52 protein-coding genes (2 of these 52 cut by a window edge) are annotated in these 56827 nt (G+C 64.6%); 33 read left to right on the top strand and 19 right to left on the bottom strand.

The window, feature by feature from the left end; all coding sequences use genetic code 11:
- From BLT16_RS07960 to glmS, 16 genes are all read left to right on the top strand, one after another.
- A protein-coding gene (locus tag BLT16_RS07960; RefSeq protein ID WP_089657997.1) for a ParB/RepB/Spo0J family partition protein crosses the window boundary here: on the top strand, positions 1–705 show its 3' portion. Its footprint begins 210 nt before the window's first position; only the last 705 of its 915 coding nucleotides appear in the window; its start codon lies beyond the left edge, outside the window; the stop codon is at positions 703–705.
- Positions 706–916: 211 nt separating this feature from the next.
- Positions 917–1309, top strand: coding sequence for an ATP synthase subunit I (locus tag BLT16_RS07955; RefSeq protein WP_089657996.1), 393 nt, complete (start codon positions 917–919; stop codon positions 1307–1309).
- A 17-nt stretch (positions 1310–1326) separates the two neighbouring features.
- Positions 1327–2154 carry a F0F1 ATP synthase subunit A gene (gene atpB, locus BLT16_RS07950; RefSeq protein WP_089657995.1) on the top strand — a complete coding sequence of 276 codons (828 nt, stop codon included), beginning with the start codon at positions 1327–1329 and terminating at the stop codon, positions 2152–2154.
- Between the two features lie 75 nt (positions 2155–2229).
- Positions 2230–2457, top strand: a complete 228-nt coding sequence (gene atpE / locus BLT16_RS07945) for a F0F1 ATP synthase subunit C (RefSeq protein ID WP_089657994.1) — start codon at positions 2230–2232, stop codon at positions 2455–2457.
- 76 nt (positions 2458–2533) lie between these two features.
- Positions 2534–3004, top strand: a complete 471-nt coding sequence (locus BLT16_RS07940) for a F0F1 ATP synthase subunit B (RefSeq protein WP_076749892.1) — start codon at positions 2534–2536, stop codon at positions 3002–3004.
- A gap of 11 nt (positions 3005–3015) precedes the next feature.
- Positions 3016–3552, top strand: a complete 537-nt coding sequence (locus BLT16_RS07935; RefSeq protein WP_089657993.1) for a F0F1 ATP synthase subunit delta — start codon at positions 3016–3018, stop codon at positions 3550–3552.
- Positions 3553–3568: 16 nt separating this feature from the next.
- On the top strand, positions 3569–5113 hold the full coding sequence (gene atpA / locus BLT16_RS07930; RefSeq protein ID WP_089657992.1) for a F0F1 ATP synthase subunit alpha: 1545 nt from the start codon (positions 3569–3571) through the stop codon (positions 5111–5113).
- 68 nt (positions 5114–5181) lie between these two features.
- Complete coding sequence (atpG, locus tag BLT16_RS07925; protein WP_089657991.1) at positions 5182–6069, top strand: F0F1 ATP synthase subunit gamma; 888 nt, start codon at positions 5182–5184, stop codon at positions 6067–6069.
- Between the two features lie 48 nt (positions 6070–6117).
- The gene (gene atpD / locus BLT16_RS07920; protein WP_089657990.1) at positions 6118–7494 is read left to right on the top strand and encodes a F0F1 ATP synthase subunit beta; all 1377 of its coding nucleotides are present in this window, start codon (positions 6118–6120) and stop codon (positions 7492–7494) included.
- A 27-nt stretch (positions 7495–7521) separates the two neighbouring features.
- The gene (locus BLT16_RS07915) at positions 7522–7950 is read left to right on the top strand and encodes a F0F1 ATP synthase subunit epsilon (protein ID WP_089657989.1); all 429 of its coding nucleotides are present in this window, start codon (positions 7522–7524) and stop codon (positions 7948–7950) included.
- 135 nt (positions 7951–8085) lie between these two features.
- Positions 8086–9465, top strand: coding sequence for a magnesium transporter (gene mgtE / locus BLT16_RS07910; protein ID WP_089657988.1), 1380 nt, complete (start codon positions 8086–8088; stop codon positions 9463–9465).
- Positions 9466–9707: 242 nt separating this feature from the next.
- Positions 9708–10505 (top strand): undecaprenyl-diphosphate phosphatase, encoded by a 798-nt coding sequence (locus tag BLT16_RS07905; protein ID WP_089657987.1) that lies wholly within the window; start codon positions 9708–9710, stop codon positions 10503–10505.
- A gap of 18 nt (positions 10506–10523) precedes the next feature.
- Positions 10524–11591: an FAD:protein FMN transferase gene (locus tag BLT16_RS07900; protein ID WP_089657986.1), complete on the top strand. Its 1068-nt coding sequence runs from the start codon at positions 10524–10526 to the stop codon at positions 11589–11591.
- A 13-nt stretch (positions 11592–11604) separates the two neighbouring features.
- Positions 11605–12966: a bifunctional UDP-N-acetylglucosamine diphosphorylase/glucosamine-1-phosphate N-acetyltransferase GlmU gene (gene glmU, locus BLT16_RS07895; RefSeq protein WP_089657985.1), complete on the top strand. Its 1362-nt coding sequence runs from the start codon at positions 11605–11607 to the stop codon at positions 12964–12966.
- 142 nt (positions 12967–13108) lie between these two features.
- Positions 13109–13891: a DeoR/GlpR family DNA-binding transcription regulator gene (locus BLT16_RS07890; protein ID WP_089657984.1), complete on the top strand. Its 783-nt coding sequence runs from the start codon at positions 13109–13111 to the stop codon at positions 13889–13891.
- 4 nt (positions 13892–13895) lie between these two features.
- Complete coding sequence (glmS, locus tag BLT16_RS07885; protein WP_089657983.1) at positions 13896–15731, top strand: glutamine--fructose-6-phosphate transaminase (isomerizing); 1836 nt, start codon at positions 13896–13898, stop codon at positions 15729–15731.
- Positions 15732–15733: 2 nt separating this feature from the next.
- On the opposite strand, the gene BLT16_RS07880 is transcribed toward glmS, so the two are convergent.
- A complete protein-coding gene (locus tag BLT16_RS07880) occupies positions 15734–16333 on the bottom strand; it encodes an undecaprenyl-diphosphatase (RefSeq protein WP_089657982.1) in 600 nt (199 codons plus the stop codon).
- Positions 16334–16389: 56 nt separating this feature from the next.
- Here BLT16_RS07880 and BLT16_RS07875 point away from each other — a divergent pair, with 56 nt between their 5' ends.
- Positions 16390–17220, top strand: coding sequence for a DUF72 domain-containing protein (locus BLT16_RS07875; protein ID WP_422717925.1), 831 nt, complete (start codon positions 16390–16392; stop codon positions 17218–17220).
- A gap of 275 nt (positions 17221–17495) precedes the next feature.
- Here BLT16_RS07875 and BLT16_RS07870 read toward each other — a convergent pair whose 3' ends face one another.
- Positions 17496–17699 (bottom strand): PA3496 family putative envelope integrity protein, encoded by a 204-nt coding sequence (locus BLT16_RS07870; RefSeq protein WP_076749879.1) that lies wholly within the window; start codon positions 17697–17699, stop codon positions 17496–17498.
- 249 nt (positions 17700–17948) lie between these two features.
- Here BLT16_RS07870 and hexR point away from each other — a divergent pair, with 249 nt between their 5' ends.
- The 3 genes from hexR to BLT16_RS07855 all read left to right on the top strand — a co-directional run bounded on the left by hexR (position 17949) and on the right by BLT16_RS07855 (position 22618).
- Positions 17949–18806: a transcriptional regulator HexR gene (gene hexR, locus BLT16_RS07865; protein ID WP_089657980.1), complete on the top strand. Its 858-nt coding sequence runs from the start codon at positions 17949–17951 to the stop codon at positions 18804–18806.
- 53 nt (positions 18807–18859) lie between these two features.
- A complete protein-coding gene (gene uvrD / locus BLT16_RS07860; protein ID WP_089657979.1) occupies positions 18860–21064 on the top strand; it encodes a DNA helicase II in 2205 nt (734 codons plus the stop codon).
- 465 nt (positions 21065–21529) lie between these two features.
- Positions 21530–22618 carry a TRAP transporter substrate-binding protein gene (locus BLT16_RS07855; protein ID WP_089657978.1) on the top strand — a complete coding sequence of 363 codons (1089 nt, stop codon included), beginning with the start codon at positions 21530–21532 and terminating at the stop codon, positions 22616–22618.
- 69 nt (positions 22619–22687) lie between these two features.
- Here BLT16_RS07855 and BLT16_RS07850 read toward each other — a convergent pair whose 3' ends face one another.
- Positions 22688–23092, bottom strand: coding sequence for an acyl-CoA thioesterase (locus tag BLT16_RS07850; RefSeq protein WP_089657977.1), 405 nt, complete (start codon positions 23090–23092; stop codon positions 22688–22690).
- Between the two features lie 169 nt (positions 23093–23261).
- On the opposite strand from BLT16_RS07850, the gene BLT16_RS07845 reads away from it, so the two are divergent.
- The 6 genes from BLT16_RS07845 to cysZ all read left to right on the top strand — a co-directional run bounded on the left by BLT16_RS07845 (position 23262) and on the right by cysZ (position 29863).
- Complete coding sequence (locus tag BLT16_RS07845) at positions 23262–24185, top strand: PstS family phosphate ABC transporter substrate-binding protein (RefSeq protein WP_089657976.1); 924 nt, start codon at positions 23262–23264, stop codon at positions 24183–24185.
- A gap of 739 nt (positions 24186–24924) precedes the next feature.
- The gene (locus BLT16_RS21220) at positions 24925–25995 is read left to right on the top strand and encodes an ABC transporter permease subunit (RefSeq protein ID WP_422717924.1); all 1071 of its coding nucleotides are present in this window, start codon (positions 24925–24927) and stop codon (positions 25993–25995) included.
- On the top strand, positions 25992–27530 hold the full coding sequence (pstA, locus tag BLT16_RS07835) for a phosphate ABC transporter permease PstA (protein ID WP_089657974.1): 1539 nt from the start codon (positions 25992–25994) through the stop codon (positions 27528–27530). Before BLT16_RS21220 ends, pstA begins: the two co-directional genes overlap by 4 nt.
- Positions 27531–27595: 65 nt before the next feature.
- A complete protein-coding gene (gene pstB / locus BLT16_RS07830) occupies positions 27596–28366 on the top strand; it encodes a phosphate ABC transporter ATP-binding protein PstB (protein ID WP_422717923.1) in 771 nt (256 codons plus the stop codon).
- Between the two features lie 43 nt (positions 28367–28409).
- Positions 28410–29138, top strand: a complete 729-nt coding sequence (gene phoU / locus BLT16_RS07825; protein WP_089657973.1) for a phosphate signaling complex protein PhoU — start codon at positions 28410–28412, stop codon at positions 29136–29138.
- Positions 29138–29863: a sulfate transporter CysZ gene (cysZ, locus tag BLT16_RS07820; RefSeq protein WP_089657972.1), complete on the top strand. Its 726-nt coding sequence runs from the start codon at positions 29138–29140 to the stop codon at positions 29861–29863. The genes phoU and cysZ overlap by 1 nt, the downstream gene beginning before the upstream one ends.
- Position 29864: 1 nt before the next feature.
- Here cysZ and BLT16_RS07815 read toward each other — a convergent pair whose 3' ends face one another.
- The 9 genes from BLT16_RS07815 to BLT16_RS07775 form a co-directional block, all read right to left on the bottom strand.
- The gene (locus BLT16_RS07815; RefSeq protein WP_218124423.1) at positions 29865–30905 is read right to left on the bottom strand and encodes an ABC transporter ATP-binding protein; all 1041 of its coding nucleotides are present in this window, start codon (positions 30903–30905) and stop codon (positions 29865–29867) included.
- Positions 30889–31947 (bottom strand): ABC transporter ATP-binding protein, encoded by a 1059-nt coding sequence (locus tag BLT16_RS07810; protein WP_176817195.1) that lies wholly within the window; start codon positions 31945–31947, stop codon positions 30889–30891. Before BLT16_RS07810 ends, BLT16_RS07815 begins: the two co-directional genes overlap by 17 nt.
- Positions 31922–32875 (bottom strand): ABC transporter permease, encoded by a 954-nt coding sequence (locus BLT16_RS07805; protein WP_089657970.1) that lies wholly within the window; start codon positions 32873–32875, stop codon positions 31922–31924. Before BLT16_RS07805 ends, BLT16_RS07810 begins: the two co-directional genes overlap by 26 nt.
- Positions 32872–33849, bottom strand: a complete 978-nt coding sequence (locus tag BLT16_RS07800) for an ABC transporter permease (RefSeq protein ID WP_089657969.1) — start codon at positions 33847–33849, stop codon at positions 32872–32874. Before BLT16_RS07800 ends, BLT16_RS07805 begins: the two co-directional genes overlap by 4 nt.
- Before the next feature lie 65 nt (positions 33850–33914).
- Positions 33915–35495, bottom strand: coding sequence for an ABC transporter substrate-binding protein (locus tag BLT16_RS07795; protein ID WP_089657968.1), 1581 nt, complete (start codon positions 35493–35495; stop codon positions 33915–33917).
- Positions 35496–35661: 166 nt separating this feature from the next.
- Positions 35662–36978 carry a phosphate regulon sensor histidine kinase PhoR gene (gene phoR / locus BLT16_RS07790; protein ID WP_089657967.1) on the bottom strand — a complete coding sequence of 439 codons (1317 nt, stop codon included), beginning with the start codon at positions 36976–36978 and terminating at the stop codon, positions 35662–35664.
- Between the two features lies 1 nt (position 36979).
- Positions 36980–37669 carry a phosphate regulon transcriptional regulator PhoB gene (gene phoB / locus BLT16_RS07785; RefSeq protein ID WP_089657966.1) on the bottom strand — a complete coding sequence of 230 codons (690 nt, stop codon included), beginning with the start codon at positions 37667–37669 and terminating at the stop codon, positions 36980–36982.
- A gap of 378 nt (positions 37670–38047) precedes the next feature.
- On the bottom strand, positions 38048–38932 hold the full coding sequence (gene ubiA, locus BLT16_RS07780; RefSeq protein WP_089657965.1) for a 4-hydroxybenzoate octaprenyltransferase: 885 nt from the start codon (positions 38930–38932) through the stop codon (positions 38048–38050).
- 29 nt (positions 38933–38961) lie between these two features.
- A complete protein-coding gene (locus tag BLT16_RS07775; RefSeq protein ID WP_089657964.1) occupies positions 38962–39447 on the bottom strand; it encodes a chorismate--pyruvate lyase family protein in 486 nt (161 codons plus the stop codon).
- Positions 39448–39603: 156 nt separating this feature from the next.
- Between BLT16_RS07775 and BLT16_RS07770 the strand changes: the two genes are divergently transcribed.
- The 4 genes from BLT16_RS07770 (at position 39604) to yccS (ending at position 43892) form a co-directional block, all read left to right on the top strand.
- Positions 39604–40764 (top strand): FAD-dependent oxidoreductase, encoded by a 1161-nt coding sequence (locus BLT16_RS07770; RefSeq protein ID WP_089657963.1) that lies wholly within the window; start codon positions 39604–39606, stop codon positions 40762–40764.
- Between the two features lie 115 nt (positions 40765–40879).
- Positions 40880–41155, top strand: coding sequence for an HU family DNA-binding protein (locus BLT16_RS07765; protein ID WP_043531173.1), 276 nt, complete (start codon positions 40880–40882; stop codon positions 41153–41155).
- Positions 41156–41254: 99 nt separating this feature from the next.
- The gene (locus BLT16_RS07760) at positions 41255–41611 is read left to right on the top strand and encodes a hypothetical protein (RefSeq protein WP_089657962.1); all 357 of its coding nucleotides are present in this window, start codon (positions 41255–41257) and stop codon (positions 41609–41611) included.
- 64 nt (positions 41612–41675) lie between these two features.
- On the top strand, positions 41676–43892 hold the full coding sequence (yccS, locus tag BLT16_RS07755) for a YccS family putative transporter (protein ID WP_089657961.1): 2217 nt from the start codon (positions 41676–41678) through the stop codon (positions 43890–43892).
- A gap of 5 nt (positions 43893–43897) precedes the next feature.
- Here yccS and recG read toward each other — a convergent pair whose 3' ends face one another.
- Together recG and BLT16_RS07745 are read right to left on the bottom strand one after the other, a co-directional pair.
- Positions 43898–45979: an ATP-dependent DNA helicase RecG gene (gene recG / locus BLT16_RS07750; protein WP_089657960.1), complete on the bottom strand. Its 2082-nt coding sequence runs from the start codon at positions 45977–45979 to the stop codon at positions 43898–43900.
- Positions 45976–46896 (bottom strand): hydrogen peroxide-inducible genes activator, encoded by a 921-nt coding sequence (locus BLT16_RS07745; RefSeq protein ID WP_089657959.1) that lies wholly within the window; start codon positions 46894–46896, stop codon positions 45976–45978. The genes recG and BLT16_RS07745 overlap by 4 nt, the downstream gene beginning before the upstream one ends.
- A gap of 80 nt (positions 46897–46976) precedes the next feature.
- Here BLT16_RS07745 and BLT16_RS07740 point away from each other — a divergent pair, with 80 nt between their 5' ends.
- On the top strand, positions 46977–47852 hold the full coding sequence (locus tag BLT16_RS07740) for an SDR family oxidoreductase (RefSeq protein ID WP_089657958.1): 876 nt from the start codon (positions 46977–46979) through the stop codon (positions 47850–47852).
- An 18-nt stretch (positions 47853–47870) separates the two neighbouring features.
- On the opposite strand, the gene BLT16_RS07735 is transcribed toward BLT16_RS07740, so the two are convergent.
- The 5 genes from BLT16_RS07735 to gmk all read right to left on the bottom strand — a co-directional run bounded on the left by BLT16_RS07735 (position 47871) and on the right by gmk (position 52095).
- Positions 47871–48386: an acyloxyacyl hydrolase gene (locus BLT16_RS07735; RefSeq protein ID WP_089657957.1), complete on the bottom strand. Its 516-nt coding sequence runs from the start codon at positions 48384–48386 to the stop codon at positions 47871–47873.
- Positions 48387–48467: 81 nt separating this feature from the next.
- Positions 48468–48857: a RidA family protein gene (locus BLT16_RS07730; RefSeq protein WP_089657956.1), complete on the bottom strand. Its 390-nt coding sequence runs from the start codon at positions 48855–48857 to the stop codon at positions 48468–48470.
- Between the two features lie 100 nt (positions 48858–48957).
- Positions 48958–51090, bottom strand: a complete 2133-nt coding sequence (spoT, locus tag BLT16_RS07725) for a bifunctional GTP diphosphokinase/guanosine-3',5'-bis pyrophosphate 3'-pyrophosphohydrolase (RefSeq protein WP_089657955.1) — start codon at positions 51088–51090, stop codon at positions 48958–48960.
- A 31-nt stretch (positions 51091–51121) separates the two neighbouring features.
- Complete coding sequence (gene rpoZ / locus BLT16_RS07720) at positions 51122–51376, bottom strand: DNA-directed RNA polymerase subunit omega (protein WP_089657954.1); 255 nt, start codon at positions 51374–51376, stop codon at positions 51122–51124.
- A gap of 86 nt (positions 51377–51462) precedes the next feature.
- Entirely contained in the window at positions 51463–52095 is a 633-nt protein-coding gene (gene gmk / locus BLT16_RS07715; RefSeq protein ID WP_089657953.1) for a guanylate kinase, read from the bottom strand.
- Positions 52096–52371: 276 nt separating this feature from the next.
- Here gmk and putP point away from each other — a divergent pair, with 276 nt between their 5' ends.
- Both putP and putA read left to right on the top strand, forming a co-directional pair.
- A complete protein-coding gene (gene putP / locus BLT16_RS07710) occupies positions 52372–53862 on the top strand; it encodes a sodium/proline symporter PutP (RefSeq protein ID WP_089657952.1) in 1491 nt (496 codons plus the stop codon).
- Between the two features lie 103 nt (positions 53863–53965).
- Positions 53966–56827: the 5' portion of a bifunctional proline dehydrogenase/L-glutamate gamma-semialdehyde dehydrogenase PutA gene (putA, locus tag BLT16_RS07705; protein ID WP_089657951.1), read on the top strand. The gene runs 804 nt beyond the window's last position; 2862 of the gene's 3666 nt are visible here — the first part of the coding sequence; its start codon is at positions 53966–53968; the stop codon falls past the right edge of the window.

The following is a 56827-nucleotide window of genomic DNA, read 5'->3' as shown; positions in this document are numbered from 1 at the left end:
CCTGAAGCCCTTGAAGAACTGGCCGACTCGATCCGCGCCCAGGGCGTGATGCAGCCGATCGTGGTGCGGCCCATCGGCGAGGCGCGCTACGAGATCATCGCCGGGGAGCGGCGCTGGCGCGCCGCCCAGTTGGCCGAGTTGGACACCATTCCGGCAGTGATCCGCGAGGTCAGCGACCAGGTCGCGCTAGCCCTGGCGCTGATCGAGAACATCCAGCGCGAGAACCTCAATCCGATGGAGGAAGCGCTGGCGCTCAAGCGTCTGATGGAAGAGTTCGAGCTGACCCAGCAGCAGACCGCCGATGCGGTGGGCAAGTCACGCGCTCAGGTGGCCAACCTGCTGCGGCTGATGGCCCTTGACCCTGAGGTTCAGACGCTGCTCGAGCGCGGCGACCTGGATATGGGGCATGCCAGGGCACTACTGTCTCTGAGCGGCAGCAAGCAGCGTCGGGCTGCCCACGAAGTGGTCAATCGTGATCTCACGGTTCGTGATACCGAGGCTCTGGTCAAGCGTCTCGCTGCGGGTGAACCCAAGAAGGCCGATAAGCCCGCTCCCAGCCCAGATGTGGCGCGTCTCGAGACGCGCCTTGGGGATTTGCTTGGTGCCCCGGTAAAGATTCAGCATGGGCGCAGTGGCAAAGGCAGGCTGACCATTCGCTATGCCAGCCTCGACGAGCTCGATGGGATCCTCGAGCACATTCGGTGAAGTCATTTAGCGCGCTAATGGCTTTTTCGATCGCTGCCTCCCCCATTGGTCATAAACTGGCGTCATATCGCGCAAAATCGGTACAGCTTCGGTTGAAGGTGGTGGGGGCCTTCCCTATAATCCGCGGTTGTTTGCTTGAACGATGGGCGTGACACGCTGCCGCGCTGGATGGCTATTGCCGAGGTGACGGATTCTGCGACGAGGTACTGCAATGCACGTAAGCGCCCGCCGCAGAAGGCTGCCATGGCAGCGCCTGCCGCTGATCCAGTTGATGTCGACGGCGGTGATCGGCCTGTTGGCGCTGTGGAGCGGCGGAGTGGAGGCCTTGCGCAGCGTGTTACTGGGGGGGGCGGTTGCATTGCTGCCCACGCTGTATTTTTTGTGGCGCGGCCTGCAGGTACGTGGTGGAAGACGCCCCCGCATCAGCGTCGCCAACTTCTATCAAGCAGCAGTCGGCAAGTTCGGTTTGACGGTGGCACTGTTCGTGATGGTGTTCGTCGCAGCGCCCCCTTCAAACCCGACTTTTTTCTTTATCGCCTATGTGGCGGCCCAGAGCATGCATTGGCTGACACCCTGGCTCTTGCGTGACCGGCCGACCCCCTGACCTGAGGTAAGCAGCGTATGGCAGCGGATAACGAAATGACCGCCATCTATTACATACAGCACCACCTCCAGAACCTGACCTTCGGCAAGCACCCGGAAAACGGCTGGTCGCTGGCGTCCACCTCGCAGGAAGCGGTGGAGATGGGCTTCTGGGCCATTCATCTGGACACCATGGGCTGGTCGATCGCCATGGGCGCGCTGTTCATCTGGGTGTTTCGCAAGGCGGGTCGTATGGCGACCACCGGTGTGCCGGGTGGGCTGCAGAATGCTGCGGAAATGGTCATCGAGTTCATCGAGAACCTGACCCGCTCGACCTTCCATGGCAAGAATCCGATGATCGCGCCGCTGGCGCTGACGCTGTTCATATGGATCCTGTTGATGAACAGCCTCAAGCTGATCCCGGTGGACTACGTGCCTGAGATGTTTGGCCGCCTCGGCGTCGAGTACATGAAGATCGTGCCGACCACCGACGTCAACGCCACCCTGGGGATGGCGCTGGGCGTGTTCCTGCTGATCATCTACTCCAGCTGCCGAGTCAAAGGCGTCGCTGGCTTCGGCAAGGAGCTGGCGCTCACGCCCTTCAACACCTGGCTGCTGGCCCCGTTCAACCTGATCCTCGAGATCGTCGGCCTGCTGGTCAAGCCGATTAGCCTGGGGCTGCGTCTGTTCGGCAGCATGTTCGCGGGTGAAGTCATCTTCATCCTCATTGCGCTGCTGCCGTTCTGGGCCATCTGGATGCTGGACGTGCCGTGGGCCATCTTCCATATCCTGATCGTTTCGCTGCAGGCGTTCATCTTCACGACGCTTTCGATCGTGTACCTGAGCGCAGCGCACGAGCATCACTGAGCATTACGAACCGAGCAACGATTGCAAACGCGGTAACTTTAAACCTGACCTCAACTTGAACCTAGGAGCACTACCATGGAAATCGTTTACCTTGCTGCGGCCATCATCATCAGCGTCAGCGCCCTGACCACCGGTTTCGGCTTCGCCATCCTGGGCGGCAAGCTGCTTGAGACCACCGCGCGTCAGCCCGAGCTGGGCGACCAGCTGCAGACCCGTACCTTCATCATGGCCGGTCTGCTCGACGCCGTGCCGATGATCGGCGTAGGTATCGCGATGTACCTGATCTTCGTCGTCGCCGGGTAACGAGTAACAGTGCCGAGCGCTTAGCGCTCGGCTTGCTTGTTTCCGGTCGCCACGAAACCGTCAGAGGTATCATCCTGTGAATATCAACATGACGCTTATCGGGCAGACGATCGCCTTCGCGATCTTTGTCTGGTTTTGCATAAAGTACGTGTGGCCACCGCTCAGCCAGGCGCTCCACGAGCGTCAAAAGCGCATCGCAGACGGCCTCGATGCCGCCAGCCGCGCCTCGCGTGACCTGGAGCTTGCTCAGGAGCAGGCCGAGCAGACGCTGCGTGAAAGCAAGGAGCAGGCCTCCGAAATTCTCGAGCAGGCGCACAAACGCTCTACGCAGATGATTGAAGAAGCGCGTGAGCAGGCCCGTAGCGAGGGTGAACGCCTGGTGGCGAGCGCCCGCGCCGAGATCGATCAAGAGGTCAATCGCGTGAAGGATGAGCTGCGTGCTCAGGTCGCCACGCTGGCCCTGGTCGGCGCCGAGCGTGTTCTGGAGTCCTCCATCGACGAGAAGGCGCACCGCGAGATGCTTGATAAGCTCGCTGCCGAACTGTGAGGAGGTGATCCATGGCGGAAACATCTACCGTTGCCCGGCCCTATGCCAAGGCAGCGTTCGAGTACGCACGCGATCATCAGGCGCTGACGACCTGGTCCGAGTGGCTCAATGCCCTTGGCCAGGTCGTTGCCCATAGCGAGCTCAAGAAGATGCTGTCGAGCCCGACGCTGACCAGCGCGCGCAAGGTCGAGCTGCTCATCGAGGTGGCCGACATCAAGCTCGACGACGACGCACGGCGCTTCCTCGAGACACTGGCCAGCCAGGATCGTCTGGCCGCATTGACATCTGTTGCCACCCAGTTCGAGGCCCTGCGGGCCGATCACGAACAGCGTGTCGATGTGACGGTGGTCTCGGCCTACACGCTCGAAGACAAGCAGCAGAAAAAGCTCGCCAGTGCGCTCAAGAAGCGCCTGAATCGCGAAATCTCCATTACCACTCAGGTAGACCCGGCGCTGCTGGGCGGTGTGATCCTGCGTGCCGGTGATACCGTCATTGACGGCTCGGTACGCGGTCGATTGAACCGTCTGCGCGAAGCGCTCTACGCCTGAGTCTGAGGGACATGGCATGCAGCAACTGAATCCTTCCGAGATCAGCGACATCATCAAGCAGCGTATCGAGAAGCTTGACGTCGCATCCGAGGCCCGTAATCAGGGCACCATCGTCAGCGTTTCCGACGGCATCGTGCGTATTCACGGCCTGGCTGACGCGATGTTCGGTGAGATGATCGAATTCCCCGGCAGCATCTTCGGCATGGTGCTCAACCTCGAGCGCGACTCCGTCGGTGCCGTGGTGCTGGGCGACTACCTGCAGCTCGAAGAGGGCATGACCGCCAGCTGTACCGGTCGTATCCTCGAGGTGCCGGTGGGCCCCGAGCTGGTGGGCCGCGTGGTCGACCCGCTGGGCATTCCCATCGACGGCAAGGGCGACATCGACGCCAAGCTGACCGACGCGGTGGAAAAGGTCGCCCCAGGCGTCATCACCCGTCAGTCCGTCGACGAGCCGATCCAGACCGGCCTCAAGTCGATCGACGCCATGGTGCCGATCGGTCGCGGCCAGCGTGAGCTGATTATCGGCGACCGCCAGATCGGTAAGTCGGCGATCGCCATCGACGCGATCATCAACCAGAAAGGCAAGGGCGTCACCTGCGTCTACGTGGCCATCGGCCAGAAGCAGTCGACGATTGCCAACGTGGTACGCAAGCTCGAAGAGCACGGCGCCATGGAGCACACCATCGTGGTCGCCGCCGGCGCTGCCGATCCGGCCCCGATGCAGTTCCTGGCGGCCTACTCCGGCTGCACCATGGGCGAGTACTTCCGTGACCGCGGCGAAGACTCGCTGATCGTTTATGACGATCTCTCCAAGCAGGCTGTGGCCTACCGTCAGGTATCGCTGCTGCTGCGTCGCCCGCCTGGGCGCGAAGCTTATCCGGGTGACGTTTTCTACCTCCACTCGCGTCTGCTGGAGCGTGCTGCGCGGGTCAATGCCGACTACGTCGAGAAGTTCACCGACGGCGAGGTCAAGGGCCAGACCGGCTCGCTGACCGCGCTGCCGATCATCGAGACCCAGGGCGGCGACGTTTCGGCGTTCGTTCCGACCAACGTGATCTCGATCACCGACGGTCAGATCTTCCTCGAGACCAACCTGTTCAACTCGGGCATTCGTCCGGCGATCAACGCCGGCCTGTCGGTGTCGCGGGTAGGTGGCTCGGCGCAGACCAAGATCATCAAGAAGCTCGGCGGTAGCGTCCGCCTGGCGCTGGCTCAGTACCGCGAGCTGGCGGCGTTCTCGCAGTTTGCGTCTGACCTCGACGAGGCCACCCGCAAGCAGCTCGAGCACGGTCAGCGCGTCACCGAGCTGATGAAGCAGAACCAGTATTCGCCGCTGTCCGTGGCCGAGATGGCGCTGTCGCTGTACGCCGCCAACGAAGGTCACCTGGATGACGTCGATGTCAGCAAGGTGCTGGACTTCGAGCGTGCCCTGCACGAGTACATGAAGTCCGAGCATGCCGAGCTGCTCGACAAGATCAACCAGACCGGCGACTACAGCAGCGAGATCCAGGAAGGCTTGAAGGCGGGTCTCGAGAAGTTCAAGGCGACTCAGAGCTGGTAATGCCGAGGGCCCGCTCCTCGGAGTGGGCCAGCATGCTTTCTGAGAGCCACGAACGAGGGTAGATCGCTATGGCAGCTGCAAAAGAGATACGCACCCAGATCGGGAGCATCAAGAATACGCAGAAGATCACCAGCGCCATGGAAATGGTGGCTGCGTCGAAGATGCGTAAAGCCCAGGACCTGATGAAGGCCAGCCACCCCTATTCGCGCTTGATTCGCGACGTGGTGGCGCATATCGCCGATGCCGACATGGATCCCGAGGACATGCACCCGTACATGGTCGAGCGCTCCGTGGAGCGGGTCGGCTATATCGTGGTGTCCACTGACCGCGGCCTGTGCGGCGGCTTGAACGTCAACCTGTTCAAGGCCGTCCTCAAGGATGCCAAGGCATGGCGCGACCAGGGCGCAGAACTGGAGTTCTGTGCGCTGGGCGCCAAGGCCAGCACGTTCTTTCGCAACTACGGGGGCAACCTCGTGGCAGCCAAGAGCGGACTCGGCGAATCGCCGCGGGTCCAGGACCTGATCGGTAGCGTCAAGGTCATGCTGGAAGCATATGACGAAGGGCGTCTGGATCGGCTGTTCGTGGTGTACAACGAATTCGTCAACACCATGACCCAACAGCCGGTGGTCAGGCAGCTTCTCCCGCTCTCTCCGGACATCGGAGAGGCAGATGATGATGAAGAACAGACTCGTCCCGGAAGCTGGGACTACCTGTATGAGCCGGATGCCAAGGTGCTGCTGGACCGGCTGCTCGAGCGCTTCATCGAGTCGCAGGTCTATCAGTCGGTGGTCGAGAACACCGCCTGTGAGCAGGCCGCGCGGATGATTGCGATGAAGAGTGCCACCGACAACGCCGGTGGTCTGATCGACGATCTGCAACTGGTGTACAACAAGGCCCGTCAGGCCGCGATTACCCAGGAAATCTCGGAGATCGTCGGTGGCGCAGCCGCCGTATAGCAGCTTGGGAAGCCAGGTTTCATTTGCAGGTATTTAAGAGGAACCAAGATGAGCGGACGTATCGTACAAATCATCGGCGCGGTGATTGACGTAGAGTTTCCGCGGGACTCAGTGCCCAAGGTCTACGACGCGTTGAAGGTCTCGGAAGTCGACACCGTGCTCGAAACCCAGCAGCAGCTGGGTGACGGCGTGGTGCGGACCATCGCCATGGGCTCCACCGAGGGCCTCAAGCGTGGCATGGACGTTGCCAACACCGGTGCAGCCATCTCCGTCCCCGTGGGCAAGGAGACGCTGGGCCGGATCATGAACGTGCTTGGTGAGCCGATCGATGAAGCAGGCGAGATTGGCGAGCAGGAGCGCATGCCGATCCACCGCAAGCCTCCTACCTATGCCGAGCAGGCAGCCTCCAACGAGCTACTTGAAACCGGCATCAAGGTCATCGACCTGGTCTGCCCGTTCGCCAAGGGCGGTAAGGTCGGTCTGTTCGGCGGCGCCGGCGTCGGCAAGACCGTCAACATGATGGAGCTGATCCGCAACATCGCCACCGAGCATAGCGGTTACTCGGTGTTTGCCGGTGTCGGTGAGCGTACCCGTGAGGGTAACGACTTCTATCATGAGATGACCGAGTCCAACGTCATCGACAAGGTGGCGCTGGTCTACGGCCAGATGAACGAGCCGCCCGGCAACCGTCTGCGTGTGGCGCTGACCGGTCTGACCATCGCCGAGAAATTCCGTGATGAAGGCCGCGACGTACTGCTGTTCGTCGATAACATCTATCGCTACACCCTGGCCGGTACCGAGGTCTCGGCACTGCTGGGTCGTATGCCGTCGGCGGTAGGCTATCAGCCGACGCTGGCCGAAGAGATGGGCGTTCTGCAGGAGCGTATCACCTCGACCAAGACCGGCTCGATCACCTCCGTGCAGGCGGTCTACGTACCGGCGGATGACTTGACCGATCCGTCGCCTGCGACCACCTTCTCGCACCTGGATGCGACCGTGGTACTGGCACGCTCGATCGCCGAGCTGGGTATCTATCCGGCCATCGATCCGCTCGACTCGACGTCGCGGCAGCTCGATCCACTGGTGGTTGGTCAGGAGCACTACGACACCGCTCGTGGCGTGCAGAACGTGCTGCAGCGTTACAAGGAGCTCAAGGACATCATCGCGATCCTGGGCATGGACGAGCTGTCCGATGAGGACAAGCTGGCCGTGTCACGGGCGCGTAAGATCCAGCGCTTCCTGTCGCAGCCGTTCTTCGTTGCCGAGGTGTTCACCGGGGCGCCCGGCAAGTATGTGTCGCTCAAGGACACCATCCGCGGCTTCCAGGGCATCCTCAACGGCGAGTACGACGAGCTGCCGGAGCAGGCCTTCTACATGGTGGGTTCGATCGACGAAGCCGTCGAGAAAGCCAACCAGATGAAGTAAGGCCGTCCACCCAGAGGGGACAACACTATGGCGAACAGCTTCAAGTGCGAGATTGTCAGCGCCGAGGAAGCGGTGTTCTCCGGCGAGGTCGAGCAGGTGGTCGCCGCCGGGATCATGGGTGACCTGGGCATTCTGCCCGGGCACACCCCGCTGCTGACCGAGCTGCAGCCCGGCCCGGTCAGGGTGACGCTGGCGGGTGGCGTCGAGGAGAACTTCTACATCTCGGGCGGCTTCCTGGAAGTCCAGCCCAAGGTGGTGTCGATTCTCGCCGATGCGGCCACCCGCGCCGGTGACATTGATGAAGCAGCGGCTGAAGAGGCCCGTCAACAGGCGCTCAAGGCGTTCAACGAGAAGTCCTCGGAGCTGGATTACTCGCGGGCGGCATCAGAGCTCGCCGAGGCGGTGGCCCAGCTTAGAACGATTCAGCAGCTGCGCAAGAAGGCCGGCAAGGGCTGATAGGTTCCTGCCGTGGAAAACGCCCCCCGTGTCGTTGACCGGGGGGCGTTTGCATGTCTGTTATCATGGCAGCAGCCATCGTGGCCGGCCACAACCTGGCTTGGTTACCATTCCAATAGGCGTCAGGAGGATGCCATGTCCCTGAACGAATCCTTGATTGAGCAGCACGATGCTCTGATGGTTGCCCTGCAAGCCGATGAGACCGAGCAACTGGAGCGCCTGCTGCAGGAGATGCGGGCTGCCGATATCGCCGAGGTTCTCGAGCATATCGCCGAAGAGGAGGAGCATCGCCAAACGGTATTTGCCCTGCTGGCGACGCTGTCTGTGGAGCGGCGTGCGCATATCATTGGCTACCTTCCAGAGGACCTCCAGGAAGAACTCGCCAATGAAATGAGTGATGAAACCCTGCTGTCTGTACTGGAAGAGATGAGTGCCGATGAGCGGGCCGACCTCTTTAACCTGCTCGATGAAGACCGCCGCGAGGGGCTTCTGAGGCGTATGGCCAAGCAGGAGCGCGAGGATCTCAAGCGGCTGGCCAGCTATGAGGAGGGGACCGCCGGGGCGATCATGACCTCGGACTACGTGGCAATTCCCAGTGGCATGACGGTATCTCAGGCGATGATGCGGGTACGCCAGACGGCGCCAGATGCGGAAACGGTCTACCAGCTGTATATCACCGACACAGATGGTCGGTTGGCCGGCACCCTGTCGCTACGTCAGCTGATGGTGGCGCGCCCTGGGGCGCTGGTCGATGACCTGATGATCAAGGACGTGATCAGCGTGGACGTGGAGGCGGCTCAGGAAGATGTCGCCAAGATGATCGCCCGCTACGACATGCTGGCGGTACCGGTGCTGGATGCCGATGCACGCCTGGTGGGTATCATCACCCACGACGACGCCATGGACGTCGCCGAGGAGGAGGCCACCGAGGACATGCACAAGGGGGTGTCCGTCGGCAAGCTGGAAGGAGGCCTGCGTTCTGCCAGTCTGTTTGAACTCTATCGCAAGCGCATCGTCTGGCTGGTGCTGCTGGTATTCGCCAATATCTTTTCGGGTGCCGGTATCGCCTACTTCGAGGAGACCATTGAAGCCTATATTGCGTTGGTGTTCTTCCTCCCACTGTTGGTCGACAGCGGCGGTAACGCCGGTTCCCAGGCCGCGACGCTGATGGTGCGGGGTATGGCCACCGGCGACGTGCGCAGTCGTGACTGGGCCAAGCTGCTGGGTCGCGAAGTATTCGTCGCCCTGGGCCTGGGTCTGACCATGGCGCTGGCCGTGTCGGTGGTGGGGGTGTTCCGTGCGGGCACCGAGATCGCCCTGGTAGTCGCCATGAGCATGGTATTGATCGTGATCGTCGGCAGCCTGATCGGGATGATCCTGCCTTTCATCCTCAATCGCTTGGGCTGGGATCCGGCGACGGCCTCTGCACCACTGGTAACGTCGATTGCCGATGCCTCCGGGGTGCTGATCTACTTTGCCTTGGCCACCGCCATATTGGGGCTGCCAGGAGGATAGGCCACTCATTCGGCACTCAAGACGCCGGGCACGACCATTTGCCCGGCGCCTGTCGGGATGGCTTTCATACAATGCACATAGAGCTTGGTTAGGATCGCGGTGACAGATGGCACACCGGTCCCGGCGGACAGCATATTACCGAGTGTGTATCCTGGCTATGGTCCTGCCCTGGGTGGCACTTGAAGTGAGTGCTCAGTGCCGCCTGAGCGGGGTGTCATCTATCGACCAATTAAGGACTCTCCATGGATTGGCTACAGGTCGTCGTTCTTTCGTTGGTCCAGGGGTTAACCGAGTTCCTGCCAATCTCCAGTTCGGCGCACCTGATTCTGGTGCCGGTGCTGACTCCTTGGGACGATCAGGGCCTGGCCTTCGACGTGGCGCTGCATATCGGCAGTCTGGCGGCGGTGATTCTCTATTTTCGCCATGAGCTGAAGCGCATGACGTTGAGCTGGCTGGCGTCCTGTCGCGGTCATCAGAGCGATGAGGACGGTCAACTGGCGTGGTGGGTGCTGCTGGCGACGGTGCCGGTGGGCATTGCGGCACTGATCTTCAAGGGCCCCATCGAGACCAGCATGCGCTCGCCGCTGCTGATCGGCGTTAGCTTGATCGGCTTCGGGCTGGTGCTGGGCTATGCCGACTGGCGCAAGAAGGGGGAGCGTAGCGAGTATCAGCTCAGCCTCAAGGATGCGCTGCTGATCGGCGGCGCCCAGGCGCTAGCCTTGATTCCCGGTACGTCGCGCTCGGGGATCACCATCACTGCCGCGCTACTGCTTGGCATGAATCGTGAAGCAGCGGCGCGGTTTTCGTTTCTGATGTCGATTCCGGTGATCGTGCTGGCCGGTGGGCTCGAGGTGTTCGGCTTGATTCGCGAACCGGAGGACGTCGCCTGGGTGGCACTGCTGCTCGGGACACTGCTGTCGGGTATCAGTGCCTATCTGTGCATTCACTACTTCCTGGCCTTCATCAAGCGCATCGGCATGCAGCCCTTCGTCATCTATCGCGTTATCTTTGGACTCTGGCTGCTGTGGTTCTTCTGGTAGCCCCTGGAGAGAGTAAGCATGAACGTCATCCGTCTTTTGCTGTTGTCGTTACTCCCCGCCGCACTCCTAGCCGGCTGCGGTGAGCAGGATCCTGAGCTCGATTCACCGGTGCGGCTCGAGGGCAACATCTTCGGTTCCTTCTATCAGGTCACCATCGCCGACCCGCTCACCCGCAGCCAGGCCGAAGACCTCGAGGAGGGCTTCGTTGCCGAACTCGACGATGTCGATGCGGCGATGTCGATCTACCGTGACGACAGCGAACTGATGGACCTCAATAATACGCCGGTGGGTGAGTGGCTGACGCTCTCCGATGCGCTGTTCGAAGTGCTGGCGGTGAGTCAGTCGGTGGCCGCGGAGAGTGATGGCAGCTTCGATGTCACCATCGGAGGACTGGTCAACCTGTGGAGTTTCGGCTCGGAATCCCGCCCCCAGGAAGTCCCGTCACCGGAAGATCTTGCAGAACGGCTTGCAGAGGTCGGCTACGACAAGCTCGAGCTGGACGCCAGCGAAACCCGGGCCAGGCGTACCGGCGATGTATTCATCGACCTCGGTGGGGTGGCCAAGGGCCACGGCACCGATCGCGTCGCCGCCTACCTCGACGCGCAAGGCATAGAACATTATCTGGTCAACCTGGGTGGCGATCTGATCGTCAAGGGCTATCGTGATGAGCAGCAGAACCCGTGGCGGATCGGCGTCGAGGTACCGGACGGTAGTCGTCAGGTTGCCCATCATACGCTGCCGCTGCACGATATTTCGGTGGCCACATCCGGCGACTACCGCAACTATTTCGAGGCCGACGGACGGCGTTATTCGCATACCATCGACCCGCGCAGCGGCACGCCGATCGAGCATTCGCTGGCCTCGGTGACGGTGTTGCACCCCTCCAACGCCTGGGCCGATGCCTGGGCCACGGCATTGATGGTGCTAGGCCCCGAGCAGGGGCTACAGCTGGCCGAGCAGCACAGCCTGATGGTGATGCTGCTGGTGCGCGACGGTGACGGTTGGGCGACGCGTACGAGTTCGGCATTCATCGACTATTTCGGCGCCGAGACGCTCGCCGATATCGGCATCGATGTCGACGACTGAACAAGGAGAGAGCATGACCCTCGACGTAGTAATTCTAGCCGCTGGCCAAGGCACACGGATGCGCTCTACACGGCCCAAAGTGCTACACAGCCTGGCCGGCAAGCCGATGGTGCGTCATGTCATCGATACCGCGGCTACCCTCGATGCCGAGAAGCTGCACGTGGTAATCGGCCACGGTGGCGATCAGTTGCGCCAGGCGCTGGGTGACAGCCCGGTGAGTTTTGCCGTGCAGGCCGAGCAGAAGGGCACTGGCCATGCGGTGGCCCAGGCCCTCGATGCCCTGGGCCCCGACAAGGTGCTGGTGCTCTACGGCGATGTGCCACTGATTCGTCGCGAGACCCTGGCGGCGCTGCTCGACAGCGTCAGCGAGCGGCAGATGGCGCTGCTCACCGTGACCCTCGACGACCCTAGTGGCTATGGCCGTATCCTGCGTAATGACGACGGCCAGGCAGTGGCCATCGTCGAGCACAAGGATGCCAGTGAGAGTGAGCGGGCGATTCAGGAGTGCAATACCGGGATCATGGCGATGACCACCAGCCAACTGCGTCGCTGGTTGCCACAGCTCTCGGCGGACAACGCCCAGGGCGAGTACTACCTGACCGACGTGATTGCCTTGGCAGCGGCGGAGGGCGTTGACATTGCTACCGCCCAGCCGTCCAGCCCGGTGGAGGTCGAGGGCGTCAATAATCGTGCCCAGATGGCGCGTCTCGAGCGAGCCCATCAGCAAGCCATCGCCGAGCAGCTGATGGCTGAAGGGGTTGCGCTGGCCGACCCGGCGCGCCTGGACGTACGCGGCAGCCTGCGCTGTGGCCACGATGTAGAGATCGACGTCGGCTGCGTGTTCGAAGGCGAGGTGGAACTCGGTGAAGGCGTGCGCATTGGCCCTTACTGCGTGATTCGCGACAGCCATATCGGCGCCGAGAGCGTGATCGAGTCGCATAGCGTTCTCGAGGGTGCGGTGGCCGCCGGACATAATCGCATTGGGCCCTTTGCCCGGCTGCGCCCGGGGTCACGCCTGGCGGTGGGTGCCAAGGTCGGTAACTTCGTCGAAACCAAGAACGTCGAGGTCGGTGAAGGCAGCAAGATCAATCACCTTAGCTATGTTGGTGACGCCAGCCTGGGACGCGGGGTCAACGTAGGCGCCGGTACCATCACCTGCAACTACGACGGTGCCAACAAGCATCGTACCGAGATCGGTGACGACGCCTTCATCGGCTCCAACAGCGCACTGGTGGCGCCGGTCAGCGTGGGCAAGGGCGCCACCGTTGGCGCCGGCTCGACCATCAGCAAGGATATTGCCGACGGTGCCCTGGCGGTATCGCGGGCGCGACAGATCAGCAAGCCTGGCTGGCCGCGGCCAACCAAGACGTCCTGAACCATCGGCGCTCCGGGCCTATGCCGCTTCGATCCTGTCGAAGCGGCATTTTTATGCCTGGTTTGTTGACCTTACCAGCCGAATAGTCTTTCATTTGTCGATCTATATCTTTCGAATCGAAATATAGTGGTTTCAAATTGACATGACTAAGCGCAATACCGCCCAGCGGCGCCATGCCATCCTGGCCTATGTGAACACCGAGGGCGAAGTCAGCGTCGAGGCCCTGGCGCAGCGCTTCGATTTCTCCGAGGTGACGATCCGCAAGGATCTGGCCACCCTGGAGAAGAGCGGGCTGCTATTGCGCCGCCATGGCGGCGCCATGCCGCTGCCGGCCGAGCTGCTCGACACTGCGCTGAACGTGTCAGCAGCCAAACGGGCAATAGCCGTTGCCGCGGCACGGCGGCTTCGTGAGCACAACCGCATCATCATCGACAGCGGTACCACGACCTCGGCGATGATTCCCGAGCTGGACGGCAAGACCGGCCTGGTAGTCATGACCAACTCCTTGGCAGTCGCCAATGCGCTACATGCCCTGGAGCGCGAGCCCATGCTGCTGATGACCGGCGGCACCTGGGATCCCCACTCAGAGTCGTTCCAAGGCCAGGTCGCCGAGGATGTACTGCGCCACTATGATTTCGACCAGCTATTCATCGGTGCCGATGGCATCGATCTGGCGCGAGGCACAACGACCTTCAACGAGCTGCTGGGGCTGTCGCGGGTCATGGCCGAGGTGGCTCGAGAGGTCGTGGTACTGGTAGAGGCCGACAAGATAGGTCGGCGGATCCCTAATCTCGAGTTGCCGTGGGCTTGTATCGATACACTGATCACGGACCAGCGCCTCGAAGATACCGCCCGCCGGGCGATCGAGGCACACGACGTCGAGGTCGTCACCGTCGCGGTGGACGAACCTGAATCAAGGAGGTAGTGCAATGTGTGGAATCGTGGGAGCGGTAGCCGGGCGTAACGTGCAGGGCATACTGCTCGAGGGGCTAAAGCGCCTCGAGTATCGCGGCTATGATTCGGCCGGGATGGCCGTCCTCGGCGAGAGTGGTAGCCTGGATCGGCGACGTGCGGTGGGCAAGGTCGCGGCGCTTGCCGAGCGGCTCGAGCAGATGGCCTTGCCGGGCAGTGTGGGGATCGCGCATACCCGCTGGGCAACCCATGGCAAGCCCAGCGAGGAAAACGCCCATCCCCACCAGTCGGCTGGTCGCCTGGCGGTAGTGCATAACGGCATCATCGAGAACTTCGAGACACTCAAGGCTGACCTGCAGGCCAGCGGCTACGTGTTCGAGTCGCAGACCGATACCGAGGTCATCGCCCACCTACTGGATCGCGAGAGCCAGGCCCAAGGCGACCTGATGGCAGCGGTGCAGCGGGTGCTGGCAAGGCTCGACGGAGCCTATGCACTGGGAGTGGTGCATGCCGCCGAGCCGGACGTGGTGATCGGCGCGCGCAAGGGCAGCCCACTGGTGGTGGGCGTGGGCATCGAGGAAGCCTTCCTGGCCTCGGATCCGCTGGCGCTGCTGCAGGTTACCGACCGTTTCATCTACCTCCAGGAGGGTGATGTGGTACGCCTCACTCGAGGCGGGGTGATCGAGATCGTCGATGCCGAAGGGCGCTCGGTAGAGCGTGAGATCCAGACCTTCGAGCACGGCGATGGGGCCGCCAACAAGGGCAATTACCGCCACTTCATGCTCAAGGAAATCCACGAGCAGCCGGCCGTCATTGCCCAGACCCTGGAAGGGCGGCTTACAGATCGTGGCGTGCTGGTCAAGAGCTTTGGCGTCGAGGCCGAGGCGCTATTTTCGCAGGCCAGGCAGATCCATATCATTGCCTGCGGCACCAGCTATCACGCCGGCATGGTGGCGCGCTACTGGCTCGAGCGCTATGCGGGGATTCCTACCCAGGTCGAAGTTGCCTCGGAGTATCGCTACCGCCGCGTGGTGGTACCCGAGGGCACGCTGTTCGTGACCCTGTCGCAGTCCGGCGAAACGGCCGATACCCTGGCGGCGCTGCGCTTTGCCAAGGGCAGCGGTTACCTGGGTAGCCTGGCGATCTGCAACGTGCCGGGCAGTTCACTGGTGCGCGAGTCGGATCTGACACTGATGACCCACGCCGGGCCGGAAATCGGCGTGGCCTCGACCAAGGCCTTCACCACTCAGTTGACTGCACTGATGCTGTTTACCCTGGCGCTGGGACGGCAACGCGGCATAGATGATGGCCAACAGGCCGATATCGTGGCGGCGCTGCGCGGCCTGCCGGCCTTGGTCACCCGGGTCCTGGCGCTGGATCCCGAGATCGAACGGTTATCGGTGGATTTCGCCGAGAAGCACCACGCGCTGTTCCTGGGCCGCGGCGCGCACTTTCCGATCGCCCTGGAGGGTGCGCTGAAGCTCAAGGAGATCTCCTACATCCACGCCGAGGCCTATCCGGCCGGCGAGCTCAAGCACGGCCCGCTGGCACTGGTCGACAGCGAGATGCCGGTCATCTCGGTGGCGCCTAACGACGAGCTGCTCGACAAGCTCAAGTCGAACCTGCAGGAGGTGCGTGCCCGCGGCGGTGAGCTGTATGTCTTCGGCGATGAGCAGGTCGCAATCGAGCCTGAAGAGGGCATCAAGGTGCTTCACCTGCCCCATGTCGACGAGGCACTCGCGCCGATCCTATATACCCTGCCGCTGCAGCTGCTCTCCTATCACGTCGCGGTACTCAAGGGCACCGACGTCGATCAGCCGCGTAATCTGGCCAAGTCGGTGACGGTGGAGTAACGTCAGCTGCGTACCCAGCCCCGCTGGATCAGCGGGGCGAACAGCCAGCGATACAGCCGGCTGGCCACGTGGTGATAGAAGGGCGCCACCAGCCAGCCACGGCAAGCGCCTACCAGGCCGGCAACACTGGCAGCCAGCACGGCGGCGCCCAGCATGTCCTGGGGGAAGTGCACGCCGAGGAAGATCCTCGCCCAGGCCACGGGTAGTGCCAGTAGTAGCAAGGCAGCTCCGATGCGCCGCGTCTTGATATGCAGCAGCAGGCTGAAGCTCATGGTCAATATGATGGTCAGGTGATTGCTGGGGAAGGCGGGGGTCGCACGGTGTTCCAGCAGAGACTCACCAACCGGCACCATGAAGGGGCGTGGCGTTGGCCATAGCAGGCCGATGACGTAGCTAATCGCCAGCGCCAGCAGGGTAGCCATGAACGCCTCTAGCAGGGGGCGCTTGAGCCGTTCGCTGCCGCGCAGCCAACCGACGACCAGCAGGGCCGGCACCAGCCAGATCAATTGGACCGCACACAGCTGGGCGATTAGCACGCTGCTGGAAGCTGTATCGGGCGGCGCGTTGAGAAGATCGAATAGCGTGAGATTCAGGGTGTTCATGGCATTCATGTGACAGCGAGGTGACAGTGGCCGGACAACTCTACCTTGGCTTGGCCATGTGGGCCAATGTTGACTGGCGAGGTAGTCTCTATCCGCCTCACGGTGGCCAGCAGGAGTGGCTGAGTGACTATGCCCGAGTTTTTTCGGCCGTGGAGGGCAATACCACTTTTTATAGCGGTGCACCCAAGGTCGAGACGGTGGCCAGCTGGGCGCGACAGGCGCCTGCCGACTTCCGCTTCTGCTTCAAGCTACCGGCGCGCCTGACCCACGACGCGCGGCTGGTGAATGTCGATGCCGAGGTCGACACCTTCCTTGAACGCCTGGCCCCTTTGCATGACCGCCTAGGCCCCTTGATGGTGCAGCTGCCGCGCGATTTTGGGGCAGAGGAACTTCCCCAGCTCGATCATCTGCTGTCGCGTTGGCCGGCGGAAATCCCTTGTGCCGTTGAGGTCCGCCATAGCGACTTTTTCCACAAGGGCAGCGCCGAGGTGATGCTTAACCGGTTGTTGATAAGTCGCGGTGTGGATCGTGTCATGCTCGACGTACGTCCGCTCTTTTCCACACCGGCCGGCAGCGATCCGCGCCTTCTAAAGGCACAAGGCGAAAAGCCCAGACGCCCGCTACACGTGCTGTCCACCGGTGACCGGCCGCTGGTGCGGTTTATCGGTCACGTTGACGACGCGATCAATGAGCGTTACTTCACGGCTTGGGCGGAGAGGCTATGCCTGTGGATAAAACAGGGGAAAAGTCCTTTTCTCTTTGTGCATACCGCGGATAACCGTCACGCCCCTCAGCTGGCAAGGCGGCTTCACGACGAGGTGGCAAGCCGGCTCGGTCAGGCGACTATCGGGGCGTTTAGCGGGGAGGCTCAGGCCACGCTGTTTTAAGGAAACTCTGAACAAATCGCCGAGCGAGATGAAGCACAAGGCGCACGGAGCACAGGAACCGGAGCATATGGGGTATATGTGAGGATTCCGACCGGGCTGGCGCACCAGCACCGCGCAACGCAGTGATTCGCTCGTATAGGCATTTGTGCAGTGCTTTCTTAAGCGTTCGGCCGGATATTGAGGGAGTGAAGGCTAACTGACCTCGCTCGGGGGAGGCCTGCAGGGAACAGCGGTAGGCGCCGTAGCGCAGTAACGGCTGGGCCGTGTATTTTTGCCTACTGGATGAGCTCGTCGTCATCCAGATCGGCGATATCGCGCTCTAGACGTTTGAACTCCCGGTGCAGCTCGATACCGCGGCGGGCGCGTAGGTAGCGCACGGCAGCGGTCTTCTGGCGCTGCTTGTGCTCATCGACCTCCATGCTCATAAAAATATCGAGAAGCTCGGTTTTGAGGGAGGATACCTGTTCGACATTGCGCATGTTCGACTCTCCTGACTCAAGACTTTCACTTGATGTAGCATCCGGCCGGAAGACCGCTACGCTACCGGCAGGTCTTTTTACTATACCTCAGTTGACAAAATGATGAATCCCTGTTTTTTGCTGCTTGCCAGTGGGGGCTCACCATCGCGCTGCCGCTGAGGCATACTGGTGACCAGCTAGCGGTTTGCCGCAGGCAGTACACCGGATATCCAATAGTTATGCACAAGTTATGCCAGCAAGGAGCCTGACGTGAGCCGCGCCCTATTCGACGAGCTGAGAAGCCGCATGGAGCACTTTCGACGCTCCGAACAGAAGGTTGCGCGCTTCGTGCTGCGCAACCCCGACGAGGTTATCCACATGCGCATCGTCGACCTGGCCACCGAGGCCAAGGTCAGCGAACCCACCGTGGTGCGCTTCTGTCGTGCGCTGGGCTGTAACGGCTTTCAAGACTTCAAGCTCAAGCTGGCGCAGATGCTGGCCACCGGCAGCCAGTTCGCCCAGTTCTCGATGAATGACGATGACTCGGTGGCGGAGTTTTCCCACAGCATCTTCGACTCCACCGTGGGTACCCTGCTGTCGGTGCGTGACCGGCTCGACAACGATCTGCTCAGCCAGGCGATCAGCGCTCTGGCGATGGCCAACCGTGTCGAGTTTTACGGCTTCGGCGCCTCCGGCGCGGTGGCCTTCGACGCCCAGCACAAGTTCTTCCGCCTGCAGATCTCCACCTCGGCCTATGCCGACCCGCACATGCAGAACATGTCGGCAGTGACCCTGAAACCCGGCGATGTGGTGGTGGCGATCTCTCAGACCGGCCGTACCAAGGCGCTGGTTGCCAGCGTCCAGCTGGCCCGCGAGGTCGGCGCGACGGTGATCGGGTTGTGCCCGAGCGATTCGCCGCTGGCCGCCGAGGTTTCGATCCCGCTGTTCATCGACGTTCACGAGGACATCGAGATCTACACGCCGATGAGCTCGCGAATCGCCCATCTGGTGCTGATCGACGTGCTCGCGGTGGGAGTCGCCAAGACCCGCGGGCCGAAGCTCACCGAGCAGCTCAAGTCGGTCAAGCGCAGCCTCAATTCGCTGCGCTTTCCTGAGCCGGAGGAGTGAGCGGCAATATGCTACGCTAGGCATCCATTTTCGACCTGCAAGTGCCAGCCCCTATGGATGACGTCACGGCGATTCTCGATCACCTCAATCCCGCCCAGCGTGAGGCGGTAAGTGGGCCCCAGGGCAACATGCTGGTGCTCGCCGGGGCCGGTTCCGGCAAGACCCGGGTGCTGGTGCATCGTATCGCCTGGCTGCTGCAGACCGAGGGCATGTCACCCTACGCGATTCTTGCCGTGACCTTCACCAACAAGGCGGCCCGCGAGATGCGTACCCGCCTCGAGGCGCTGCTCGGCCTGTCGCTGCGCAACATGTGGGTGGGCACCTTCCACTCCATCGCCCATCGCCTGCTGCGCACCCACTGGCAGGATGCGCGGCTGCCCCAGCACTTCCAGATCATCGACAGCGACGACCAGCTGCGCCTGGTCAAGCGCCTGCTCAAGGACCACCGCATCGACGACGAGCGCTTCCCGCCGCGTCAGGTGCAGTATTTCATCTCCGGCTGCAAGGAGGAGGGGCTGCGACCGCATCAGGTCGATGCCCACGGCGATGGTTACATGGCGCAGATGGTCGAGCTCTACGAACGCTACCAGCTGACCTGCGAGCGTGGCGGCCTGGTCGACTTCGGCGAGCTGCTGCTCCGGAGCCTCGAGCTGCTGCGCGACACCCCGGCGCTGCTGGCGCATTATCAGGCGCGCTTTGCGCATGTGCTGGTCGACGAGTTCCAGGACACCAACACCCTGCAGTACGCCTGGCTTAAACTGCTGACCGGCGAGGCGGCCGGCATGACCGTGGTAGGCGACGACGACCAGTCAATCTATGGCTGGCGCGGCGCGCGGGTCGAGAACATTCGCCGCTTCGAGCAGGAGTTCCGCGATACCCGCACGGTGCGGCTGGAGCAGAACTACCGCTCCACCAGCGCCATCCTCGATGCCGCCAACGCGCTGATCAGCCACAACACCGGGCGCATGGGCAAGGAGCTGTGGACCGAAGGCACCAAGGGCGAGCCGATCTCGGTCTATGCCGGCTTCAACGACCTCGATGAAGCGCGCTTCATCGTCGATACCATTGGTGAGCAGGTGCGCGACGGCGCGGCGCGGCGAGAGATTGCGATCCTCTACCGCTCCAATGCCCAGTCGCGGGTACTCGAGGAGACTCTGATCCGCCAGGGCGTGCCCTACCGCATCTACGGCGGCCAGCGCTTCTATGAGCGGCTCGAGATCAAGAACGCCCTGGCCTACTTGCGGCTGCTGCTCAATCGCGAGGACGACGCCTCCCTGGAGCGCGTCATCAACGTGCCGGCCCGCGGCATCGGCACCCGCACCGTCGAGATCCTCCGCGAGCATGCACGGCTCAATAACGTCTCGCTATGGCAGGCGCTGCACGACGCGCTCAGCGATGCGCTGCTCAAGGGCCGTGCCGCCAATGCGGTGCGTGCCTTTGCCGAGCTGATCGAACAACTCGACAACGACACCGCCGGCATGGCCCTGCACGAGATCATCGCCCATGTGAATCACTCGAGTGGGCTGGTCGAGCACCACGCCAATGAGAAGGGCGAGAAGGGCCAGGCCCGGGTCGAGAACCTCGAGGAGCTGATCAACGCCGCCCGCGCCTTTACCCAGGGCGATGCACTGGAGAATCAGGAGGTCGGCGAGGGCGCCGCGGCGCTGGAGCCGTTCCTCTCCGAAGCGGCGCTCAACGCCGGCGACCACGAGGCCGACGAGTTCGAGGACTGCGTGCAGCTGATGACCCTTCACTCCGCCAAGGGCCTGGAGTTTCCCATCGTCTTCGTGGCCGGCGTCGAGGAGGGACTGTTCCCGCACAAGATGTCGCTGGAGGAGCCCGGTCGCCTCGAGGAGGAGCGCCGGCTCTGCTACGTGGGCTTGACCCGGGCCATGCGCAAGCTCTACCTGACCTACGCCGAACTACGCCGCCTGCACGGCAAGGAGACCTTCCAGCGGCCGTCGCGCTTTCTACGCGAACTGCCCGAGGAGCTGCTCGAGGAGGTGCGCCTGCGCGGCCAGATCTCGCGTCCGGTGACCGCGCGCCCGGCGGTGGGCCTATCGCAGCAGACCTCAGTGAATGGCGGCGGCGACCTGCCCAGCCTGTCGCTGGGGCAGCGGGTCAGCCATCCGCTGTTCGGCGAGGGGGTGATCCTCAACGCCGAGGGCGAGGGCGAACGTGCCCGGGTCCAGGTCAGCTTCGAGGGCGAGGGCGACAAGTGGCTGGTGCTGGGCTTTGCCAAGCTGACCCCGCTGTAGAAAGTCAGTAAGGAGCGTCGGGGCAGAAGAAAGCAAGCGAGAGACGCCGGGGGCAGGCCGCAGCATCGCTCTCGGAACTGATCTGGCGGTAGGCCTACGGGGAGGCGCTGTAAACCCATCCCTGGGCGCTACCTTGCGCCCTGCTTCACTCTCGCATCCTGCTCCGCTTGCAGGACCGGGGCTGGCCATCCATGGCCAGCCCGTCCGGAGGAATCCTCCTCACCCATGGCGCAAACCTCCCCTTCGACCTACCGCCAGCGTTCCTCGCCAACAGCAATATCACTAAATGTCTGCGTTGAGCGGCGGGGCTTGCCGAACGAAAGTCGGCTTAGCATACTCGCTGGCGGATACTTTCCCGCAGGATCCAGGAAACACTGCATAACTGTCTGCGCATCGCTCGTCGATTTATTCAGCGCTTCCCTGAGCCTGCCAGGAAATCACAATAACGCTTCTGGAGTTCGCCTCATGCAACGCCGTAACTTTCTCAAGACCCTGGGTGCCGGTGCCGCCGGCGTCGCCGCCGCACCTTTCATCTCCACCGCCAAAGCCGACGACGTCATCACCTGGCGCATGGTCACCTCCTGGCCGCAGAACTTCCCGGCGCTGGGCACCGGAGCCAAGGACTTCGCCGAGCGCATCGAGCGGCTCTCCGGCGGACGCATGCGTATCGAGGTGCTGGGTGCCGGCGAACTGGTGCCGGCCCTGGAAGTCTTCGATGCCGTGGCCGCCGGTACCGCCGAGATGGGCCACTCCGCGGCCTACTACTGGCGTGGCAAGGTCGCCGCAGCGCAGTTCTTCACCGCCGTACCCTTCGGCATGAACACCACCGAGACCAACGCCTGGCTCTACAACGGCGGCGGTCAGGCGCTGTGGGACGAGCTCTACGCCAAGCACAACCTCAAGCCGTTCGCGGTAGGCAATACCGGCACTCAGATGGCCGGCTGGTTCAAGAAGGAGATCCACTCGCTGGATGATATGCGCGGCGTGCGCATTCGCCTGCCGGGGCTGGCCGGCGAGGCCATGAACGGCATCGGCGCCACTGCGGTGAACATGCCCGGCTCGGAGATCTTCACCTCGCTGCAGACTGGCGTGCTCGACGCTGCCGACTGGGTGGGGCCCTACAACGACATGGCATTCGGGCTCTATCAGGTCGCCGATTACTACTACACCTCGGTGTGGAACGAGCCCAGCGCGGTGCTCGAAGGCACCATCAACCTGGACGCCTGGAATGCGCTGCCCGACGACCTCAAGGACGTTGTGACCGAAGCCGCGCGCAGTGCCAACCTGTCGATGATCGACGAGTTCACTTACCGCAACGCCCAGGCCCTCGAGACGCTGGTCGAGGAGCACGGTGTGGAGCTGCGCACCTTCCCCGATGACGTCATGCAAGCGCTCTACGAATCCTCCATGGAGGTGCTGCAGCGCCAGGTCGATAATGACCCGGACTCGAAGCAGATCTACGACTCCTACCTGGCCTTCCAGCGCCTGGTACGGCCCTTCACCGATGTGGGCGAATATGCCTATCTAAAGGGGCGTGACACTGTCGGCGCCTAACGCCACTAACGTGAATATGATGGGCGCCCCAGGGCGCCCATCGTCGTTCAAGCGATCACCGTCAGGCGTTCAGGCATCGGGGACGGCGCGAATACGGCCGTTGTCGTCCAGGGCGACCATCACGAAGCGCGCCTCGGTCACCTTGTAGAGCTCGTCTGGGTTGCGTTCCTGATGAGGGCGAATCCACACCTCGACGTCGACCTTCACCGAGCTGCGGCCGATATCACGCACCGTGGTGTAGATATTGACCACCGAGCCGACCCGTACCGGGCACAGGAAATCCATCGACTCCAGGGCTACCGTGGCGGTGCGGCCGTGGGCCTGACGCCCGGCAGCCAGCTCGGCGGCCTGGTCCATATGGCCAATCAGCCAGCCGGCAGGGATATCGCCGTAGAAATTGGTATCCTGCCGGGAGGCCAGCAGTTTGAGTGTCAGTTGGCCCTGGGGCGCGGGTACATCGTCGAGGTCGGTCATGGAATGTGCAGCATCTTGTTGTTGTGAAGGAAAAGGGCAGCGCTGCGCGACGGCAGCGAGACGCCATGATATACGCCAGCCATCGGCTAGCTCCAGTCGCTGCGCTAATCCACTTCGGCGGCTCGCTACTCAAGCGATCGGCCGAGCATTGCGAAGCAGCGGCCGCTTGATGCAACGTCTGCTGCTGCTGTGCTGCCTGCTGATGGCCTGGCCGCTGTCCGCCGACGAGGGCATCGTGGTGGGCAGCCTTGATTCAGTGGGTTCCGAGACCCTGGCCGGGCTGATGCTGCGCTGGGGTGAACGGCTCGAGCGCCAACACCCCGGGGTACGCCTGCAGCTGCAGGCCAGCGGCTCGGCCACGGCTCCGGCGGCGCTGGCCGCAGGCACCAGCCGGCTGGGGCCGATGTCGCGGCGCATGTCGGCGGCCGAGCGTGAGGAGATCGTCGCGCGGCAGGGGCACCCACCGCTGGAGATACCGTTGGCGCTGGATGCCCTGGCGGTGTTCGTACATCGCCACCACCAGCTCGAGGCGCTGAGCCTCGCCGATCTCGATGCCATCTTCTCCGATACTCGGCGCTGTGGTGCTCCTGAAACGGTTAACCGTTGGGAAATGCTGCCAGGCAGCTCACAGCGTGGCAGCGTGGCGCGACATGGTCGCAACTCGGTATCGGGCACTCACGGCGTGTTCAAGCGCCAGGCGCTGTGTGGCGGCGACTTCCGCCTCGACGTCAGCGAGCATACCGGCTCGGCGGCGGTGGTGGCTGCCGTCGCTGCGTCGCCTGGTGCGATCGGCTACGCTGGTGCCGGCTACCTCACCGCCGGCGTGCGCGCCGTAGCGCTGGAAAACGCTGGCGGCGAGGCGCTGACACCCACGGCAGACAACGTGCTCAACGGCGACTATCCGCTGTCGCGGGCGCTCTATCTCTACGTCAATCTGCCCCCCGGCGAGCGGCTGCCGCCATCCGAAGCGGCTTTCTTTGAGCTGGTGCTCTCCGACGCGGGGCAGTCGCTCGCCGAGGAGAGCGGATTCATCGCCCTGCCCGAGTCTCAGCGCCGCGAGGCCCGGGCGTTGCTCGGCCTGGAGGAGGGCTGATGTCATCTCGCTGTCATCAAAATGCCTTACTGTGGTTACCCGCTGCTGACAGGCGCCATCGATGACCGACTCTGCCACTACCTCCCGCCGTTTTCGCCAGCGTCTGCGCCTGTTTCGCGACCGTCTGGCCACGGGCGTGATCAGCGCCTGTGGCATCGGCGTGATTGGGGCAGTGTTGGCGATCGGGGTGTTTTTGGCCGTCGAGGTGGCGCCGCTGTTCGTTGCGCCAGAGGTGCGCGAGCAGCCTACCTCGAGTGACGCCTTGCCGCCGCTGGCGAGCCTGCCGACGGACACCCTCAGCGCCGCGGGCGAGCAGCAGCAGTGGCAGGCCGATGGCCGTGAGCTGGTGGTGTTTCAGCGCACTGCCAGCGGACTTCAGCTGTCTGGCCGCGTCGAGGCGGTGCCGCCATCGCGGCGTGTCACCGCGTTGGTGGCGCTGGAAGGCGGGCGTGCGCTGCTGGTCGGCGACGACGGCGGCGGCGTACAGCGCTGGGTGACTGTGGCCGATCAGGCCGTACCGGCGCCGACCGGCCACTATCAAACCATCGGTGAACTACCCATTCGTCAGCTGATTGCACTGCCCGGGCGTCAGGCGCTGGCGGTGAATGAGGCCAATCGACTGGGGCTCTACCAGGCCATCGGTGGCCTGCGCTGGCAGGGGCAGGCACCCGCCGGCGAGGCGCTGGGATGGGATGATCAGGGCCACCTGTGGTGGGGCACGCCGGATGCGGCCAGCCGCCTGGAGATCGATGCCGAACACGCTGAGGTCAGCTGGCGCAGCCTGTGGCTGCCGCAGCACTACGAGGGCCACGCCGTGCCCCAGCAGCGCTGGCAGACCAGCGTCAGCGACAGCCAGGACGAGCCGCGCTACGGCCTGGCCCCGCTGGCCTGGGGTACCCTCAAGGCCGCTGCCTATGCGCTGCTGGTGGCGATCCCGTTGGCACTGGGGGCGGCGGTGCATACCGCTTGCTTCATGTCGGCGGGGCTGCGCGCGCGAATCAAGCCGACCCTGGAACTGATGGAGGCACTGCCCGGCGTGGTGCTGGGCTTTATCGCCGGCCTGGTGCTGGCGCCCTGGGTCGAGCGCCACCTGCCAGGGGTGCTGGCACTGCTGCTGGTGCTGCCGTTGGGCATGCTGGCCGGTGGTAGCCTGTGGACACGGCTCTCGCCACGGCTGCGTCAGCGCCTGCCACTAAGCTGGGCAGGACTGTGGCTGATACCCTGGCTGGCGCTGCTGGCGGCGCTGGCGCTGTGGCTGTCGCCGAGCCTGGAGCGCTGGTGGTTCGATGGCGATATGCGAACCTGGCTCGAAATTCAGCTGGGCCTCGACTACGCCAGCCGCAATGCCATGATCGTCGGTTTGGCCATGGGCCTGGCGGTGATGCCGACCATCTATGCGCTGGCCGAGGATGCGCTCTCCGGTGTGCCCAAGAGCCTTGCCGAAGGCGCCGCAGCGATGGGCGCGACGCGCTGGCAGGCACTGTGGAAGGTAGTGCTGCCGGCGGCCAGCCCGGGGGTATTTGCCGCGCTGATGATTGGCGCCGGCCGTGCGGTGGGAGAAACCATGATCGTGTTGATGGCCACCGGGAATACCGCGGTGATGACGGCGAGTCCCTTCGACGGCCTGCGCTCGCTGTCGGCGAATATCGCCATCGAGCTGCCTGAGGCGGCCCTGGGCGGCACCCACTATCGGTTGCTGTTTCTCAGTGCGTTGCTGCTGTTCGTGTTTACCTTCAGCGTCAATACCCTGGCCGAGGTGGTGCGCGGCCGGCTCAGGCGTCGCTATCAGCGGCTGGGCGGGCCGACATGAGGCTATCCCGTGGCGAAGGCCCCTGGCCGTGGCTGGCGGCCGGCAGCGTAGCGCTATCGCTGCTGCTGCTAGCGGCGCTGCTGACCCTGCTGGCAGGGCGCGGGCTGGCGCACTTCTGGCCCGCCGAGGTGGTGCAGGTGGAACTCGACGATGGCAGCCGCTTCGCCGCGCGTCCCGGTCGCGAGGAGCGCAGCGCCGAAGGCGTCGAGCGGCTCTACCACACCGGCAATCGCGAGTGGCTGGGCACCCCGTGGCGCTGGGTCGAGGTGGCGCGTATCGTCGAGCAGCAGCGCCCGGCGGAGCTGGTGGTCATCGAGCGGCGTCGCTGGGGCGATTTCATCGGTCGGGTGGCGGGGCTCGAAGAGGATGGGGAGGCGCTAGTCTTAGAGGATGATGCGGCTCAGTGGGCGGCGCTGAACGCGCGCCTGGCGCGCCTGGAAGCGCTGCGTGCGGCCCGCGATGCGCTGCGCCAGGACGAGGTCATGCCGCGAGTGAGGGAGCTGGGCGCGGCCCGGGATGCTGCCAGCCGCGCCCGGCTCGAGGGCGAGCTGGCGACGGCCAACGCTGAGATTCTGGCCCTTCAGGCGCAGATGGCCCGCGACCGGGTGCTGCTGGAGAGCGTCGACGGCGAGCGCCTGGCGCTGCCGCTCGAAGACATATTAGCGATCCAGCGGCCCAATGATATGCGCCTGCCGGCCAAGCTCGGCGCTTGGGGGACAGGCGTATGGCGCTTCCTCAGTGAGGGGCCGCGCGCCGCCAACACCGCCGGCGGCGTGTGGCCGGCGATCTTCGGTACCGTGCTGCTGGTGCTGCTGATGTCCGCGCTGGTGGCGCCGTTCGGCGTGCTGGCGGCCATCTACCTTAACGAGATCGCCCACCAGGGGCGGCTGACCCGGCTGGTGCGGATCAGCGTGCGCAACCTCGCCGGGGTGCCGTCGATCGTCTACGGCGTGTTCGGCTTGGGGGTATTCGTCTACGGTATCGGCGGCAGCCTCGACGAATGGTTCTTCAGCGACCAGCTGCCGTCGCCGACCTTCGGCACCGGCGGGCTGCTGTGGGCGTCGCTGACCCTGGCGCTGCTGACCCTGCCGGTGGTAATCGTGGCCACCGAGGAGGGCCTGGCGCGGATACCCGATCATCAGCGCGAGGGTGCCCTGGCGCTGGGGGCGACACGGCTCGAGACGCTGCGCCGGGTGGTGGTACCGATGGCGTTGCCGGCGATGCTCACCGGCATGATCTTGGCAGTGGCGCGGGCCGCCGGCGAGGTAGCGCCGCTGATGTTGGTGGGCGTCGCCAAGCTGGCGCCCCAGGTGCCGCTGGACGCCGAGTTTCCGTTCCTGCATCTTGAACGCAAGTTCATGCACCTTGGCTATCATATCTTCGACGTTGGCTTCCACAGTGGCGATGTCGAAGCTGCACTGCCGCTGGTCTATGCCACCGCGCTGCTGCTGGTGCTGGTGATTCTGCTGCTTAACCTGACTGCAATCTTGTTGCGGCATCATCTCAAGGCGCGTCATGGCGCGCTGCCACGTTAGGAGGTCCGAGAGCCGTGCTTGCGCAATCTGCCACTCCGGCCAATATCGCGGAACGTGAGGCGGTAATCGACATCGCCGCCGCCGACAGCTGCCTGGAGATCCAGGCGCTGAGCCTGGCCTATGCCGGGACGCCGGCGCTCAAGGAGCTGACGCTGCGCGTGCCGAGGCGCCGAGTCACGGCCTTCATCGGGCCGTCGGGCTGCGGCAAGTCGACGCTGCTGCGCGCACTCAACCGGTTGCACGATCTCAACGAGACAGTCAGTCGACGCGGCGAAATACGCCTCGAGGGCCAGGAGATTCATGCGCCCGAGGTGGCGGTAGCCGAGCTGCGCCGGCGGGTGGGGATGGTGTTCCAGACCCCCAACCCCTTCCCGATGTCGATCTACGAGAATGTCGCCTTTGGTTTGCGCCTGCAGGGCGATATGCGCAAGCGCCAGCGCGACGAAGTAGTGGAATGGGCACTGCGCTCGGCGGCACTCTGGGATGAGGTCAAGGCGCGCCTGGGCGACTCGGCCTGGTCGCTGTCCGGCGGCCAGCAGCAGCGCCTGGTGATCGCCCGCACCCTGGCGGTCAAGCCCGAGGTTCTGCTGCTCGATGAGCCGGCCTCGGCGCTGGATCCGATCTCGACGCTGAAGATCGAGGAGCTGATCCGCAGCCTCAAGTCGCAGCTGACGCTGGTGCTGGTGACCCATAATATGCAGCAGGCGGCACGGGTTTCCGACTACACGGCTTTCTTGCACGACGGCGAGTTGGTTGAGTACGCGCCTACCGATGCGCTGTTCACCAACCCGCGCCTGGCGCGCACCGAAAACTACATCACCGGCCGCATGGCCTGAGCCCAAGGCTCCACCGGAGCCACCGCTCATCAGGAGAGTCAGCATGGATATCACCAGCGAAACGCATAGTCAGCACATCTCCAAGCAGTTCAACCAGGAGCTCGAAGAGCTCAAGACCCACCTGATGGCGATGGGCGGGCTGGTCGAGAAGCAGGTCCAGGAGGCCGTTACCGCACTGCTCGACGGTGACAGTCGGCTGGCCGAACGGGTCCGCGACAACGACAATGCGGTCAACGACATGCAGATCAAGATCGACGACGAGTGCACCCGGGTACTGGCGCGGCGCCAGCCGGCGGCCTCCGATCTGCGTCTGGTGCTAGCGGTGATCCGCGCCACCTCGGACCTCGAGCGCATCGGCGACGAGGCCAGCAAGATCGCGCGCAATGCCATGAGCCTGGCCGAGGCCGGCAACGGCAGTAAGGGGTTTATCGAGGTGCGCCATATCAGCGAACACGTGCGCAAGATGGTCCGTGATGCGCTGACCGCCTTCGCCCGCTTCGATCTCGACCTGGCGCTCGAGGTCGTGCATGAGGACGAGGCGGTGGACAGCGAATACACCACCGCCATGCGCTCGCTGATGACCTTCATGATGGAGGACCCGCGCTCGATCACTTCGGTGCTCAGCGTAATGTGGATCCTGCGCGCCTTGGAGCGCATCGGCGATCACGCCAACAACCTCGCCGAGTACGTGGTCTACCTGGTCAAGGGGTTGGATATCCGCCACACCGATCCCGATGAGCTCGACGACGAGGCGATCAAGCGGCGCGGCTGATGGCAGCGTTGTCGGCCCTCGAGGCTTTGACCCGCGGTACCCGGCTGGTCTACACCCCGGGGCTGCGGCGCTACGTGTTCGTGCCGCTGGCGGTCAATCTGCTGGTCTATGCCGCCATGCTGCATTACGTGCTCAGCCACTTCGGCGGCTGGCTGGCGGGCTGGATGGCGATGGTGCCGGGTTGGCTGGGCTGGTTGGAGTGGCTGATCTGGCCGCTGTTCGTGGTGACCCTGGTGTTGATGGTGTTCTTCACCTTTACCCTGGTCACCCACCTGATTGCCGCCCCCTTCTACGGCTTTCTCGCTGCCAGGGTGGAGGTCAGCGCCTGCGGCCGTGAGCCCCTCGACGACCGCGGCCTGCTACGCACCGGCGTCGATGCGCTGGGTCGCGAGCTGGTCAAGCTGGCGTATATCCTGCCGCGGCTGGCAGTGCTGTTGGTGATCAGCTGGGTTCCCGCCCTCAACGTGGCAGCGCCGCTGCTGTGGGCGGCCTTCTCGGCCTGGGTGATGGCGATCACCTACCTCGACTACCCGATGGACAACAACAAGGTCACCTTTGCTGACATGCGCCGCCGACTCAGGGCTCGCCCCTGGCCGACGCTCAGCTACGGTGGCCTGGTGACGCTGATCACCTGGCTGCCGCTGGCCAACCTGCTGCTGCTGCCGGGGGCGGTGGCCGGCGCGGTACTGATGTGGGATCGCCACTACCGCGGCCAGACCGACTGAATCAGATCCGCCCCTCTTCCACTGCGTGGCAGGCCACCTCGCTGCTGTCGCTGTGCGCGATCAGCGTTGGTGTCTCCCGCGCGCAGCGCGCATCGGCATGCGGGCAGCGCGGATGGAAGGCGCAGCCGGAGGGCGGATGCACCGGGTTGGGGACTTCGCCCTCGATCACGCCGCGCCGCTTGCCCGTTCCGGTCAGCGTCGGCACCGCGGCCAGCAGCATCTGCGAGTAGGGGTGGCGCGGCGTGGCGAACAGCTGCTCGGCGGGGGCGATTTCGGCGATATGGCCGAGGTACATCACCGCGATGCGGTCGGCCATGTGCTTGACCACCGCCATGTCGTGGCTGATGAACAGATAGGTCAGGCCGTACTGCTGCTGCAGGTCGCGCATCAGGTTGAGGATCTGCGCCTGGACCGAGACATCCAGTGCCGAGGTTGGCTCGTCACAGATCATGAACTCCGGTTCGTTGGCCAGCGCCCGGGCGATGGAGATGCGCTGGCGCTGGCCGCCGGAAAATTCATGGGGGTAGCGGTTGGCGTCCGGCGCCGAGAGCCCCACCTGCTCGAGCAGCTCGCCGACCCGAGTGCGACGCTGGCTGGCACTCATGTCGGGGCGAAACACGCGCAGCGGCTCGCCGATGATGGTGCCTACCCGCCATAGCGGGTTGAGGCTGGCGTAGGGGTCCTGGAAGATCATCTGAAAGCGCTTGCGCACCGCCGCGGCCTGCTTGCCGCTGCGGTTGACCAGGTCACTGATGTCTTCGCCGTCGAACAGCAGACGGCCACGGGTCAGGCCGTAGAGGCCGACGATCAAGCGCGCCACGGTGGACTTGCCGCAGCCGGACTCGCCCACCAGCGCCAGGGTCTCGCCGCGGCGGATGGCGAAGCTCACCCCGTCTACCGCCTTGAGGGTGAGCTTGTCGCTGCGCTCCAGCACGCGATTCAGCCACGGTTTGGAGACATCGAAGTGGCGCGCCAGGTCATGGGCCTCGAGCAGCACCTCGCCGCGCTCGGCAGTGGTCAGCGGATCAGTGGCCATCGGCATGCGCCTCCTCGATAACGGGGGTCACGGGGTTGTCGGGGTCGTGCAGCCAGCAGGCGGCGCGGCTGGTGCCGGTGGGCAGCAGCTCGGGGCGCTCGCTGCGGCAGCGTTCAACAGCGTGCGGGCAGCGCGGGTTGAAGGCACAGCCTGCGGGGATCGCCGCCAGCCGCGGCATCGCCCCCTCGATCTGGTAGAGGCGTTCGCGGGAGGTCTCGATGCCGGGAATCGACGCCATCAGGCCGCGGGTATAGGGGTGCTGCGGTTCGCGGATCACCGCGTTGACCGGGCCGATCTCGATCAGCCGGCCGGCGTACATCACGGCCACCCGGTCGGCAGTCTCGGCGATTACCCCCATGTCGTGGGTGACCAGCATCACCGCGGTGCCGCGCTCGGCGCACAGCCGCTTGAGCAGCGCCAGGATCTGCGCCTGCACCGAGACATCCAGTGCCGTGGTGGGTTCATCGGCAATCACCAGCTCGGGCTCGGCGGCCAGGGCCAGGGCGATCACCACGCGCTGGCGCATGCCCCCGGAGAATTGGTGCGGGTAGGCGTCGAGGCGGTTCTCCGGCGCCGGGATACCCACCTCGCGCAGCAGTTCGAGGGCTCGCTCGCGAGCCTGTTTGTGGTTCATCGGCAGGTGGGTGCGAATCGTCTCGATCAGCTGCTCACCCACCGAGAACAGCGGATTGAGGCTGGTCAGCGGATCCTGGAAGATCATCCCGATATGTCGGCCGCGTAGCGGCACGAAGGCGTCTTCGTCGAGATTGTCGATGCGCTGCGCGCCGAGGTGTACCTCGCCGGCGGCGATGTGGCCCGGCGGCTCGAGCAGCTGGATCACCGCGTTGCCGGTCATCGACTTGCCGGCGCCGGACTCGCCGACCACACCGAGGATCTCGCCTGGAGCGATATCGAAGCTGACCTTGTCGAGGGCCACCAGGGTACCGTGGCGAGTGGGGAACTCGACCCGCAGCTCGCGCACGCTGAGCACCGGCACGGCGGGAGTGCCGTCGTCGCGGGGGCTATCTGAGCTTGGGGTTGAGGACATCACGCAACCAGTCTCCGAGTAGATTGACGGACAGCGCCAGCATCAGCAGCGCCAGGCCAGGGAACAGCAGGATCCACCACTCCCCGGAGAACATGTAGTCCTGGCCGACCCGGATCAGCGTGCCCAGGCTCGGTTGAGTGGCTGGCATGCCCACCCCCAGGAACGACAGTGTGGCCTCGGCGATGATCGCCAGGGCCAGGCCGATAGTGCCGATCACCAGCACCGGGCGCATCACGTTGGGCAGGATGTGCTGGAACAGGATGTTGCGCGCCGGCAGGCCGATCACCCGCGCCGCTTGGACGTATTCCTTGCCCTTCTCGACCAGGGTGGCACCGCGCACCGCGCGGGCGTACTGCACCCAGTCGGAGAGGCCGATGGCGACGATCAGCACGATGATCGCCACTTCGGCATGCATCGAGCGCGGCAGGAAGCCGCGGATCACGCCGAAGATCAGCAGCGCCATGAGGATCGACGGGAAGGTCAGCTGGACATCGGCGATGCGCATGATAAGGGCATCCCGCCAGCCGCCACGGAACCCCGCCATCAGGCCCAGGGCAGTGCCCAGCACCAGCGCGAACAGCACTGCCGCGAAGCCCACCAGCAGTGATATCCGCGAGCCGTAGAGGATCGCCGAGAAGACGTCGCGGCCCTGGCTGTCACTGCCCAGCAGGTAGAAATTGCCGGTGAAATCCGAGGTGGTCAGCGGCGGGGTAAAGGCGTCGATCAGGTCGAGCTGGCGCGGATCGAAGGGGTTTTGCGGCGCAATCCAAGGGGCGAACAGCGCGCCCAGGAACATCACCAGGGTCACCAGGGTGGCGAGTATCACCACCGGCTGGCGTTTCCAGGAGTAGACGATATCGCTGTCGAGGAAGCTGCGCAGCTTGCCGGGCCTGGGTGGCGGCGTGACGGCGTGGTGTGATTCGCTCATTTGGCACCTCCCTGAACCCGCAGGCGCGGGTCGACCGCATAGTAGAGCAGGTCGACGATCAGGTTGATGACCACGAACACCAGCGCGATCATCATCAGGTAGGCGGCCATCACCGGGATATCCACGAAGCGCACCGCGGTAATGAACAGCGCCCCGACCCCGGGCCACTGGAAGACCGTCTCGGTGATGATGGCGAAGGCGATGATGGTGCCGAGCTGCAGGCCGATGATGGTGATCACCGGGATCAGGGTGTTCTTCAGCGCGTGGCGCAGGTTGACCACGCGCTTCGACAGGCCCCTGGCGCGGGCGAATTTGATGTAGTCGGCGCGTAGCACCTCGAGCATTTCGGCGCGCACCAGGCGCATAATCAGCGTCAGCTGAAACAGGCCGAGGGTGATCGCCGGAAGAATCAACGACGCGAGGCCGCTGCGGGTCAACAGGCCGGTATTCCACCAGCCGAGATCGATCACCTCGCCGCGGCCGAAGGCGGGCAGCCAGCCGAGCTCAACGGCGAACACATAGATCAGCAGCACGCCGATCAGGAAGGTCGGTAGCGACACGCCGATCAGCGAAGCAGTCATGATGAAGTTGGACAGCCAGTTGCCGCGGTTGAGAGCGGTATAGATACCCAGCACGATGCCCATCACCACCGCGAAGATGGCCGAGATGATGGCCAACTCCAGGGTCGCCGGTAGGCGTTCGACGATCAGGTCGGTGACCGGTCGTGCCGAGCGGTAGGAGATGCCGAACTCGAACTGAGCGGCGTTGGCGATGAATTGAAAGAATTGGATCGGCAACGGCTGGTCGAGGCCGAGGCGTGCGCGCAGCGCGGCGCGATCGGCTTCGGTGGCCTCCTGGCCGACCATGTTGAGGACCGGGTCGCCGACGTAGTGGAACAGCGAAAACGCAATGAGCGCGACCACCACCATCACGAAGACGGCCTGCAGTACGCGCTGGATCAGGAATGCCAGCATGGGATCTCCACGGTGAAGCCCTCCGCGCGAGGATAACGCGCAGAGGGCCTAGCACGGGTTACGGCTTAGTTATTGAAACGCAGGTATTTGAAGTGCGGGGTATTCTCGCTCTGCACCTGGAACTCGATGTCGTCACGCATCGACCAGGTCAGCATCTGGTGGTGGATCGGAATATAGAGGATCTCGTCGTGGACGATCTGCCATGCCTCGGCAATCATCTCGTTACGTGCGTCCTCGTCGACCTCCTGGCCCATGGCCACGGTCAGCTCGTCGACCCGCTCATCCGAGTAGCCGGTGAAGTTCCAGCTGCCGCGATCCTCCTCCTTGGTGTGGTAGAGGTAGTTGAAGACATATTCCGAGTCCATGGTCGGCACGCCCCAGCCGAGCAGATAGAAGTCGTACTCCTCGCGGGCCATCTCGGCGAAGTGCAGCGAGCGGGTCTGGGCGATCAGGTCGACGGTGACGCCGATCCGCGCCAGCATGCTGACCACCGCCTGGCAGATCTGCTCATCGTTGACGTAGCGGTCGTTGGAGCAGTTCAGGGTGACCCGGAAGCCGTCGCCGTAGCCGGCCTCGTCCATCAGTGCCTGGGCGCGCTCGACGTCCGCCGGCAGCACTTCGTCCATCTCCTCGGTGTAGCCGTTGACGAACGGCGGTGCGATCATCCCGGCGGGTTCGGAGTTGCCGCGCATCACCGAACGCTGAATGGTGGTGGCATCCACGGCGAGATTGATGGCCTCGCGCACGCGACGGTCGGCGAAGGGGTTGCTGTCGACGTCGGTGCTGTCGAGCACCTCGAGGTCCATGCGCATGCCGAGGAAGATGGTGCGGTTTTCGGCGCCCTGCTCGTTCTTGATGCCGTCAGCCTGTGAGAGGCGCTCGATATCCTGAACCGGGGTCTCCTGGAGCAGGTCGACCTCGCCGGAGAGCAGCGCGGCGACGCGGGTCGAGGCGGACTCGATGGGGGTGAAGATCAGTTCGGAGATCTCCATCGGGTAGTGGTCGATGCCCCAGTAGTCGTCATTGCGCACGAACACCGTACGCACGTCGGGCTCGCGGCTTTCGACGCGGAACGGGCCGGTGCCGTTGGCGTTGCGCACGGCATAGGTCTCTTCGCCGGCGGCGTAGTCCTGGGGTTCCTCGACGCCGTGCTCCTCGGCCCACTCGCGGCTCATGATGAACAGGTTGGTGAGGTTGTTGGGCAGCAGCGGGTTGGGGCCGTCGGTAACCACTTCCACGGTGTAGTCGTCGGCGGCGCGCACCTCGACGATCGAGGTCAGCAGGCCGCGCATATCGGCGTTCTCGTGACGCGCGCGGTTGAGCGAGAAGACCACGTCGTCGGCGGTCAGCGCCTGGCCCTCGTGGAAGGTCACACCCTCGCGGATTTCGAAGACCCACACGCTGGGGTCATCCTCGTGTACGTACCAGTCGGTGGCCAGGCCGGGTTGATACTCAACGTCCATGTCCTGATAGAGCAGGGTGTCGAAGATCTGGTGGTTGACCGAGTGGGTCGGCCCCTCGTTCTGGGAGTGGGGATCCATGGTCAGGCTGTCGGCGGAACGGGTCCAGCGCAGCGTCTCGGCGTGGGCCGTGGAGGCCAGCATGGCACCGATCACGGCGGTGGCGATTAGGGTTTTCTGGAACATCTTGTTATCCCCTGATGGTTCTCATTCAAGCGTTTGATGGGCGGCTGCCCGTGTGAGATTTCTCTCACAAGGTAGCCGAGAATGCCAGGAGAGCCCGGTGCGAATTTTCAGCGCTGTTTTGACTGTTGCAACTGAAACCGTCTTGCCAATGCGCCTGTTGAACCGTTCAGGCCTGTTGGGAAGCGTTGACGGCGTTGGGGCGGGCAAGGCGTGACGTTGGGAACACGCAGCGAAACCGTGCGCCTTGACCGGGGTGGGAGTCGATCTCGAGATGTGCGTCGTGGCGCAGCAGCACGTGCTTGACGATCGCTAGGCCCAGGCCGGTGCCGCCGGTGGCGGTGCTGCGGCCCTTGTCGACGCGGTAGAAGCGTTCGGTGAGGCGCGGGATATGTACCGGATCGATGCCTTCGCCGTCGTCCTCGACCTCGAGGCAGGCAGCGTTGCCATGGGCGCGCCAGCGCAGTGTGATATGGCGGCCGTCACCGGCGTAGCGCACGGCGTTGAAGACTAGGTTGGAAATCGCACTGCGCAGCTCCTGCTCGCTGCCCACCAGGCGACGCGGCTCCTCGCACTCGACGTGCAGGTGATGGCGTCCGGCGGAGAGCGACTCGGCGTCGCGGCGAATCGTCTCGAGCAGCGTATCGACCGCCAGCGGCGCCTCGTCGTCGCCGCGTCGGTCGATCTCCAGCCGCGACAATAGCAGCAGGTCATTGACCAGATTCTGCATGCGCGAGGTCTGGGCCTGCATCTGGCCGAGGCCGCGGGCGAGGCGCGGTGGTAGTTGGTCGGCGATATCGGTGTAGGTCTCGAGGTAGCCGGCCAGCACCGTCAGCGGCGTGCGCAGCTCGTGGGAGACGTTGGCCACGAAGTCGCGGCGCATCTGCTCGAGACGGTGCAGGCGGGTGATATCGCGTGCCATCAGCAGCCGCTCGTCGTCGCCGTAGAGGGTGATCTGGAACTGCAGCATCTGACGCTCGTCGATGGGCGAGGGCAGGGTCAATGGCTCACGGTAGTCGCGAGCGTTGAAGTAGTCGATAAAGCGTGGATCGCGCAGCAGGTTAGTGATGTGCTGGCCGCGATCGTGGACGGTCTGCAGCCCCAGCATCTGGCCGGCGGCGCTGTTCCACCACTCCAGGTCGCCGCGGCGGTCGAGCATCACCACGCTGTCGCTCATCGCCTCAGAGGAGTCCTGGATGCGCTTGAGGGTGTCGCGCAGACGCTGCTGAGTGATGCGTTGGGCCTTCTGGTACTTGTAAAGGCGGTCGAACAGCTCGCCCCACAGGCCACGGGCGGCAGGTGGTTCTGCGTGGGGGTGGCGTGTCAGCCAGCGGTGCAGGGCATGCAGCTGGCGCAGCTGGATCAGCAGCACGATGGCCAGCCCCGCAGCCAGACCGGGCATGGCCGCATCGAGCAGCCAGCCGGCCAACGAAGCGCTGGCGATGATCAACGCCAGGCGCCACAGCTCGCGGCTCCAGAGTCGCACGTCAGCCCTGGGCGGAGAACCGATAGCCGGTACCGCGCACGGTCTGAATCAGGTGCTGATGGGGTTCGCCCAGCGCCTTGCGCAGGCGACGGATATGCACGTCCACGGTTCGCTCCTCGACATAGACATTGCCGCCCCACACCTGGTCGAGCAGCTGGCTACGAGTATAGGCGCGTTCCTGGTGCGTCATGAAGAACTGCAGCAGACGATATTCGGTGGGGCCGATCTCCACCGCGCTGCCGTGGGCGCTGACCCGGTGGCTGGCGGGGTCGAGAATCAGCCCCTCGACCTCGACCGCCTCCTCGACGCCCTTGGGCGTGGTACGGCGAAGCACGGCCTTGAGGCGTGCTACCAGCTCGCGGGGCGAGAACGGCTTGGTGATGTAGTCGTCGGCGCCGGCCTCGAGTCCCTGGATCTTGTTGTCCTCCTCGCTCTTGGCGGTGAGCAGGATGATCGGCAGTTCGCTGGTGGTTTCCTCGCGCTTGAGGCGGCGGGCCAGTTCGATACCGCTGGTGCCGGGCATCATCCAGTCGAGCAGCAGCAGATCGGGCTGGCGGTCGACGATGATGGCGTGGGCATCCAGGGCGTTATCTGCCTCGATCACCTGGTAATCGGCCATCTCGAGGGCCACGGCGATCATCTCGCGGATGGGGGCTTCGTCATCGACGATCAGAACGGTCTTGGCGGACATCCGGTAGCCTCATGGGGTCATGACAGTATGGCGATTACAACGCGAGAAGATGACAATCTCATGACACTTAGCATGGCGCGCCCGCAGACAGCGTCAAGACGACATGGCGCCGGGGCTACTGCAGATAGCTGCCATGCTCGGGACTGATCCGTCGGCAGGCCTGCGAGGAGGCGCTGTGAACCCACCCCAGGGCGCTACCTTGCGCCCTGCTGCGCTCACGCATCCTGCTTCGCTTGCAGGACCGGAGCTGGCCATCCTTGGCCAGCTCGTTCGGAGCAGTGCTCCGAACCCATGGCGCAAACCTCCTCTACGACCTGCCCCCGGCGTCCCTCGCAGAGCAGCTGTGATAGCACTCTCCTCAGATGTCAGGGCTGAGTGCTACCCCTCAGGCCAAAGCGTTAGCGCCAGGCCGGCAAACAGCACCAGCCCTGCCCAGTGGTTGTTGAGGAAGGCCTGGAAGCAGCGCTCCCGGGAGCGGTCGTGAATCAGCCACTGCTGGTAGACGAAGATCGCCGCCATGGCGGCCAGCCCCAGCCAGTAGAAGGCGCCGAGTGCCAGGCGCAGGCCGACCCAGCCGAGCAGGCCCAGGGTCACCAGCTGCAGCAGGCCGATGATCAGCTTGTCGGCGCGGCCGAACAGCACCGCGGTGGACTTGATGCCGATCTTGAGATCGTCGTCGCGGTCGACCATGGCGTACTGGGTGTCGTAGGCCACCGTCCAGGCCACGTTGGCGGCGAACAGCAGCCAGGCCTCGGGCGGCACATGGCCGAGCACGGCGCCGAAGGCCATGGGAATCGCCCACGAGAACGCCGCGCCCAGGAATACCTGAGGGAAGTGGGTATAGCGCTTCATGAAGGGATAGATGAAGGCCAGTATCACCCCGCCGATCGACAGCAGGATGGTGAACAGGTTGGTGAACAGCACCAGCAGGAACGCCACGGCCACCAGGCTGGCGAACAGCCCCTTGGCTTCCTGCTCGCTGATGCGGCCGGTGGCCAGTGGGCGATCCCGGGTGCGCTTGACGTGGCCATCGACGTGACGGTCGGCGTAGTCGTTGATCACGCAGCCGGCGGCGCGCATGGCGTAGACCCCGGCAATAAAAATCAGCAGGATGTCGCGGCTCGGCAGGCCCTCGGCGGCCAGCCACAGCGCCCACAGCGTCGGCCACATCAGCAACCAGGTGCCGATCGGTCGGTCGAGGCGCGTCAAGCGCAGAAAATCGGGAAGGCGTTTCAGGCCGCGAGGGCGAGCGGTGTTTTCCATGTCAGTCTCCAGCAGCGACGCGCCTCATCCTAGCGCGGTGGCAGCGCCAATTCATCCGCCATGGCATCGAGAAAGAACTCCTGCACCAGTACCGCGAAGCGTCCGTGGCGAAACACCGAGCGGCGACCCCAGGGACCCGATGGATTCAGTGCGCTGGCGAAGGGCGCGGGGTCGGCGCTGATCTCGATCGGGCCGCGTTCCAGGTCCGGCTGACGAAACAGCCAACTGCCCAGCGAGCGCTCGCCAAGCCGCTCGAGGCGCTGGCCGCGAAGCTGAGCCAGCGGCGCGACCGAGCGCGCCACCACCCAGGGGCGCTCGTCGACACAGAGCGCCACTTGGCGCAGCCATACCGCCTGATGCAGCGGCAGCCCCAGCGCGCGCGCCTCGTCGAGGCGTGGCCGGCCGAGGCGCTGCGCGAGCAGCCTGACGCGAAACGGGCGCCCCTCGGCGGCGGCGACCAGCCGCGCGGTCAGGGAGTCGCTGGAGGCGACCCACTGCCACCAGGCGGCGCTCATGGCCGGTCGATGAGCGGCGGCGGGCCGCCAGCGACAGGGCGGAACACGAGGGAGTAAGCGGTCTTGCACCGGCGGGCTCCGGGTCTAAAACGGAGCCGTAGTGTATCATGGGCGATCAATGATCCCGGTTGTCAGACCCCGATTCTCAGGAGTTTCATGGACGCCCCCTTGACCCTCATCGGCAGCGGCATGGCCGCGCTGGGCCTGGTTCGCCAGCTGCGCGCCCGCGATACCCGGCGGCCGATTACCCTGATTACCGCCGACAGCGGTGACGACTATTCCAAACCGCTGCTCTCCACCGGTTTTGCCAAGCGCTTGCCGCCGGAGCGGCTGGCAGCCCGCTCGGCGCTGGAGGTTGCCGAGCAGCTCGGCGTGGTAATGCGCCCGCACACCCGGGTCACGGCCATCGACCGGGAGGCAGGACGCCTGGCCATCGGGGCGGAAACGCTGCCCTACGGTGAGCTGGTAATCGCCACCGGCGCCGCGCCGCGGGTCCCCTTTGCGATTCCGGAGGCTGCTGCTGAGCGCGTTTTCACCATCAACGATCTCGATGACTACCGGGCTTTCCACTCAGCCCTCGAGGCGCTGGGGCGTCCGGCGCGGGTGGCGATCATCGGCGCCGGCCTGGTGGGCTGTGAGTTCGCCAACGATCTGGCCGCCGGAGGACATGCGGTGAGCCTGGTAGCCCCAGAAACCACGCCGCTACCGCGGCTCCTGCCCGAGCCCCTCGGCTGGGCACTGGGCGAGGCGTTTGCCGCGGCGGGCATCGACCTACACCTGGGGCGGCAGCTCGCCGGGTTAGATGCGGAGGGCAGTCGGGTGGCGGTGCGCCTCGAGGATGACCCGTCGCTCGAGGCCGATCTGGTGCTGGTGGCCACCGGCCTGGCGCCGCGCACTGCGCTGGCCGCCGAGGCCGGATTGACGGTCAGCGAGGCCGGCATCAGCGTGGATCGCACGCTGCAAACCTCGCAGCCGGGCGTTTACGCGCTGGGCGATGTGGCCTGCGTGGCCGGGGTCAATGCGATGTACGTCCAGCCGCTGCAGGCCAGCGCCAAGGCATTGTCGGCGACCCTCGCCGGGAGCCCCACTGAGGTCAGCTACGGCGCCTGGCCGATCCTGGTCAAGACGCCGCTGCTGCCCTGTGTGGCGCTGCCGCCGACCCGGCCGGTGACACGCTGGCGCATCGAGGGGGAAGGGATGGATCTGGCGGCCCTGGCCGAGGCCGAGGACGGACGTTTGATCGGTTTTGCATTGACAGGCGCCTGCGTCAGGCGGAAAGTCGAACTGGCGCGGGCGGCACCGGCGTTGCTAGTCTAGTGACGTTGCGTTGCGAGCCAACGGTCATTACCGCGTAACCAATACGTAAGTTTTTAGTAATGAACAATAACACGGCGGTATTTCCGCCATGCCAATGCCAAACTAGGAGGGCTGTATGCGCAAGCCAGAACTCGCCTCGGCGATTGCCGAGCGTGCCGATCTTTCCAAGGACAAAGCCAGCCAGGTACTCAACGTCATTCTCGACGAGATCACCGGCAGCGTGTCCAAGGGCCAGGACGTGTCACTGATCGGCTTCGGCTCATTCACCGTGCGCGAGCGTGCCGCACGTACCGGCAAGAATCCCCAGACCGGCCAGCCGCTGACCATTCCGGCCAGCAAGACCGTGGCGTTCAAGCCCGGCAAGGCGCTCAAGGACGCCGTCGCTAAGTAAGCGTAACGCGGTGCCCGATGACGCGACGCCCAGAGCCCAGGGATCATGCTGGCTGTCGGCGTCGTGTCCTTGTGACCCACTTCCATGCCAGGACATACCATGAAGCTGCGACTGATGCTGTGGCTGCTCGGCCTGTTGCTCAAGCGGGCACAGCGGCGTAAGCCGGCGTTTCGCCAGGCGCTTGGAGAGATGCGCGGCCTCGATTGGGGCATTGCTACCGAAGACCTGTCCATCGCACGTCACTACCGGATGTCGCCGCGTGGCATCGACACGGCCCCCGGCTTGCCGGTGGACCTCGATCTGGAACTGCGCTTTGCCGATGCCGATACCGCGGTGAAGGTGCTGCGCAAACCCACCCAGCGTAGCTTTCTCGACGGCATGATGAGCGGTAAGGTGCGTCTGGTCGGCGACTCCAAGGATCTGACCCGGTTGCAAAAGTTACTACGTCATTTGTAACGGGTGGCGGCTGCGTTGACGCTGCCGCTAGCCAGCCGTCGTTATACTAACGTATAACACTAGCATGCCGACTACCCTCTCGCTCCCTCTACGGCGTCTGTGGACGCTCGACAAGTTTGCCTACAGCCTGCGGGTCTTTCTGGCCTTCAGTGGCGCGCTGCTGCTCAGCTGGGCGGTGGGCGACGTGGCGCTGGTGATACCGCTGTTTCTGGGTATCATCGCCAGCGCGCTGTCGGAGACCGACGACAGCTGGCAGGGCCGCTTGCAGGCGCTGCTGGTCACCCTGGCCTGCTTTGCCGTAGCCTCGATCAGCGTGCAGTGGCTGTATCCCTGGCCGTGGCTGTTTGCCGCCGGCCTGGGGGTGGCCACCTTCGTGCTGATCATGCTCGGCGCCATCGGCCAGCGCTACGCCACCATCGCCTCGGGTACGCTGATCCTGTCGATCTACTCGATGATCAATATCGAGCATCACGGCGGCGTGCCCGATGATGGTCCTTGGCGGCAACCGCTGCTGCTGCTGGCCGGTGCGGCCTGGTATGGACTGATCTCGGTGATCTGGTGTGCGCTGTTCTCGCGTCAGCCGGTCAAGCAGAGCATGGCGCGGGTCTACAAGGCGCTGGGCGAGTACCTGATGCTCAAGTCGGCACTCTTCGAGCCGCTGCGCGATGTCGATATCGAGGCCCGGCGGCTGGCGTTGGCACGCCAGAACGGCCAGGTGGTGGAGGCCCTCAATCAGGCCAAGGAGATGATCTTCCGGCGTCTCGAGGGCCAGCGCGGCGACCGCAAGCTCAACCGCTATCTGCGCATCTACTTCATTGCCCAGGATATCCACGAGCGGGCCAGCTCTACCCACTACCCCTACGCCGCGCTGACAGAGGCGTTCTTTCATCACGATGTGCTGTTCCGCTGCCAGCGACTGCTCGATCAGCAAGGGCTTGCCTGTCGGCGGCTGGCCAAGGCGCTGCTGCTCAACCGCCCCTTCGATCACCACCAGAGCGAGCAGGCGCTGGAGGATCTGCGCGCCTCGATCGATAACCTGCGCGGCCAGCGCCGCACGGAGTGGCGCGAGCTGCTGTTCCCGCTCGACGCCCTGGCCGACAACCTCGCCACCCTGGAGTCTCAGCTGGCCAGTGCCCACAATCCGGATGTCGACGAGGCGCGCCGCGACGATAGCCTGTTCGACCGAACGCCGAGCAGCTTGGGTGACGCCTGGGAGCGCATACGTCTCAATCTGACCCTGGGCTCGCCGACCTTCCGCCACGCCCTGCGCTTGCCGCTGGCGCTGCTTGCCGGCTATGCGCTGCTGCAGTGGCTCGACCCGGAGCAGGGGTTCTGGATTCTGCTCACCACGCTGTTCGTATGCCGGCCCAACTTCGCCACCACCCGACGCTTCCTGACCCAGCGCATCGTCGGCACCGTGCTTGGTCTGGTCGCCGGCTGGATGTCGATCACGCTGTTTCCGCAGCCACTGGTTCAGAGCCTGATCGCGGTGATTGCCGGCGTGGCGTTCTTCGCCAATCGCGAGAAACATTACGTGATCGCCACCGCCGCGATCACCCTGCTGGTGCTGTGCAGCTTCAACCAGGTCGGCGACGGTTTCGACCTGATCTGGCCGCGGCTGTTCGATACGCTACTCGGCGCGCTGATTGCCGGGCTGGCGGTGTTCTTCATCCTGCCCGACTGGCAGGGGCGACGCCTCAACCGCGAGGCGGCCAAGGTGCTGACCAACAGCCGCGGCTATCTCGATGAGATCATCCATCAGTACGAGGCCGGCAAGCAGGACGATCTGGCCTACCGGCTGGCGCGGCGCAACGCCCACAATGCCGATGCCGCGCTGTCGACGGTGCTGACCAATATGCTGCACGAGCCGGGGCACTATCGTAAGGCGGAGGCCGACGATGGGCTGCGTTTCCTGGTGCTGTCGCACACCCTGCTCAGCCACCTGTCGGCGCTGGGCGCGCACCGTCACCGTCTGGCCGACGACGAGGATGATGCTTCCCTGGTGCCACTGGCGCGCGAGATCGGTGCCCTGCTTGGCCAGATCGCCGAGGCGCTGGAGGCGCGGCGTCCGCTGCGGGCGCTGGAGGCCGAGGTCAACGCGCTGCTCGAGCGGCTCGAGGCGCCGGCCGCGGAGAATATCGAGGCGGGCGTGCCCTATCGTCCGATTCAGAGCCAGCTGCGGCTGATTACCCAGCAGCTGGCGCCGCTTGCCGAGGCCGCCAATCGGCTGGTCATGGTCGGCGGCGGCAGCTCCCCCGAGGCACTTTCCGCCGCGCACTGAGGTGCCTATACCTGGCCGTAGCGACCGGCTTCCTCCCCCAGCCAGCGGCGGATCAGCGGCGGGCTGGCCTCGGGGGCCTGCTCGAGCAGCGCCCGGGCCAGCGGACTGACCTGCTCGAGCAGATCGCGGTCACGCTCCAGATCGGCGATCTTCATCTGTGCCAGGCCGGTCTGGCGGGTACCCAGCACCTCGCCGGGGCCGCGCAGCTCGAGGTCCTTCTCGGCGATACGAAAGCCGTCGCTGGTTTCGCGCATCACCCCCAGCCGCTCACGCGAGTGCGCCGACAGCGGCGGGCGGTAGAGCAGTACGCAGAAGCTTTCAGTGGCACCGCGGCCGACCCGGCCGCGCAGCTGGTGCAGCTGCGACAGCCCCAGGCGCTCAGGGTTTTCGATGATCATCAGGCTGGCATTGGGCACGTCGACGCCGACTTCGATCACCGTGGTGGCGACCAGCAGGTCGAGTTCGCCGGCCTTGAAGGCGTCCATCACCACGGCCTTGTCGGCGGCCTTCATGCGGCCGTGGACCAGGCCGATGGCGAGTTCCGGCAGCGCCTCGGTGAGCTCCTCGCGGGTCGCCTCGGCGGCCTGGCACTCGAGCACCTCGGACTCCTCGATCAGGGTGCAGACCCAGTAGGCCTGGCGGTCCTCGGCGCAGGCTCGGCGGATGCGCTCGACCACCTCGGGGCGGCGCTCGTCGGGCACTGCCACGGTCTGCACCGGAGTGCGCCCCGGCGGCAGCTCGTCGATGACCGAGACGTCGAGATCGGCATAGGCGCTCATTGCCAGGGTGCGCGGGATTGGCGTCGCGGTCATCACTAGCTGGTGGGGCGTCAGGCCGCCGGCCTCGCCCTTCTCGCGCAGCGCCAGGCGCTGATGCACGCCGAAGCGGTGCTGCTCGTCGATGATCGCCAGGCCCAGGCGCTGGAAACGCACGTCATCCTGGAAGATGGCGTGGGTGCCCACCACCATCCGCGCTCGGCCATCCTCGATGGCGGCCTTGGTATCCAGACGCGCCTTGCCCTTGAGCTTGCCGGACAGCCAGGCGACCTCGATGCCGAGCGGCTCGAACCAGGCGCGAAAGCTGCGGTAGTGCTGCTCGGCGAGCAGCTCGGTGGGCGCCATCAGTGCCGCCTGGCAGTCGCCGGCCAGCGCCTGCAGCGCGGCCATGGCGGCGACCACTGTCTTGCCCGAGCCGACATCGCCCTGCACCAGCCGCAGCATCGGCGCGGGCCGCTCCAGATCGTGGCCGATCTCATCGAGCACGCGACGCTGGGCGGCGGTGAGGGTGAACGGCAGTTGGGTGACGAAGCGCGCCTGCAGGCTGCGTCCTGAGGGAAGCCGGGGGGCGCCGTCGGCTTGAATGCGCAGCCGGATCTGGCGCAGGCTGAGCTGATGGGCGAGCAGCTCCTCCAGTGCCAGGCGCCGCTGGGCGGGGTGCTGTCCGCTGGCCAGGCGCTCCAGATCAGCGTCCGGCGGTGGCTGATGCAGATAGTGCAGGCACTCGTGCAGGCCGGCGAGACGAAAGCGCTCGCGCAGCGCCGCAGGGATGCCATCAGGCAGCGACTCGGGGTCGGCCTCCAGGCGCGTCAGGACCTGCTTGAGCAGGCCGCGTAGACGCGCCTGGTTGAGGCCCTCGGTGGTGGGATAGATCGGCGTCAGGTGCTCGTCCACTGGCGCTTCACCATGCTTGAGCAGGCGATATTCGGGGTGATAGATCTCCAGCCCGGTGGCGCCGGCGCGCGCTTCGCCGAAGCAGCGCACTCGGGTGCCGGGCTGAAACTGCTGCTGCTGAGCCGGCGAGAAGTGGAAGAAGCGCAGGCTGAGGATACCCGAGCCGTCCTTGAGCCGGACCAGCAGGCTGCGGCGCCTGCCGCGCACCACGTCGCTGGCCGCCACCTCACCGTCGACCACCGCCTCGATCCCGGCACGCAGGGTGCCGATGGGCGTGATACGGGTGCGGTCCTGATAGCGCAGCGGCAGGTGAAAGAGCAGGTCGGCGAGGCTGGCAATGCGCAGCCGGGCCAGCTTGGTGGCCAGCGCCTCGCCGACGCCGCTGAGTTCGGTGACCGGCTCCTCGAAGCATGTCATGCGGCAGCGATGGCCTGGCTACGGCAGCGGGCGATGGCGTCGGTCAGGGCATCGATGGCCTTGGGGCGCGGGAAGCTGGCGCGCCAGGCAATCGCCACGGTGCGCGACGGCGCTTCGGGGGTGAACGGCCGACTGGTTAACACCCCGCTTTCGTAGTGACCGGTGCCGATCGCCGACTGCGGTAGCACCGTGATGCCCAGCTTGGAGGCGACCATATGGCGGATGGTCTCCAGCGAGCCGCCCTCGGCGGTGAGGGTGTTACTGGGGCTATTGAGCTGGTGACTGATGGCCGGGCAGGTTTCGAGAATCTGATCGCGGAAGCAGTGGCCCTCACCGAGCAGCAGCAGCCGCTCCTCGAGCAGGTCCTCCTTGTCGATGCTGTTCTTGGCCGTCCACGGGTGGTCGGCGGGCATCAGCACCTCAAAGTGCTCGTCGTAGAGCGACTTGGTAAGCACGTCGGACTCGGTGAAGGGCAACGCCACGATGATCGCGTCGAGTTCGCCGCTGCGCAGCTTGCGGCGCAGCGCGGCGGTAAAGCCCTCCTCGATGTACAGCGACATCTGCGGGGCGCTGCGCGCCAGCTCCGGCACCAGGTGAGGAAACAGATACGGACCGATGGTATAGATGGCGCCGACGCGCAGCGGACTGGCCAACTGGTCCTTGCCAGCGTTGGCCAGTTCCTTGATCACGCTGCTCTGTTCTAGCACCCGCTGGGCCTGCTCGACGATCTTTTCCCCAAGCGGGGTGACCTGGACGGTGGACTTGGAGCGCTCGAACAGCGCCACGCCGAGCTCCTCCTCGAGCTTCTTGACCGCCACCGAGAGCGTCGGTTGGGAGACGAAGCAGCGTTCGGCAGCGCGCCCGAAATGACGCTCCTGGGCCAAGGTTACGATGTAGCGCAGTTCTGTTAGAGTCATAGCGGTGCCAGTGGGCATCCTCTCGAGCAGATGGATAGCAAATTTCCAATAGGGACTTTTTATCAAGGGGCGAGGGAAAGGTGAAGACGACGACACTGATTATTGGCTGTGGCGACATCGGCATGACCCTGGGGCGGCAACTCATTGCGGCCGGTCAGCGAGTGATTGGTGTACGGCGCCGGGCCCAGACGACCCTCAAGGATAGCGGAATCGAACCGCTGGCGCTGGACATCAGCGACCCGGCGGCACTGCCTGAGCTGCCAGACGCCGATGTCATCGTCTATGTGCTCAGTGCCGATCGCTTCGAAGAGGAGGCCTATCGCAGCGCCTATCCGGATGGATTGCGTGCTGTGCTCGGTGAATATGCCGGCCGCAATACGCCGCCCAAGCGGGTGTTTTTCGTTTCCTCGACCAGTGTCTATGCCCAGCAGGACGGTGAAACGGTGGATGAAACCAGCCCCACCGAGCCGCATGGCTTCTCGGGTATCCTGATGCGCCAGGCCGAGCAGGCGCTGATCGATCACCCGCTACCCGGCACCGTGGTGCGCTTCTCGGGCATCTACGGGCCGGGCCGTGACCGTCTGATCCGCCAGGTCAGCGAAGGGCGGATCGCTGCCGGGGCACCGCCGATGTACTCCAACCGTATTCATCGCGACGATTGCGCCGGGGTACTGACACATCTTATCCAGCGCACCCTTGAGCAGTCGCCGGTCGACGACCTCTACCTGGCCAGTGACTGCGAGCCGGCGCCTCTGCACGAAGTGATGCTGTGGCTGGCCGGCAAGCTCAAGGTCGAATCCACCGAAACCATTCAGTCGCCGCTGCGCCGCCGCGCCAGCAAGCGCTGTGACAACAGCCGGCTGCGCGAGAGCGGCTATGTGTTCCGCTATCCAACCTACCGCGAGGGTTATGCCCAGGTGCTCAAGGAGGGCGGCTTTCTGCCCGAACAGGCGTAGTCTCGAGCGCCCAGCGGCTTATAGTGGGAAGCGATAACCCAGCGAAAGGGTTTCGAAGCCCTCATTCGGCCGCTTGAGCCCAGCGTTGGAGTAGTGGATCAGGCTGGCCGAGAGTTCGCCGCTGCCCAGCGGGAGGCCGAGGGCAAGGCGATCCTCGAACTGGAAGGCGGTAGAAAGGTGACGATCCTCATGGCGAGTATTGAGGAATACGGCCGCACCGATGCCGGCCTCGGCGAACACGCCGCGTTCGCCGGCGAAGGTCCAGCGCAGCGCCGGGGTCAGCGTCCAGGCGGCATTGTCGTCGCGGTCATCCCCCGGCAGCAGTAGCAGCCCGCTACCCAGCCTCAGCGCCAGCTGCGGATGCCAGCGGGAGAGGCTGAAGGTGCGGTCCAGTCCCAGGCTGATAGCCGGGGTGCCCTCGCTGGTGGCACCCAGCGTGACATAGCCGTCGGCCTGACTCGCCGCGGGTGCGCTCACCAGTGTCAGGCCGGGCAGCAGCGCGGCAGCCAGGCGTTTAAGCGTTGCTCGTTTCATGTGCTTTTCCTGCGTTCGTCCCTGAATTCATTCGCCTTGTTAAGCGAGTTTACGTCAGAAACGATTAGCAGGAAAACGACCTCAGTCGCCGATCACCATCACCGCTTCGGCTTCGACCTGACTGCCCTTGGGCAGCGCCTTGACGCCCACCGCGGCGCGTGCCGGGAAGGGCGCGTCGAAGAACTCCTCCATGACCTTGTTGACGATGGCGAAGTTGTCGAGATCGACCAGGTATAGGTTGATCTTGACCACGTCGGCCAGGGTGCCAGCCGCCTCTTCACAGACCGCTTGGAGATTGCTGAAAACCTGGCGGGCCTGGGCTTCGAAGTCTTCGGAAACCAGCGCCATGGTGGCGGGGTCGAGAGGTATCTGCCCAGACAGGTAGACGGTGTTGCCGGCCTTGATGGCCTGGGAATAGGGGCCGATGGCGGCGGGTGCCTTGTCGGTGTTGATCACGGCCTTGTTGCTCATGATGTCTCCCTCGCGTAGTGCGCTATGGTGCATTGTGATGAATGTAATGTAACAACGTCGGCCCCGCTGCGGCTCGCCGCAGCGGGGCCTAGGGGCGTGCTCAATTGGTGGCGCGCTGAATCTTGCCGACGTGGGGCAGGTTGCGGATGCGCTTGATGATCCGCGCCAGATGCACTCGGTCGCGTACGGCGAGTGTCAGGTTCACGATCGATAGCCGCGCGTCGCGCTCCTCGATGCCAATGCGTTCGATATTGGCATCGGCATCGGTCACCAGGCCGGCCAGCTCGGCGACCAGCCCGCGGCGGCTCTCGACTTGAATGCGCAGCGCCACCGGGAAGTCGGCCTCCTGGTTCTCGGACCACTCCAGAGCAAACAGCTTTTCCGGGTCGCTGCGCAGGTCGTCGAGGTTACGACACTCGGCGCGGTGCACCACGATGCCCTTGCCCACCGAGGTGTGCCCGATTACCGGGTCGCCCGGCAGCGGATGGCAGCAGCGGGCGAAGTTGATCACCATGCCCTCGGCACCGCTGATCATGATCGGCCCATGCGTGTCGCTGCGTTGGCCGCGCGCTTCGGGCGCGTCCTGCAGTGCCTCGGCAAGCCGGCGCGCTACCGCATAGGCCATACGCGTGCCCAGGCCGATCGACTCCAGCAACTCATCCTGCTGCTTGACGCCGAGCTCGTCGAGATGCGCAGCGAGATGCCCCTCGGGAAGCTCTTCGAGGCTGGTCTCGAAATCCGCCAGGGCCTTGTTGAGCAGCCGGCGGCCGAGCTGCACCGACTCGGTGTGCTGCTGGTGCTTGAGGGCGTGGCGGATCGCCGAGCGTGCCTTGGCGGTGATCACGAACGACAGCCAGGTGGTATTGGGTCGCGCACCCGGGGCGGTGATGATCTCCAGGGTCTGGCCACTCTCCAGGCGGCTCGACAGCGGCGCCAGGTGGCGGTCGATGCGACACGCGATGCAGCTGTTGCCGATATCGGTGTGTACGCTGTAGGCGAAGTCGATCACCGTGGCGCCCTGGGGCAGCTCCATGATGTCGCCCTTGGGGGTAAACACGTAGATATCGTCGGGGAACAGGTCGTTCTTGACGTGCTCGATGAACTCCAGCGGGTTGCCGGCGTGGCGCTGCATCTCGAGCAGGCCTCGCACCCACTCGCGGGCCCGGGCGTGACTGCCCGCGGCGATCGGCCGCTTGGTCTGGCCGGCCTTGTAGAGCCAGTGGGCGGCGATGCCGTTGTTGGCCATGGCCTCCATCTCACGGGTGCGGATCTGCACCTCGATGGGCATCCCGCCGCTGCCGAACAGGGTGGTATGCAGGCTCTGGTAGCCGTTGGCCTTGGGGATGGCAATATAGTCCTTGAAGCGGCCCGGCACCGGCTTGTAGAGGTTGTGCACCGCACCGAGGATGCGATAGCAGCTGTCGACATCGTCGGTGATGATGCGGAAGCCGAACACGTCCATGATCTCGGCGAAGGACTTACGCTGGTCGCGCATCTTCTTGTAGATCGATAGCAAGTGCTTCTGGCGGCCGATCACGGTGCCCGGCAGGCCGTCGTCGTCGAGGCACTTTTGCAGGCTGCTCTGGACCTGGCGAATGGTCGAGCGGCGGTGGCCGCGGGCCTTGCTGACGGCACGCTTGATGCGCTCCGAGCGCATCGGGTGCAGCGCCTGGAAGGAGAGGTCCTCGAGCTCGACGCGGATGGTGTTGATGCCCAGTCGGCTGGCGATGCGGGCGTAGATCTCTAGCGTCTCGCGGGCGATGCGGCGCTTCTTGTCGGGGCGCAGGGCGCCCAGGGTGCGCATGTTGTGCAGCCGGTCGGCGAGCTTGACGATGATCACGCGGATATCCCGCGACATCGCCAGCACCATCTTCTGGAAGTTCTCGGCCTGGGCGACCGCCTTGTCTTCGAAGGTGATCTGGGTCAGCTTGGAGACGCCGTCGACCAGCTCGGCTACCGCTTCGCCGAACTGCTCGCCGAGTGCCTCCTTGGAGACACCGGTGTCCTCGATCACGTCGTGCAGCATGGCCGCCATCAGGCTCTGATGGTCCATGTGCATGTTGGCGAGAATATTGGCTACGGCGAGCGGGTGGGTAACATAGGGCTCACCGGAGCGCCGCCGCTGGCCGTCATGGGCCTGTTCGGCGTAGTAGAAGGCACGCTTGACCTGGCAGATCTCTTCAGGGGGAAGATAGCCGCCGAGGCGGTCGGCCAGGTCATCGATGGTGAACATGCAGCGCGCCTATCCCCGGGTGGTCAATGAATCACTCTTCACCCATTTCCGGCTCACGACGCACCCGTACCGGGGCGGCTTCCACCGGCTCGTCGAGCACGTTCTCGTCGATCTTGCCGGCGGCAATTTCGCGCAGCGCCATCACGGTGGGCTTGTCATTCTCCCAAGGCAGCAGAGCATCGCGTGAACCGCGGGCCAGCTGGCGGGCGCGCTGGGTGGAGATCATCACCAGCTTGAACCGGTTTTCGACGTTCTCGAGACAATCTTCAACGGTGACTCGCGCCATGTGCAGGTACCTGACTTCGATGTAGGACAAAAAATGGCGAAAGAACGGCCAACTTGGCCATTCGATGCTATGGAGGACAGAAGAGTCTACTCGACCCCCTCATCTCCTGACAAGAGCGCCTGCAGCAGCGGCGCCTGGGCCTCGCGGACCCGGGCCAGCTGCGAACGGGCCGCCCGCACCAGCGCTTCGAGGTCGCCGAGCGCGGTGGTGAAGTCGTCGTTGATGATCACATGGTCATACTCGTCGTAGTGCGACATCTCGCTGACCGCATCGCCCATGCGCCGCTCGATGACGGCGTCATCGTCGGTGGCGCGCGCCGAGAGGCGCTTACGCAGGGTCGCCAGCGACGGCGGCAGGATGAACACCGACTCGGCCTCCGCGACTTGCTCGCGCACCTGGCGCGCGCCTTGCCAGTCGATCTCCAGGATCACGTCGGTCCCTGCGGCCAGCAGCGCTTGCACCGCCGGGCGCGAGGTGCCGTAGTAGTTATCGAATACCCGGGCGTGTTCGAAGAAGTCCCCGCGCTCGATCATCGCCTCAAAGCTGGAAACCTCGACGAAGTGGTAATTCACGCCGTCGAGCTCGCCGGGGCGCATGGCGCGAGTGGTGTGCGATACTGAGACCTGGAGGCCGTCGAGGCGCTCGAGCAGCGCCCGCACCAGGCTGGTCTTGCCGGCACCGGACGGGGCGGAAACGATAAACAGCGTGCCTTGGGACATTGCGGCTCCGGATCGCTGGGCCTCGCGGACGGGGCGAGGCGGGCTGGCGTGATGGCGCAGGGGCGCCGCGAGGTCGCCAGTATACGTGGCCGTAGCCGCCTCCGTCATGTCTCCCCCCTGGGCGCCCGCCACGTGCGTTACCCGATATTTACGTCCACACTGATTTGGTGACCGTCCTCATCTTAAAGTAACAAAGCGTGCCACAGCCGGATTCTGCAGGGATGAAAAGGCTGACCCGACAGAGCCGGTCCTATCCTGATGAAAGGGAGAACGTCCATGGCCACTGGTGTCTGGGTAAGTCTGTTCGGCTACTTCGCGCTGATGATCGCGATTGGCATTTATGCCATGCGCAAAGCGACCGCTTCGTCTGAGGATTACATGCTCGGAGGTCGGGGCCTCAGCCCCAAGGTGGCGGCACTCTCCGCCGGTGCCTCGGACATGAGCGGCTGGCTGCTGCTGGGCTTGCCCGGTGCCTTGTTCGTCTCCGGACTGGGCTCGGCCTGGATCGGCATCGGCCTGTTGGTGGGGGCCTTCTTCAACTGGACCCTGGTGGCGCCCCGGCTGCGAGAACAGACCGTTCACTACGGCAATGCGATTACCATCCCGGCGTTCCTGGCCAACCGCTTTCCGACGCGAGCACTCTCTTTGAGGACGGTATCCGCGATCGTCATCGTGATCTTCTTTGCGGTCTACACCGCCTCGGGCCTGGTGGCGGGTGGCAAGCTGTTTGAAAGCGCATTTTCCGGGATCTACAACTTCGGTGACATGAGCAACTATGCCATGGGGGTCATGATCACGCTGGGCGTGGTGCTTATCTATACCGTCGTCGGCGGCTTCCTGGCCGTCAGCATGACCGACTTCGTGCAGGGTTGCATCATGATGCTGGCGCTGGTGATCATGCCGGCGGTGGTGCTTTTCGGCGAGGGCGGTGGTGGTTTCGGCCAAGCGTCGCAGACCCTGAATGAGGTCGATCCCACGCTGCTGTCCTGGACCTCGGGACTGACCTTCATCGGCTGGCTGTCAGCGGTCACCTGGGGGCTGGGGTACTTTGGGCAGCCGCACATCATCGTGCGTTTCATGGCGATCCGCTCGCTGAAGGACGTACCCATCGCCCGCAACATCGGCATGAGCTGGATGCTTATCTCTCTGGTCGGTGCGGTCTCCCTGGGTATCTTCGGCCGCGCCTATGCGATCCGTAACGGACTCGACGTTCAGGATCCGGAAACCATCTTCATCATCCTGGCCGACCTGCTGTTCCATCCGCTGATCACCGGTTTCCTCTATGCCGCGCTGCTGGCCGCCATCATGAGCACCATTTCCAGCCAACTGCTGGTGTCGTCGTCATCGCTGACCGAGGATTTCTATCGGCTGTTCCTGCACAAGAAGGCAAACGAGCAGCAGTGCGTGGCGGTGGGACGTGTCTGCGTGGTACTGGTGGGCATCGTGGCCGCGATCATTGCCTCCGACGAAGACTCTCAGGTACTGGGGCTGGTCAGTAACGCCTGGGCAGGCTTCGGCGCGGCGTTCGGCCCGCTGATCATCATGTCGTTGATGTGGCCACGCACCAACGGTGCGGGTGCCATCGCCGGCATGGTGGTGGGTGCCGCCACCGTCATGATCTGGATCACCCTGGGCTGGAACGGAGCGTTCATGGGTGGCCCCGGTGTGTACGAGATTATTCCTGGCTTCATCGCTTCCATGCTGGCCATTGTGGTGGTGAGCAGCGTGACGGCCGATGCCGGTGAATATCAGCACATTACTCGCTAGCAAGCGCTAGCAGCACGCCTTCGACGTAGGACAGGGCTCCTGGTGGAGCTCTGGCTGCGCGGCGCATTAATGCTACGTCTCGGGTAGCAAGGAGCGATTGAGCATGAACGACGTCAAGCGTCATCGGCATACCGATTCGGGAGACCTTCGGGCACGCATACGCGGCAACTATGACGCCGATGAAGCCGCGGTGCTGAGCGAGCTTATCCAGTGTATCAAGCTGTCGGAGGAGGGCCGCCGCGAGGTGGCCGCCAGCGGTGCCAATTACGTGGCGCGGGTGCGCAAGGAGAAGAAGCCTTCGATGATGGAGGCATTTCTCGCCGAGTACGGGCTATCGACCACCGAGGGCGTGGGCCTGATGTGCCTGGCTGAGGCGCTGCTGCGTGTGCCCGACGCGGAGACCATCGACGATCTGATCCACGACAAGATCGAGCCCTCGGACTGGGGCGCCCACCTGGGCAAATCGTCGTCATCGATGGTCAACGCCTCGACCTGGGCGCTGCTGCTGACCGGCAAGGTGCTGGAGGACGATCCCAAGGGCCCGACGCGAGCGCTGCGTGGCCTGGTGCGCCGCATGGGCGAGCCGGTGGTGCGTAAAGCGGTCGGCCAGTCGATGCGTATCCTCGGCCGTCAGTTCGTGCTGGGCCAGACCATCGAGGAGGGCATGAAGAATGCCCGTGAGCTCGAGCAGCAGGGCTACACCTACTCCTACGACATGCTGGGCGAGGCGGCGCGTACCGACGACGATGCGCTGCGCTACCACCAGGCCTACGCCAAGGCGATCACCGCCATTGCCAAGCAGGCCAAGGGCGACGTGCGCGGCAGCCCCGGCATCTCGGTGAAGCTCTCGGCCCTGCATCCGCGCTATGAGACCACCCATCGTGACACGGTGATGGCGGAGCTGGTGCCGCGCGCCAAGGAGCTGGTGCAGCAGGCCGCCAAAGCCAACATCGGGTTCAATATCGATGCCGAGGAGCAGGATCGCCTGGACCTGTCCCTCGACGTGATCGAAGCGCTGATGGCCGACCCCAGCCTGGCGGGATGGGACGGTTTCGGGGTCGTGGTGCAGGCCTACGGGCGCCGCGCCGCGCCGGTCATCGAGGCGCTCTACGACATGGCCGAGCGCTTCGACCGCAAGATCATGGTGCGCCTGGTCAAGGGCGCCTACTGGGACACCGAGATCAAGCTCTCCCAGGAGATGGGGGTCAAGACCTTTCCGGTCTTCACCCGCAAGGTCAATACCGATGTCAGCTACATGGCCTGTGCGCAGCTGCTGCTCGACCGGCGCGACCGCATCTATCCGCAGTTCGCCACCCACAACGCCCATACCTGCGCCGCGGTGGCGGCCATGGCCGGTGACGACAAGGAGAGCTACGAGTTTCAGCGCCTGCACGGCATGGGCGAATCGCTGCACCATATCGTCAAGGAGTCTGAAGGCACGCACTGCCGTATCTACGCGCCGGTGGGGGCGCACCGCGACCTGCTGGCCTACCTGGTGCGGCGCCTGCTGGAGAACGGCGCCAACTCCTCCTTCGTCAACCAGGTAGTAGATAGCTCGATTCCCCCCAGCGAGGTGTCAAAGGATCCCATTGACGGGTATCAACAGCTTGGCGACGCGGTGTCGAGCCCGCTGATCCGCCAGCCCGGCGAGCTGTTCGCTCCCGAGCGCCAGAACTCCAAGGGCTATCGCATCAACGAACCCGCCTCGATCCTGCCGCTGCTCGAGGCACGCGACACCTTTGCCGACGCCACCTGGACGGCTGGCCCCATGCTGGTGGGCAGCCCGGCGCCCCAGAGGGCGGCGCGGGATGCCATATCGCCTGCCGACGGCAAACGGGTGGTCGGTCAGGTGCATGAGGCGACCGCGGGCGAAGTGAGCGCCGCCCTCGACGCCGCCGAGGACGGTTTCCGCGACTGGTCGGCGCGCCCCGCGGCGGAGCGCGCCGAGGTGCTACGGCGTACCGCCGATCTCTATGAAGCGCATATCGCCGAGCTGACCGTGATCGCCACCCGCGAGGCCGGCAAGATGATCTTCGACGGCATCGCCGAGGTGCGCGAGGCGGTGGACTTCCTGCGTTTTTATGCCAACGAAGGCGAGCGCCTCGAGGAAGAGGCGCCCGGCAGTGCCCGCGGCATCTTCGTCTGCATCAGCCCCTGGAACTTCCCACTGGCCATCTTCACCGGCCAGATCGCCGCGGCCTTGGCGGCCGGCAATGCCGTGCTGGCCAAGCCCGCCGAGCAGACGCCGCTGATTGCCGCCCGGGCCGTCGAGCTGATGCGCGAGGCCGGCCTGCCGGAGGCGGCGCTGCAGCTGCTGCCCGGCGACGGGCCGACGGTGGGCGGGCCCTTGACCCGCGACCCGCGGATCGCCGGGGTGTGCTTCACCGGCTCGACCGAGGTCGCGCAGATCATCCATAAAGCGCTGGCCGAGCATGCCGGGCCGGATGCGGTGCTGATCGCCGAGACCGGCGGGCTGAATGCCATGATCGTCGACTCCACGGCGCTGACCGAGCAGGCGGTGCGCGACATCCTGATCTCCTCCTTCCAGTCGGCCGGTCAGCGCTGTTCGGCACTCAGGATGCTGTATGTGCAGGAGGAGGCCCGTGAACGGCTGCTGACCATGCTCGACGGCGCCATGGACGCGCTCACCATCGGCGACCCCTGGCACACCGATACCGACGTGTCCCCGGTGATCGACGCCGAGGCCCAGGCCGATATCAGCGCCTATGTGGCGGAGCAGGAAAAGGCCGGCAAGGTACTCAAGACGCTGGCGGTGCCGGAGTCCGGCACCTTCGTCACCCCGGCGGTGGTCGAGGTCGGTGGCATCGCCGACCTCGAGCGCGAGATTTTTGGTCCGGTACTGCACGTGGCCACCTTCAAGGCGCGCGACATCGACAAGGTGGTCGACGCCATCAACGACCGCGGCTACGGGCTGACCTTTGGCCTGCACACCCGCATCGACGAC

Source organism: Franzmannia pantelleriensis, from assembly GCF_900102875.1.
GTDB lineage: Bacteria > Pseudomonadota > Gammaproteobacteria > Pseudomonadales > Halomonadaceae > Franzmannia > Franzmannia pantelleriensis.
Note: the sequence above shows the minus strand (reverse complement) of the source record. Positions and strands in the feature narration are given on the sequence as shown.

Bases quoted from the DNA above. Each gene is read 5' to 3' on its own strand.
- BLT16_RS07730 (WP_089657956.1), bottom strand. From the start codon at position 48,857: ATGAGCAACAAGGCCGTGATCAACACCGACAAGGCACCCGCCGCCATC.
- BLT16_RS07855 (WP_089657978.1), top strand. From the start codon at position 21,530: ATGCAACGCCGTAACTTTCTCAAGACCCTGGGTGCCGGTGCCGCCGGC.
- BLT16_RS07810 (WP_176817195.1), bottom strand. From the start codon at position 31,947: ATGTCCTCAACCCCAAGCTCAGATAGCCCCCGCGACGACGGCACTCCC.
- gmk (WP_089657953.1), bottom strand. From the start codon at position 52,095: ATGTCCCAAGGCACGCTGTTTATCGTTTCCGCCCCGTCCGGTGCCGGC.
- BLT16_RS07765 (WP_043531173.1), top strand. From the start codon at position 40,880: ATGCGCAAGCCAGAACTCGCCTCGGCGATTGCCGAGCGTGCCGATCTT.
- BLT16_RS07745 (WP_089657959.1), bottom strand. From the start codon at position 46,896: ATGACTCTAACAGAACTGCGCTACATCGTAACCTTGGCCCAGGAGCGT.
- pstA (WP_089657974.1), top strand. From the start codon at position 25,992: ATGAGGCTATCCCGTGGCGAAGGCCCCTGGCCGTGGCTGGCGGCCGGC.
- BLT16_RS07845 (WP_089657976.1), top strand. From the start codon at position 23,262: ATGCAACGTCTGCTGCTGCTGTGCTGCCTGCTGATGGCCTGGCCGCTG.
- phoB (WP_089657966.1), bottom strand. From the start codon at position 37,669: ATGTCCGCCAAGACCGTTCTGATCGTCGATGACGAAGCCCCCATCCGC.
- atpE (WP_089657994.1), top strand. From the start codon at position 2,230: ATGGAAATCGTTTACCTTGCTGCGGCCATCATCATCAGCGTCAGCGCC.
- yccS (WP_089657961.1), top strand. From the start codon at position 41,676: ATGCCGACTACCCTCTCGCTCCCTCTACGGCGTCTGTGGACGCTCGAC.
- BLT16_RS07880 (WP_089657982.1), bottom strand. From the start codon at position 16,333: ATGAACACCCTGAATCTCACGCTATTCGATCTTCTCAACGCGCCGCCC.
- mgtE (WP_089657988.1), top strand. From the start codon at position 8,086: ATGTCCCTGAACGAATCCTTGATTGAGCAGCACGATGCTCTGATGGTT.
- BLT16_RS07800 (WP_089657969.1), bottom strand. From the start codon at position 33,849: ATGCTGGCATTCCTGATCCAGCGCGTACTGCAGGCCGTCTTCGTGATG.
- glmS (WP_089657983.1), top strand. From the start codon at position 13,896: ATGTGTGGAATCGTGGGAGCGGTAGCCGGGCGTAACGTGCAGGGCATA.
- BLT16_RS07890 (WP_089657984.1), top strand. From the start codon at position 13,109: ATGACTAAGCGCAATACCGCCCAGCGGCGCCATGCCATCCTGGCCTAT.
- BLT16_RS07875 (WP_422717925.1), top strand. From the start codon at position 16,390: ATGTGGGCCAATGTTGACTGGCGAGGTAGTCTCTATCCGCCTCACGGT.
- BLT16_RS07905 (WP_089657987.1), top strand. From the start codon at position 9,708: ATGGATTGGCTACAGGTCGTCGTTCTTTCGTTGGTCCAGGGGTTAACC.
- BLT16_RS07775 (WP_089657964.1), bottom strand. From the start codon at position 39,447: ATGAGCGCCGCCTGGTGGCAGTGGGTCGCCTCCAGCGACTCCCTGACC.
- BLT16_RS07770 (WP_089657963.1), top strand. From the start codon at position 39,604: ATGGACGCCCCCTTGACCCTCATCGGCAGCGGCATGGCCGCGCTGGGC.
- BLT16_RS07935 (WP_089657993.1), top strand. From the start codon at position 3,016: ATGGCGGAAACATCTACCGTTGCCCGGCCCTATGCCAAGGCAGCGTTC.
- BLT16_RS07870 (WP_076749879.1), bottom strand. From the start codon at position 17,699: ATGCGCAATGTCGAACAGGTATCCTCCCTCAAAACCGAGCTTCTCGAT.
- cysZ (WP_089657972.1), top strand. From the start codon at position 29,138: ATGGCAGCGTTGTCGGCCCTCGAGGCTTTGACCCGCGGTACCCGGCTG.
- BLT16_RS07735 (WP_089657957.1), bottom strand. From the start codon at position 48,386: ATGAAACGAGCAACGCTTAAACGCCTGGCTGCCGCGCTGCTGCCCGGC.
- putP (WP_089657952.1), top strand. From the start codon at position 52,372: ATGGCCACTGGTGTCTGGGTAAGTCTGTTCGGCTACTTCGCGCTGATG.
- BLT16_RS07815 (WP_218124423.1), bottom strand. From the start codon at position 30,905: ATGCCGATGGCCACTGATCCGCTGACCACTGCCGAGCGCGGCGAGGTG.
- glmU (WP_089657985.1), top strand. From the start codon at position 11,605: ATGACCCTCGACGTAGTAATTCTAGCCGCTGGCCAAGGCACACGGATG.
- BLT16_RS07900 (WP_089657986.1), top strand. From the start codon at position 10,524: ATGAACGTCATCCGTCTTTTGCTGTTGTCGTTACTCCCCGCCGCACTC.
- atpG (WP_089657991.1), top strand. From the start codon at position 5,182: ATGGCAGCTGCAAAAGAGATACGCACCCAGATCGGGAGCATCAAGAAT.
- phoU (WP_089657973.1), top strand. From the start codon at position 28,410: ATGGATATCACCAGCGAAACGCATAGTCAGCACATCTCCAAGCAGTTC.
- rpoZ (WP_089657954.1), bottom strand. From the start codon at position 51,376: ATGGCGCGAGTCACCGTTGAAGATTGTCTCGAGAACGTCGAAAACCGG.
- BLT16_RS07760 (WP_089657962.1), top strand. From the start codon at position 41,255: ATGAAGCTGCGACTGATGCTGTGGCTGCTCGGCCTGTTGCTCAAGCGG.
- uvrD (WP_089657979.1), top strand. From the start codon at position 18,860: ATGGATGACGTCACGGCGATTCTCGATCACCTCAATCCCGCCCAGCGT.
- recG (WP_089657960.1), bottom strand. From the start codon at position 45,979: ATGACATGCTTCGAGGAGCCGGTCACCGAACTCAGCGGCGTCGGCGAG.
- BLT16_RS07915 (WP_089657989.1), top strand. From the start codon at position 7,522: ATGGCGAACAGCTTCAAGTGCGAGATTGTCAGCGCCGAGGAAGCGGTG.
- atpB (WP_089657995.1), top strand. From the start codon at position 1,327: ATGGCAGCGGATAACGAAATGACCGCCATCTATTACATACAGCACCAC.
- ubiA (WP_089657965.1), bottom strand. From the start codon at position 38,932: ATGGAAAACACCGCTCGCCCTCGCGGCCTGAAACGCCTTCCCGATTTT.
- BLT16_RS07955 (WP_089657996.1), top strand. From the start codon at position 917: ATGCACGTAAGCGCCCGCCGCAGAAGGCTGCCATGGCAGCGCCTGCCG.
- BLT16_RS07805 (WP_089657970.1), bottom strand. From the start codon at position 32,875: ATGAGCGAATCACACCACGCCGTCACGCCGCCACCCAGGCCCGGCAAG.
- BLT16_RS07795 (WP_089657968.1), bottom strand. From the start codon at position 35,495: ATGTTCCAGAAAACCCTAATCGCCACCGCCGTGATCGGTGCCATGCTG.
- BLT16_RS07850 (WP_089657977.1), bottom strand. From the start codon at position 23,092: ATGACCGACCTCGACGATGTACCCGCGCCCCAGGGCCAACTGACACTC.
- atpD (WP_089657990.1), top strand. From the start codon at position 6,118: ATGAGCGGACGTATCGTACAAATCATCGGCGCGGTGATTGACGTAGAG.
- spoT (WP_089657955.1), bottom strand. From the start codon at position 51,090: ATGTTCACCATCGATGACCTGGCCGACCGCCTCGGCGGCTATCTTCCC.
- atpA (WP_089657992.1), top strand. From the start codon at position 3,569: ATGCAGCAACTGAATCCTTCCGAGATCAGCGACATCATCAAGCAGCGT.